Here is a 57671-nt window from a genome sequence, read left to right on the forward strand (position 1 = left end):
CATGCGGGCACGGTAGGTGGCCACCAGCACCAGCTGGAAACGGTTGGGCACCTTCTGCAGGCAATCTTCGACGGTGATGCGGGCCATGGAATCTCCAAGAGGCGTTCAGGTGAAAGTGTCGTGTGTTCCGAGGCTGCTCCCAGGGTTTTCCGAGGGAATCAGGCCTGCTCAGAGCCATCTCAGAGCAGATCCAGTGCCTTGAACACCGCCGACTTGTTTCGGCGTTGCGCAGAGTATTTTAACCGCTGCGCGTGCACGATGGTCTTCAGATCGAACAAAGCGGTCTCGAACAGGGCATTGACCACGACGAAATCGAAGAACTGGGCCTGGGCCACTTCGATGCGGGCATTGCTCATGCGCAGCTCGATCACCTCGGGGCTGTCTTCGCCGCGGCGGTTCAGGCGCTGCAGCAGTTCTTCGTAGCTGGGCGGCAGGATGAAAATCAGGATGGCGTTGGGGAAGATCTTCTTGATCTGCAGGGCGCCCTGCCAGTCGATCTCCAGCACCACGTCTTCGCCACCCTTGATGCGCTCTTCGATGGCCTGGCGCGAGGTGCCGTAGCAGTTGCCGTGCACTTCGGCATGCTCGAAGAAATCACCGCGCTCGATCATGGCCTGGAACTCCTCTTTCGAGGTGAACCAGTATTCGCGCCCGTGCTCTTCCTGCCCACGGGGCTTGCGGGTGGTGTGCGAGACCGACACCTGCAGGCGCGAATCGATCTCCAGCAGGGCCTTGACCAGGCTGGATTTGCCGGTGCCGCTGGGCGCCGAGACGACGAAAAGGTTGCCGGGGTAGTCCATCTGCGGGGCTCCAGGGGCACTCAGTGGGTCATTGACAGGGGCATTCAGCACGGTATCGGCGCTCATTCAAGGTTCTGAACCTGTTCGCGCATCTGCTCGATCAGCACCTTCATGCTGACCGAGATCTGCGTGAGCTCCAGGGCCGCGGCCTTCGAGCCCAGGGTGTTGGCCTCGCGGTGCAGTTCCTGGATCAGGAAATCCAGGCGCTTGCCGGCCTCGCCGCCCTTTCTCAGCAGGCGCTCGATTTCATCGAGGTGGGCCTTCAGGCGCTGCACTTCTTCATCGACGTCGATGCGCAGGGCGTATGCGGCGGCCTCGTTCAGCGCGCGCTCCTGGGCGGCTTCGGGCGTGACATTGCCGCCCACAGCCTGCAGGGCCTCCTGGTACTTGGCCAGGAAACGCTCCTGCTGGCGCTGCACGGCCTGGGGCACCAGGGGCTCGGCCTGGGCGGCCAGCTCGCGCAGCTGCTTGAGACGGTCCTTGATGATGTCGGCCAGGCGCTTGCCTTCGATGGCTCGCGCGTCCTTCAGGGCTTCAACGCACTGGCGCACCGCCTCCAGGGCGATGTCGTCGAGCTTGACGCTGGGGGCCGACTGGCGGCACAGGTTCAGCACTTCGTTGACGGTCAGGCCACCGGCCTTGGGCAGCCAGTTCTGCACCATGCCCTCCAGACGGGCCAGGGTGTGCAGCTGATCAGGCTGCGGCTGGGGCCAGGCGCTGTCGCTGGTGCGTTGGGCCTGCAGGCGCAACTCGATCTTGCCGCGCTTGAAGGCGGCGGTCAGCAGGTCACGGAAGGCGGGCTCCAGGCCCCGGAACTCGTCGGGCAGCTTGAAGCTCAGGTCCAGGAAGCGGCTGTTGACCGAGCGCAGCTCTGCCCCCACCGAGCCACTGCCGGCCTTGCGCGACGCCCCGGGCGTGTCGGAATCCTCGGGCAACTCGGCGTCGTGGTCTGCCACCGACGACACCACATTGGCGTAGCCGGTCATGGAGTAGACTGACATGGCACCTTTCTCAGCTTCTTCGCGGACAAAAGCCGATTATGTCAAAGCCGAAACCAGCCCCGCTCCCTTCGGGCACGGTCGTGGGCGGCTACACCGTGGTCCGCAAGCTGGCAGCCGGTGGTTTTGGCGTGGTGTACCTGGCTGAAGACCCCGACCGCCGGTTGGTGGCCCTCAAGGAGTACCTGCCCGCCTCCCTGGCCGACCGCTCACCGGGCGAGCTGATCCCGCGCGTCAAGCCTGACAAGCAGCCCCTGTACCGTTTGGGCCTGAAAAGCTTTTTCGAAGAAGGCCGGTCGCTGGCACAGATCGCCCACCCCTCGGTGGTGTCGGTGCTCAATTTCTTCCGGGAAAATGAAACCGTCTACATGGTGATGAACTACCTGCAGGGCGACACCCTGCAGGATTTCATCGTCACCGCGCGCGATCTGAAACGCGACAAGGTCTTCCGCGAATCCACCATCCGCAGCCTGTTCGACGAGATCCTGCGCGGGCTGCGCATCGTGCACCAGCACAAGATGCTGCACCTGGACATCAAACCGGCCAACATTTTTGTCACCAATGACAACAAGGCCGTGCTGCTGGATTTCGGTGCCGCACGCGAAGTGCTGTCCAAGGAAGGCAATTTCATCCGGCCCATGTACACCCCCGGCTTCGCCGCGCCCGAGATGTACCGGCGCGACGGCAGCCTGGGCCCCTGGACCGACATCTACGCCATCGGGGCGTGCATTTACGCCTGCATGCAGGGCTATCCGCCCAACGACGCGCCACAACGTCTTGAAAAGGATCGGTTGGGCCTGTCACTGTCCCGATTGCGCAACGTCTATTCTGACAACCTGCTGGAAGTGACGGAGTGGTGCATGTCGCTCGACCCGCTGGCCCGCCCGCAGAGCGTGTTCGCCCTGCAAAAAGAACTGGCCCGCGAAACCGAACGCCGCTACACCAAACTCAGTTTCTCGGAGCGGGTGAAACTTCAGATCGAAAATCTGAAATCGGGCACGAAGGCATGAGGGTCTGGGCATGAGGTTCTCGGTGTACCAGGTCAGCCGCAAGGGTGGCCGCGAAAAAAATGAAGACCGAATGGGCTACTGCTACACGCGGGAGGCCGGTCTGTTCGCGCTGGCCGACGGCATGGGCGGCCACCCGGAGGGCGAAATGGCCTCCCAGCTGGCTTTGCAGACCATGGCCGCGCTGTTCCAGCGCGATGCACGCCCCGGCCTGGCCGACCCGCTGCGCTTCCTGACCGACGCCATCATGGCCGGCCACCACCAGCTGCTGCGCTACGCCAGCGAAAAAGGCCTGATCGACACGCCCCGCACCACCATCGTCGCCTGCATCCTGCAAGGCAACACGGCCTACTGGGCCCACTGTGGTGACTCGCGCCTGTACATGGTGCGAGGCGACAAGCTCATTGCCCGCACGCGCGACCACTCCTACTCCGAGCTGCAGGATTCGCTGTCCACCGTGGTGCCCCTGACCGAGCGCTACAACCGCAACGTGCTGTTCACCTGCCTGGGCAGCCCCGGCAAGCCCGTGATCGACACGGCCGGCCCCCTGCTGCTGCAGGAAGGTGACCGGCTGATGATCTGCTCCGACGGCCTGTGGGGCACCATCAGCGACGAGACCATCACGCGCCACCTGGCCACCCGCACCATCTCCGACGCCGTGCCCGAGCTGGTCGAAGAGGCCCTGCGCGAAGGCGGCCCCAAGTGCGACAACGTGACCGTGCTGGCCGTGGAATGGGAATCGGCCTCGAACGAAGACACGCCTGGCGTGCGCACCGAAACCCTGGGCGAAGAGGTGTTTGCCTCGACCATTCAGGCTTCGGTGGGTGATGCAGGCGACAATGCCGACTCGGACGACCTGGACGAAGCCGAAATCGAGCGATCCATCCGCGAGATCAACGAAGCCATCCGCCGCTCGGCACAGGCTTCGGGCAAGAAGCCCTGAGGCCCCTGGGTCGACCCGCCCTGCCCCGCAGGGCTTCTGACTGAACCGGTCAAGGTCTGCCCATGCAACTGATCCTCGCCTCGAACAACGCCAAGAAACTGCGCGAACTGCAGGCCCTGCTGGGCCCGCTCGGCCTGAACCTCGTCACCCAGGGCAGCCTGGGCATCCCCGAGGCCGAAGAGCCCCACATCACGTTCGTGGAAAACGCGCTGGCCAAGGCCCGCCATGCGGCCGCACAAGGCCAGGGCCCGGCCATTGCCGACGACTCCGGCCTGTGCGTGCGCGCCCTGGGGGGGCTGCCCGGCGTGCGCTCGGCGCGCTACGCGCTGGACGCCGGGCGGCACCCGGAAGGCGTGCCGCGCGAGATGGCCGACCAGGCCAACAACACGCTGCTGCTGGAAACCATGCAGGGCCAGACCGAGCGCCACGCGCACTTCACCTGCCTGCTGGTGGCCGTGCGCCATGCCGAAGACCCCGAGCCCCTGATCGCCGAAGGCCACTGGGCCGGCCAGCTGCTCGACGCGCCGCGTGGCAGCGAGGGCTTCGGCTACGACCCGCTGCTGTGGCTGCCCGAGCACGCCTGCTCGGCCGCCGACATGCGCCCCGAACAGAAGAACGCCATCAGCCACCGGGCCATTGCCTGCCGCCGCATGCGCGAACTGATGGCCCACCACTGGGGGCTGCACGCGTGATCACCCTGAGCCGCCCGGGCGCCCTGGCCGCCCTGCCCCCGCTGTCGCTCTACGTGCACCTGCCGTGGTGCCTCAAGAAGTGCCCGTATTGCGACTTCAACTCGCACGAATTCGCCGCAGCCGATGGCTCGCCGCCTGAATCGGCCTACATCGACGCGCTCATGGCCGACCTGGAAGCCAGCCTGCCGCTGGTGTGGGGGCGGCGCATCCATTCGGTGTTCATCGGCGGCGGCACGCCCAGCCTGTTCTCGCCAGCCGCCATCGACCGCCTGCTGGCCGACATCCGCGCGCGCCTGCCGCTGGAGCACTTCTGCGAGATCACCCTGGAAGCCAACCCCGGCACCTTCGAGAAGGACCGCTTCAAGGGCTTCCGCGAAGCGGGCGTGAACCGCCTGTCCATCGGGGTGCAGAGCTTTGACGATGCGCGCCTGAAGGCGCTGGGTCGGGTGCATGACAGCGCACAGGCCATGGCCGCCATCGAAGAAGCTCGCCAGTGTTTCGAGACCTTCAACCTCGACCTGATGTACGCCCTGCCCGGCCAAAGCCTGGCCGACCTGCAGCGCGAACTGACCACGGCCCTGAGCTTCCAGCCGCCCCACCTGTCGCTGTACCACCTGACCATCGAGCCCAACACGCGCTTTGCCAACGAGCCCCCGGCCAACCTGCCCGACGACGACACGGCCTTCGACATGCTCGACCACCTGGTGGCGGCCACGCAGGCGGCGGGCATGAAGCGCTATGAGGTGTCGGCCTATGCCCGCCCCGGGCACGAAAGTGCCCACAACCTGAACTACTGGCAGTTCGGTGATTACCTGGGCATCGGCGCGGGTGCGCACGGCAAGATCAGCTTCCCCGACCGCATCGTGCGCACGGTGAAGTGGCGCGAGCCCCGCACCTACATGGACCAAGCCCTGCAGGGCCACGCCACGTCGAACGAGCACGAGGTGCCGCTGAAAGCCCGCCCCTTCGAATACATGCTCAACGCGCTGCGCCTGACCGATGGCTTCGAACTGAGCCGCTTCATGGAGCGAACCGGCCTGACCCTGGCAGCCATCCAGAAGCCGCTGGAACAAGCCGAACGCAAAGGCCTGCTGGCCCGCGACCTGGCACGCGCGTGGCCCACCGCCCGAGGCCTCGACTTCCTCAGCGACCTGCAGGCCCTTTTCCTGGACGACGAAAGCACTGGAGAGGCCACCCGACCTCTCATCTGACGAAAAGCTGCGTCAGAATCAGGGTTTGCCAACTTGTTCACGGATCTCAGACGGTCCACCATGCAGAACAAGGCTCACGCAGGGCTCGGCATGGGCCGACTGCTTTGCCATAATCTGTTTGAATGAAACACCCAGGTGTCCTTATGTCCGAGAGCATCGCCACCACTTCCTATACCAAGCGCACCTACGGGGGCGTGTCGGGTGAAGAGCGCAGCCGTCAGCGCCGCGAGCGCCTCATCGAAGCGGGCCTGCAAGTGTTCGGCACCTTGGGCCACGACAAGGCCACCATGCGCGACATCTGCGCCAGTGCCCGCCTGGCCGAGCGCTACTTCTACGAAAACTTCTCGAACATCGACGATGCCTTCGAGGCGGTGCACCTGGTGCTGACCACGCAGCTGCAGGCCCGCATGACCGAAGCGATCGCCGGTGTGGCCAACGACACCCCGCTGCGCAAGACGGCCACGGGCCTGACCGCCTACTACCAGTTCATCCAGGAAGACCCGCGCCGCGCACAGATCCTGCTGCTGGACGCCCCTCGCCTGGGCCACAACAACGTGCGCCAGGAAGGCTCGGCCATGAACTGCTTCTCGCACTTCATGGCGTCGGTGGTGCGCCAGCACAGCCGCGAGCTGCCGCACGACATGGACATCGAGCTGGTCACCACCGGCCTGATCGGCCTGGCTGTGCAGACCGGCATCACCTGGTACCACACAGGTTTCCAGGCCCCGGTGGCCAAGATCGTCGATCACAACCTGTACGCCTGGCGTGGTCTGGCGCAATGGCTGGACATCCAAGCCGAACGGCCCATGCAAGCCACGGCCTGATCACACGGGCCGCACCACAAGGTTCCTGGCATGAAAAAAGCCGCTGCACTGCAGCGGCTTTTTGCTGTGCGCCAGGGCAGGCCATGGCCTGCCCCAAGGCCTCACTTCTTTTCGTCGCGCAGTTCGCGGCGCAGGATCTTGCCCACGTTGGTCTTGGGCAGGTCGGTGCGGAACTCGATGTACTTGGGGCACTTGTAGCCGGTCAGCTGCTCATGGCAATAGGCCTTGAGTTGCTCTTCGCTGAGGGTGGTGTCCTTGCGCACCACGAACAGCTTGACGGCTTCGCCCGACTTGGCATCGGGCACGCCCACGGCTGCGCACTCCATCACGCCGGGGTGCAGGTTCACCACCTGCTCCACTTCGTTGGGGTACACGTTGAAGCCCGACACCAGGATCATGTCCTTCTTGCGGTCCACGATCTTGACCATGCCGGTCTCGTCCATGATGCCCACGTCGCCGGTGCGGAAGAAGTTGTCGGCGGTCATGACCTTGGCAGTTTCGTCATCGCGCTGCCAGTAACCCGCCATCACCTGCGGGCCGCGGATCGCGATTTCACCGACGCCGCCAATGGGCAGGTGGTTGCCGTCGTCGTCCAGGATGGCCACTTCGGTATTGGGCAGCGGCAAGCCGATGCTGCCGTTGTACTGGGTGTTGTCCAGGCGGTTGGCCGTGGCCACCGGCGAGGTTTCCGACAGGCCGTAACCCTCCACGATGGCGCAGCCGGTGACCTGGCGCCATTTCTCGGCCGTGGCCTGCTGCACGGCCATGCCACCGCCCATCGACACCTTCAGGCCGGAGAAGTCCAGCTTGGCGAAGTCGGGATGGTTGGCCAGCGCGTTGAACAGGGTGTTCACGGCGGGGAACTGGTTGATGCGGTAGTTGCTCAGGGTCTTGATCACGGCCGGCAGGTCGCGCGGGTTCGGGATCAGGATGTTCATGCTGCCCATGCGAGCACCCATGAAGTAGTTCACCGTCAGAGCGAAGATGTGATACAGCGGCAACGCGCACACGGCCACCAGCGGTTGGCCGCCCAGCTTGCTGAGCTGCGGGGTGAACCAGGCTTCGTTTTGCAGGATGTTGGCCACCACGTTGCGGTGCAGCAGCGTGGCACCCTTGGACACACCCGTGGTGCCACCGGTGTACTGCAGGAAGGCCACATCGGTGGGCGACTGCGTGGGGCGCTTGTAGTTGGCACCACGGCCCACCGACAGGGCTTTCTTGAAGGTGGTCACCTGAATGCCGCCGCTGTTGGGCAGCTCGAAAGCGGGCACCATCTTCTTGACGTTGCGCACCACGAAGTTCACCAGCGCCCCCTTGGCGAAAGGCAGCATGTCACCCATGGCGGCCAACACCACGTGCTTGACCGGGGTCTTGCGGATGACTTCCTGCAGCGTGACCGCGAAGTTCTCCAGGATGACGATGGCTTCGGAACCCGAATCCTTGAGCTGGTGTTCCAGTTCACGGGGGGTGTACAGCGGGTTGACGTTGACCACCACGTAGCCAGCGCGCAGCACGGCGGCAATGGCCACCACATACTGAGGCACGTTGGGCATCATCAGGGCGATGCGGGCGCCCTTGGCCAGACCCAGCGACTGGAAGTAACCGGCCAGCGCCTTCGACAGTTCGTCGACCTGCGCGAAGGTCCAGTGGGCACCCATGAAGGCGGCCATGTCACGCGAAGCATGTTGCTTGAAGGCCTGCTCCAGCAGGTCGGTCAGCGAGTTGTAGGTGCCGGGGTTGATTTCGGCGGGAACACCACTCTCGTAGTGGGCGAGCCAGGGCTTGGCGAGGGTCATCTCAGTCGTCCTCTCGGGTCGTTCTTGAACAAGGAAGGGCTGGAAGGGAAAGGGCCGCGCGTCTCCACCGCACGATTGCAGGCATTCTGCAATAAACAGACGTGTTTTCCAGACCACGATGCATGACAAATGACGCCGCAAGCCTGTTGCATGACGCCGGATGCCCCCTGGACAGGGCCTGCACGTGCGGTCTCACCCTGATGTGAAATCAAACGTTTCCTTTATCATCCGATGGTCGCAGGCTGGCCCTGCCGGAGAGAGACAAGCATGAGCGCAGGACAAGATTCGCCCGCCTCGCCCAAGCGCCGCTGGTTCCTGAAAACCGCGGTGGCCATCGGTGTGGTCGGAGGCGCCCTCGGTGGGGGCATGTGGTGGAACCGGGGCTTTGACAAAGGCCGCCTCACGCCGGCCGGCGAAAAGGTGTTCCGTGGCGTGGCCCGAGGCGTGCTGGCGCAGATGCTGCCGGCGGGCGTCGAGCGCGACCGCATCCTCAACGAGCACATGCAGGACCTCGAGCGCCTGTACAACAACCTGCCCTCGGCCAAGCGCGACCAGATCAACCTGGTGGCCAGCCTGCTGGCCAACGCTCCCACGCGCTACCTGGCGGTGGGCCTGTGGACCTCCTGGGACGAAGCCTCTGACGAACAGATCCAGCAGGTGCTGCGCAGCATGCAGATGTCCGAACATCTGGTGCCCAATGTGCTGTTCTCGGCCGTTCGTGCCCTGACCACGCTGTGCTTCTTCTCGCAACCCACGCACTGGAACCTGACCGGCTACCCCGGCCCGATGTCGATATGAGCAAGCTCCCTGACGTTTTCCGCCAAGGCCAGGCACAGCACCAGTGGAAGCTGTTCAATGGTGAACTGGGCCTGCCCGAGAAGATCACCTGTGACGTGGCCATCATCGGTTCGGGCGCAGGCGCCGGCATCACGGCCGAGCTGCTGACCAAGGCCGGCCTGGATGTGGTCATCCTGGAAGAAGGGCCGCTGCGCACCAGCACCGACTTCAACCAGACCGAGACCCAGGCCTACAACGACCTGTACCAGGAAAGCGCCACCCGCGCGACGATGGACAACAGCATGTCCATCCTGCAGGGGCGCTGCGTGGGCGGCACCACGGTCATCAACTGGACCTCGTCGTTCCGCACCCCGGACGACACCCTGAAGTTCTGGCAAGACCAGTTTGGCCTGAAAGAACTCAACAAGGAGGCCATGGCCCCCTGGTTCGAAGGCGCCGAAAAGCGCCTGAACGTCGAACCTTGGGAGCCTGCCCCCAACCCCAACAACGAGCTGCTGCGCACAGGAGCCAGCAAGCTGGGCATCACGGCCAAGGTGATCCCGCGCAACGTGAAGGGCTGCTGGAACACCGGCTCGTGCGGCATGGGCTGCCCGACCAATGCCAAGCAGTCGATGCTGATCACCACGATCCCCACGGCCCTGACCAACGGTGCCCGCCTGTACCACCAGACCCGCGCCGAAAAACTCGAGATCAGCAATGGCGAGGTGCAGGGTGTGGTCTGCTCGGGCATCCGCGTCAATGGCGACCGCGTGAGCGACAAGCAGATGCGCGTGGTGGCCAAGCACTATGTGGTGTCCGGCGGCGCCATCAATTCGCCGGCCCTGCTCAAACGCTCGGACACCCCCGACCCGCACGGCATCCTGGGCACCCGCACCTTCCTGCACCCGGTGACCTTCTCGTCGGGCGTGTTCAGCGACAAGGTGGAAGGCTGGGCCGGTGCGCCGCAGACCATCTACTCGGACCACTACCTGCACACGCAGCCGGTCGATGGCCCCATGGGCTTCAAGATCGAAGCCACGCCCATGCACCCGGGCCTGACCTCGGTGCTGCTGGGCGGTGTGGGCGCTGACCTGGCCGAGCGCTTCAAGCACTACCCGAACACCCAGCTGCTGCTGTCGCTGCTGCGTGACGGCTTCCACCCGGACGCCGTGGGCGGCACCGTGATGCTGAACATCGACGGCTCGCCCCTGTTGAACTACCCGATCACGCCCTATGTGCTGGAGGGCGCCAAGCGCTCGCTGCTGGCCATGTCCGAGATCCAGTTCGCCGCCGGTGCGCAAAAGGTGCTGCCCTACCACGCGCAGGGCCGCTACTTCAGCAACATGGCCGAAGCCAAGGCGGCCATCGACCAGTTCGCCATGGAGCCCTTCAAGACCGGTCTGGGCAGTGCCCACGTGATGGGGGGCTGCCGCATGGGTGGCACCGAAGCGCAAGGGGTGGTACGCGCCGACGGCACCCACTGGCAGGTCAAGAACCTGTCGGTGCACGACGGCTCGCTCTTCCCCACCTCGCTGGGCGCCAACCCGCAGCTGTCGATCTATGGTCTGACCAACCGCCTGGCCACTCAGCTGGCGCGCAAGCTCACCGGCAAGGATGTGTCGCTGGCCGCCTGAGCCTGCCCCCCGACCGCTTGCACATTCACGGGCCCTTCGGGGCCCGTGGTCATGGTGGCGTCTCGGTGGGCCTGGCGCTGCCCGGCCCCCAGGCGGTAGCCCACCCAGCCGACACAGGCCGCCAGGGCCAGATGCCGCACCGCATGGCCGCTGATCCAGCCCTGGGTGGTCTCGTAGATCCAGACATCGGCCCAATCAACTGTCTGTGCCACGGCAAAGCTGAACTGCGAACGCAGCCAGTCGGCCCGAGACAAGAGCAGATCCCCCTTGAGCGTCCAGGCGCCAGCGGCCACCAGCGCCAGGGGCGACAACTCCAGCCAGAATAATGGACGCAGATCGCCCGCACCCCACACATGCAGGCTGTAAAGCCACCAGATGCACCCCAGCAGGGAGGCCATGACCCCGCACAGCACCGCCACCGGCGAGCCAAATCGGCGGTCGATGCGCTCGCCCAGGAAGGCCAGCGCGAACAGCGCGCAGGCGGCTGACTTGGGCACCTGGTCCCAGATGAAGGTGGCGTCGCTGGGGGCCCAGTGGTAGACCTGCCCGCCCACCGTGGCCAGCATCTGGCACACGAAAAAGGTACCCCACAGCAGTTTCAAGGGCTCATGCGCAGGCAGGCGGCTGACCCGCCACAAGCCCCACATGCCGATCGGCAGCAGCGGCATGTGGCTGAGCACCAACAAGGCCGCCGGAATGCTCCAGCGGGTGTCAGAGCCCGCAAACTCGTGCATGTGGGGCACCAGATTGACCGGGCCCCAGGCCACCAGCAAGGCGGCGCCCGCCAGCGCCATGGCCAGCACCATGGCCATGGTGGAGCGACGCAGCAGGGTGTCGGGTGAATCTGGAGGGGTGCGCAGCATGGGCCAGCAAAGGCAGCGGGTTCGAAAACCGTGCAATGCTCCGCGAAAGCCCCCGCCTCGACAAGGCGAGGCACTTCAAGTTAGGGGGGTGTTTTGCCGGAGTTCAGCCAAGCCCGCCAGCCTCCCCACTCGGTGACATCGGTGGCGCCCACCAGGGCCGAGGGCTCGCAGATGAAGCCTGGCACCTCGCGGCCGTCGGCCAGGCGGGTGCGGCCGATGCCCAGCGGTGCCGGGATGCCGGCCACGAAGCTGCCGAAATGGGCCACCGGCATCTCCCACACCTCCACCTCGATGGCGGCACCGTCACCCTGCCCGGCGGCCATGCGCACCAGGGCGGGCCGGCGCACCGGCACAGGGCCCTTGGCCAGTTCGTAGAGGCGGTGGTCGGGGCTGGTGTGGGTGCAGGCCACACGCCGCGCGCCACGCTGCGTGAGCTGCCAGTTCAAGGGCTGCCCCTGAAGGTGGGCACCGCACACGGCCACCTGAACCATGCCGCTGGGCGCCAGCCCCGGCAGGCTGGCGCGCAAGGCCTCAAAACCCGTCGATGCGGGCAGCGGCTGCCCGGTGGCGCCCAGCGTGGCCGCTGCAGCACAGCGCTCAGCCAGCGCCCGCTGCCAGCGGGCGGCCAGGTGCAGCAAGGGCACGTCCTGGTGGGCCGGGCCCATCAAGGTGACACCAAAGGGCATGTCCACCCCTTGATCGAGCACGCGGCCAGAGGGCACGGCCACGCCCACCCAGTCCAGCAGGTTCAGGTGGTTGGTGTAGCGACCCAGGTGCGAATTCAGGCCGATGGGGTCGGCCAGCAAGGCCTGCAGCCGCGGGTGACAGGGCACCGTGGGCATCAGCAGCACATCGGCCTGTTGCCACAGCGCCTGGGCCTGGGTGCGCAACGCCTGCAACTGGTACTGCGCCGCGAAGGCATCGGCGGCGGAGGGAGCCTTGCCGCCGAGGGTGATCTCGCGGGTGACGGGGAAGACAGCCTCGGGCTGGGCCTCGATGAAGTCGCGGATGGCGAGGTAACGCTCGGCCACCCACGGGCCTTCGTACAGCAGGCGCGCAGTGGCCAGCAGCGGCTCGATGTCGACTTCGACCACGGCCAGCCCCAGGGCACGCGCGTGGTCGATGGCCTGCTCGAAGGCGGCTTGCCAGGCCTGCACCGTGGCCGCATCGCCCAGGAACACCCGTTGCGCGGGCAGGGGCACGCCCACACGCGGCACCGCATTGCCCAGGGGTGGGCGGCCCACGTCAAAGCCATGGGGCTGAGCCGGGCGCGAATAGACATCGAGCGGGTCACGCGCCTGGGCCACGGCCAGCACGCGCAAGGCATCTTCGGCCGTGAAGGCGAAGATGCTCACCGCATCGAGCGAGCGACAGGCCGGCACCACGCCCTGGGTGCTGAGCAGGCCGCACGTGGGCTTGAGGCCCACCAGCTGGTTGAAGGCTGCCGGCACCCGGCCCGAGCCTGCGGTGTCGGTGCCCAGCGAAAAGCTCACCTGCCCCAGCGCCAGCGAGACGGCCGAGCCCGAACTGGAGCCCCCCGAGACGAAGGCCGGGTCCACCGCGTTGCGGCAGGCCCCGTAAGGCGAGCGGCTGCCATTGAGGCCCGTGGCGAACTGGTCGAGGTTGGTCTTGCCAATCGGGATCGCACCGGCGTCGATCAGGCGCTGCACCACGGTGGCGCTCTGGGCCGGCACCTGCGCGAACTCGGGGCAGGCGGCTGTGGTGGGCAGGCCCGCCAGGTCGATGTTGTCCTTCACGGCAAAGGGCAACCCGTACAGCGGCTTGCCTTGCGGGCCCTGGGCCATCAGGGCCTCGGCCCGCTGAGTGAGCTGCTCCAAGGTGAACCGGCTGATCCAGGCGTGGTGCGGGTCGTCGCCGATGCGGCGCACCACCTCCTGCACCACCTGCACTGGTGTGATGTGGCCGGCCTGCAGGGCCTCACCCAGGGTCTGCATGTCGAAAGAGATCGCCTGCATGTTGCTTGTGTTGTCCATGTTGCTCACTCCAGCACCACCACGTCTTGTCCGGCCTGCACGGCCCCGCCTTCTTTCACCAGCACATTCCAGACCCGCCCGGCGCGCGGGGCCGTGATGGCGAACTCCATCTTCATCGACTCGACCACCACCAGCACCTGGTCGGCCTCGACCGCCTGGCCGGCCTGCACCTGCACCTGCCACACACTGCCCTGCACAGCCGAGACCACACCTTGGGCGCCCTCGGGCCGGTCGTCATCGACCACAGGGGCCGCGGCAGTGTCTTCGCTGACGTATTCGGCCTGGCCCGCAGCGCGCCAGCGTTCTCGCTCGGCCTCGAAGGCGGCCTGCTGGCGTTGCTTGAAGGCGGCGATGCTGTCGGCCTCGCGCGCCAGGAAGGCGCGGTACTCGCGCAGGCTGAAGGTGGTGTGCTCGATGCGCAGCGAGCGCTGACCCAACGGGAACTCGGCGCGCCACTGCATCAGCTCGTCTTCACTGACGGGGTGGAACTGGAGCTGGTCGAAAAAGCGCAGCAGCCAGGGCTGGGTGAACTCGGGGCCGGCCTGCGGGCCATGGCGCCACCGGTTCCACATCTGCACGGTGCGGCCCACGAACTGGTAGCCGCCCGGGCCTTCCATGCCGTACACGCACAGGTAGGCGCCGCCGATGCCCACGGCGTTTTCCGGGGTCCAGGTGCGCGCCGGGTTGTACTTGGTGGTGACCAGGCGCTGGCGCGGGTCGAGCGGGGTGGCCACAGGGGCGCCCAGGTAGACGTCACCCAGGCCCATGACCAGGTAGCGGGTGTCGAAGAACAGGTCGTGCACGGCCTGTGCATCGGGCAGGTCGTTGATGCGGCGGATGAACTCGATGTTGCTGGGGCACCAGGGGGCATCGGGCCGCACCGACTGCATGTATTTCTCGATGGCCAGGCGGGTCTGACTGTCGTTCCAGGCCAGGGGCAGGTGCACCACGCGGCTGGGCACGGTCATGTCGTCCACCGCGGGCAGCTGGGCCTCCGTGCGTTGCAGCACAGCCATCAGCATGGCGCGGGGCAGCACGGCCGGGTCGAAGTGCACCTGCAGCGAACGGATGCCCGGGGTCAGGTCGACGATGCCCGGCAGCTCGCCAGCATCGCGCTGGGCCTGCAGGGCCAGCATCAGCACGTGCACCCGCAGGCGCAGTTCGATGTCCAGCACCAAGGGGCCGAACTCGACCAGCACGTAGCGGTCACCGGCCTGGCGGATCACCATGGCCGGCACGTCGTCGCGGGCCGGGTCGGACAGCAGGATGGGGCTGGGGCAGGCCTGGGGGGCGTCCACCGGCTTCAGTGGCAAGCTCGGCAGCTTCGCGGGTGCGGGCAACACAGCGGGCACCGAAGGCGCAGCCTGCAGGGCGGCCAGGGCCGCATCCACTGCGGCGCGGCGGGCCTGGGCGGCATCGGCGCTGATGCGGTGAAAGCGCACCGTGTCTCCCGGGCGCAGCTGGCCCAGCTTCCACAGCTCGGCATCGACCACCACCGCGGGGCACACGAAGCCGCCCAGGCTGGGGCCGTCGGGGCCCAGGATCACGGGCATGTCGCCGGTGAAATCGATGGCGCCAATGGCGTACGCGTTGTCGTGGATGTTCGACGGGTGCAGCCCGGCTTCGCCACCGTCACGGCGGGCCCATTGCGGCTTGGGGCCGATCAGGCGCACCCCGGTGCGGCTGGAGTTGTAGTGCACCTGCCAGTCGGTCGCGAAGAAGGTGTCCACATCGTCCGGCAGGAAGAAATCGGGCGCGCCATGCGGGCCGTACAGCACCGCAATGTCCCAGTGGTGGGCAAAGGCAGGCACCAGGGCCGCCGGGGCCTGCTGGCCAGGTACGCCTTCATGCGGAGCGGCCAGGTGCAGCATGTCGCCCACGCGCAAGGTGCGCCCGGCGTGGCCGCCGAACTGACCCAGCGTGAAGGTGCTGCGGCTGCCCAGGTACAGCGGTACGTCGAGGCCACCGCCCACGGCCAGGTAGGCGCGGCAGCCGGTGTCGGCCATGCGGCCGATGCGCAGCACGCCACCGGCCGGGATCAGGTGCGAGGCCCAGGGGGCCAGCGGCCGGCCATCGAGCGTGAGGTCCACCGGGGCGCCGGTCACGGCCACCACGGCCTCGTGGTGGAAGCGCAGGCTGGGCCCGCTCATCACGCATTCCAGGGTGGCGGCCTCTGGCGCATTGCCCACCAGGGCGTTGGCAGCGCGGTGGGCGTAGGCGTCCATGGGGCCCGAAGGGGGCACACCCACGTCCCAGTGGCCCTGGCGGCCGGGCCAGTCCTGCACCGTGGTCTGCACGCCGCCTTCGAGCACCTCCAGGGCCTGCGCCTGATAGGCCAGGGTCGACAGGAAGCGCGTGATCTGCCGCCCTTGCTGGAACACCGGATCGGCCACGATGCGGCTCAGGTAGGCCAGGTTGGTCTCGATGCCAGCGATGCGGGTGTGGGCCAGGGCCTCGGCCATGCGCGCCAGGGCCTGCTCGCGGGTGTCGGCCGTCACGATCAGCTTGGCAATCATGGGGTCGTAGTAGGCGGGCACTTCGCTGCCGCGCTCCACCCAGGTGTCGATGCGCGGGCCTTGGGGCCACACCACTTCGGTCAGCACGCCGGTGCTGGGCTGGAAGTTGCGGGCCGGGTCTTCGGCGTACAGGCGCACCTGCATGGAGGCGCCACGCAGCACAGGCTGCAGCGTGTGCAGGGGTGGCAGGTCGCCCGCGGCCAGTTGCACCATCCAGGCCACCAGGTCCACACCGCTGACCTGCTCGGTCACCCCGTGCTCCACCTGCAGGCGGGTGTTGACCTCCAGGAAATAGAAATGGCCTACGGCCGCGTCGTACACGAACTCGACCGTGCCTGCACTGCGGTAGTTCACGGCCTGAGCCAGGCGCACGGCCGTGGCCTGCAGGCTCTGGCGCTGGGCCTCGCTCAGGCCGGGGGCCGGGGTCTCTTCGATCACCTTCTGGTTGCGGCGCTGCACCGAGCAGTCGCGCTCGCCCAGGGCGATCACACCGCCCTGCCCGTCGCCGAACACCTGCACCTCGATGTGACGGGCCTGCTCGACGAACTTCTCCAGGAACAGGCCGGCATCCTTGAAGTTGGCACTGGCCAGGCGCTGCACCGAGGCGAAGGCCTCGCGCAGTTCGGCATCGCTGCGCACCAGGCGCATGCCGATGCCGCCACCACCCGCCGTGCTCTTGAGCATCACCGGGTAGCCAATGCGGGCGGCCTCCTGCACCGCCACCTCGGCATCGGCCAGCAGGCCGCTGCCGGGCAGCAGGGGCACTTCGCAGCGCTCGGCCAGCTCGCGCGCCGTGTGCTTGAGGCCGAAGGCCTGCATGTGCGCAGGCGCCGGGCCGATGAAGGCAATGCCCGCGTCTTCGCAGGCCTGGGCAAAGCCGGCGTTTTCCGACAGGAAGCCGTAGCCGGGGTGGATGGCCTGGGCGCCGCAATCACGCGCCACCTGCAGGATCACGTCCTGGCGCAGGTAGCTCTCGCTGGCCAGCGCTTCGCCGATGCAGTAGGCCTCATCGGCTTCGCGCACATGGCGTGAGGCGGCATCGGCCTTGGAATACACCGCCACGCTGCGCACGCCCAACTGCCGCAGCGTGCGGATGATGCGGCAGGCAATGGCCCCGCGGTTGGCAATCAGTACCTTGGTGAACATGGCTCAGTCCCAGATCAGGAATTCCACCGGCGTGGGGTTGTAGGCGTTGCAGGGGTTGTTGAGTTGCGGGCAGTTGGACACCAGCATCCACAGGTCCATCTCGGCGCGCAGCTCCACGTACTTGCCCGGGCCCGACACGCCATCGTCGAACTTCAGGCCGCCCTCGGGCGTGACCGGCACGTTCATGAAGAAGTTGACGTTGGGCACCAGGTCGCGCTTGCTCAGGCCGGCATCCACCTGGGCCATGGCCAGCAGGTAGTTGTCACGGCACGAGTGCATGAACTTCTTTTGCAGCGCGTAGCGCACCGTGTTGCTTTCAGAAGCGCACGCGCCGCCCAGGGTGTCGTGGCGACCGCAGGTGTCGGCCACGATGGTCAGCATGGGTCGGCCCTCGTTGCTCATCAGCACCGAGCCCGTGCTCAGGTAAATGCCGCCTTGCGCCAGCATGGTGTCGGTGGCGCTGTAGTGCTCGCCCACTTCGTGGCGGTTGTAGAAGATGATGTCCACGGCCTGGTTGCCCTCCAGGTCGAGGATGCGCAGGGTCTGCCCCTGCTTGATCTCGGTCAGCCAGGGCTCGCCGGCGGGCTGGCGGTGGCGGGTGTGTGCCTGGGCCGGGTCCAGCGTGCTGGCGCGCAGGCCTGGGAATGGAAGCGATGCGTTGGTCGATGCGGTCATGGCGGGCTCCTCAGCACAGGGCGAACACGTCGCTGTTGTGGTGCGCACGGGCGCATTCGGGGCGGAAGTGGCGGCAGTGGTCATCGGCCGGCGCGGGGCCACAGCGCCAGGCGGCCACGCCCACCTTGCCGGGGGCGTAGGTGGTGCGGGGGTCCAGCGGGTGCGGGGCCGTGCTCAGGGCCACGATCACGTCCATGTCCATGCGCAGTTCGACCACGCTGCCCTTGGGCGCATGCCCCGGGTGGAAGTGGAAGGCCCCGGCTTCGTCCACGCTCACCTTGCTGAACAGGTTCACCGGCGCGATCAGGTCGCGCGGGCCCAGGCCGTGTTTGCCGATCTCGATCAGCAGGCCGTCCTTGCCGCTGCGGTACATGGCGTTGCGGTGCGCCTCGAAACGGCGCTCGCCATACTGGCGGTTCATGCGCGGCGTGTCGAGCAAGGCGCCCAGCGGGTCGTGCCAGCCCACGGTGTCGTGCGTGACCGAGGCCATGGCCCGGCCCATGTCGCTCATCAGCACATGGCCTCGGGTGTAGTGCGCCGTGTGCTGGGCCTTCAGGCTGTCGGGCATGTTGTAGCGCTCCAGCGGGTCGTGCGCGGCATACAGCACCACCGAGGCGTTGCAGGTGTCGTCCAGCGCCGCGAAGCGCAAGGCCATGCCGCGGCGCAGGCGCCAGCTCCAGTGGCCACCACCGGGCACCACCTCGCTGAACACCACCTGCCCGGCTGGCAGGTCAGGGGCAAAGCGTTGCCAGTGCGGGTGGGCATCAACAGGCTGGTGGGCCAGCGGGTTGTCAAGCAGGTGTTGGGCGTGTTCAGACATGAGGTCTCCCAGCGGGCGGCCATGGCAGGCGCCCGCACACAGGTCACAGGGGTTCAATGCAAATCGTGTTGCAGGTCGTGAAGCAGGTCGTGAAGCAGACGGGGTCAGGCCTCGGCCGTGCGCGACAGCTGCTCCAGCAGATCGAGGTCGGTTTTCATGCCCGAGGTCTCCTTGATGCGGTCGAGAATCTGGCGCTTGAGCTGCAGGAACTCGGGCGCGTGCTTCATGTCCTGCGTGCGCTGCGCCGGCAGCGGCACCTCGTAGATGGTGTCGATGCGGCCAGGGCGCGGCGCCATCAGCACGATGCGCTGGCCGAGGTAGATGGCCTCTTCCACGTCGTGCGTCACGAACACGATGGTGGCCTTCTCCAGGCGGTGCACGTGCAGGATGAGGTCGTGCATCACCTCGCGGGTCTGCGCATCCAGTGCGCCGAAGGGCTCGTCCATCAGCAGGATCTCGGGGCGACTCATCAAGGCCCGCGCAATGGCCACCCGCTGCTGCATGCCGCCCGACAGCTGGTTGGGCCAGGCATCGGCCACATGGCCCAGGCCCATCAGGCGCAGCAGTGCATCGGCCCGGCCAGCTGCCGCTTCCACATCGGCGCTGGTGCGCTCGTTCGTGTGCACCTTGAGCTGGCGGCAGAACTTGATGTTCTCGCGCACCGACATCCACGGGTACAGGCTGTAATGCTGGAACACCATGGCGCGCTCGGGGCCGGGGCCCTTCACCGGCAGGCCATCGACCTGCAACTCGCCACCGGTGTGGTGCTCCAGCCCCCCGATGGTGCGCAGCAAGGTCGATTTACCGCACCCCGAGGCGCCCACGAAGGTCACGAACTCGTTGGGCTGGATCTGCAGGCTCACGTTCTGCAGAGCGTCGTGCGCAGCGCCTTCGTAGCGCTTGAACAGCTGGCGCACATCGATCTTGGGCGTCATGTCAGCCTTTCAGGTAAAGCCACGGAAAAGCCTTGCGATGCGCCCAGCGGAACAGCTGGTCGATCACCAAGCCGATCAAGCCGATCAGGATGATCCCGGCGAAGATCTTGTCGGTCTGCAGGAAGCGCTGGGCTTTCAGGATGGCGTAGCCCAGGCCCGAGTTGGCAGCCACCAGTTCGGCCACCACCAGGTAGGTCCAGGCCCAGCCCATGGTCACGCGCAACGTGTCCATCAGGGCCGGTGCCGCCGAGGGGAACACCACCTTTTCGACCAGCTCGGTGCGCGTGGCGCCCATGGTCTGCGCGGCCTCGATCTGCGCCATGGGCACGCGGCGCACGTCTTCGGCCACCATCAGCACCATCTGGAAGAAGGTGCCGATGAAGATGATGGCCACCTTCGACGATTCGTCGATGCCCACCCACAGCATCACCAGCGGGATGAAGGCCACCGCCGGCATGTAACGGATGAAATCGGTCAGCGGCTCCAGCAGGGCCTGCACCACGCGGAAGGTGCCGATCATCAGGCCCAGCGGCAAGGCGATCGCCGCCGACAGCAGGAAGCCCCCCACCACGCGCCACACGCTGATCAGGATGTCGCCGGCCAGGTCGGCCTCGCGCCACCAATCGACGGCGCGCTGCCAGACCTGCCCAGGCGAAGGCAGGAACACGGCGTCGGCACCGGCCACCGCCGTGGCCAGCCACCAGCCCAGCAGCGGCAACACCAGCCCGATCAGGGCCAGCAGCGCATAGGCTTTTGAAGGGATGCTGCCACGCACCACCCACCAGCGTGGGCCGGTGGTGGCGACAGGCGTGGGGCTCGGTGCGATCGCCATGCCGAGCTCACTTCTTCAGCGCGTCGGCCAGGAGTGTCGTGTCGATGGCCTTGCTGACATCGGGCGTGCCTTCGATCAGCTTGTTCTCGCTCAGGAACTTCACCACCGTGGGCGCCACACCCAGCAGCGACAGGGGCTGCGTGGACGGGCCCATGGCCTCCTGGTTCAGCTTGGCGTCAAAGAAGCGGGTGCCCGGCAGGAACACCTTGTATTCATCGGGCTTGAGGCTGACCACCTTGGCCATGATGGCCGCCGCCTCGTCGGGCTTGGCCTGGATGAAGGCCACCGTGTCGAACCAGGCCTTGACCATGCCGACCAGGTCCTTGCGCTTGGCCTTGATGGCCTTGTCCTGCGCCACCAGCAGATCGGGGATCAGGCCCGGCAGGTCCTTCGAGGTGAACAGGGCCTTGCCCTTGCCGCTGCTTTCGATCTGGTGGATCCAGGGGTTCCAAACCACGGCAGCATCGACACGGCCGCTCATGAAGGCGGCAGCGGCATCACCGGCAGCCAGGTTCACCAGCTTGATGTCGCTCACTTTCATGCCGTTTTTGGCCAGGGCATTGACGAGCACAAAGTGCGACACGCTGTACTGCTCCAGCGCCACCGACTTGCCCTTGAGGTCCTTGAAGGATTTGATCTTGGGGTTGACCACCAGCGCATCGTTGCCGGCCGAGTTGTCGTTGACCAGCACCACCTTCAGCGGCAGGCCCTTGGCCAGCGGGCCCATGGTGTCGGACCAGGTCTGCGAATTGGCGTCGAGCTGCCCCGCCGACAGGGCCGAGATGGAGTCGGTGTAGTTGGCAAACCAGACCAGCTTGACGTCGGCACCGTGCTTCTTGAAGAAGCCTTTTTGCTCGGCCACATACCAGGCCACCCAGCCCGGCCAGTCGGAGACCCCGACCTTGACCTCGGCGCGCGCGGGCGTTGCCACAAGGGCCGATGCGGCGACGACACCGGCCAGGATGCTGGACACCACGCCAGCCGACACACGTTCAAAGAATGATTGGGGCATCTCGAAGACTCCAGACAGTAGGACCAAAAGCTGGGAGGCCACCTCGTCGCGAAGTGATCTCCCGGGCTTTTGTCCCGCCGTGGAGCCTGAGTGCCGTCGAGGGCCCTTGAGGCCGGTTGCTCTCGGACCAGACACACCGCGCGTGGCGACCACTGCACGGCATCGGAACCCTAGCGACCCTTTCGTGAATGCAGCGACTGTGGCTGCCTCCCTTGCCTGTGATTTAGCAAGCAACGTGCCAGGGAGGCACCCCCTGCACAGCGGGCCCGGCGCCGCCCTGCGGCGCGGCTCTGGGACAAACCCAGCGCACCAGACATGTGCACAGGGATCACTTCAGCACCCAACCGGCACCAGACAGGGCATGCACAGGCAACAAAAAACCCCGCCGAGGCGGGGTTTTTTCATTCAGGCCGAAGCCGGAAATCACTTGGCGCGGGTGCCGACCACTTCGATTTCAACGCGGCGGTTCTTGGCGCGGCCTTCTTCCGACTTGTTGTCGGCCACAGGTTGGGCTTCGCCCTTGCCTTCGGTGTACACGCGGGTGGCGTCGATGCCCTTGCCAGTCAGGTAGGCCTTGACAGCGTCAGCGCGCTTGACCGACAGCTTCTGGTTGTAAGCGTCGGTGCCCTTCGAGTCGGTGTGACCGGTGGCGATGATGACTTCCAGATTCAGGCCCTTGACCTTGTCCGACAGGTCGTCCAGCTTGGCCTTGCCTTCGGGCTTCAGCACAGCCTTGTCGAAGTCGAAGAAGGCGTCAGCGGCGAAGCTCACCTTTTCCACGGCCGGAGCAGCGGGGGCGGCAGGAGCGGGAGCCGGGGCGGGGGCTGCAGCCGGGGCAGGAGCCGGAGCGGGTGCGGGCGCAGCCTTGGGAGCAGGAGCGGGAACGCCGTCGCAACCTTGCACGCCGGTGGCCGGGGTCCAGAACTGATCACGCCAGCACAGTTCGTTGGTGCCGTTCTTCCAGACGGTGCCGTCGGTGGCGCGCCAGTTGTCGATGGCTTGGGCCTGAGCGGCACCAGCCGACAGGGCAGCAACGGCGAACAGAGCGGCGACGCGGTTCAGTTTCTTCATGTGAATCCTCTCGATGATGGAGCAGCCTGGCTGCAATGGACGCCGTCCGGGCAAGGGTTACCCCGAGCAGCACGTAGTCAATTCATTCTGCCACAGGGGAAACCAATGGGTTGCAGGCACGCCATGTGGGACCCCGCATAGCAAGGAATGTTGCAAGTGCAACACAATCCCTTTGGGCGATGCCGGGGTGATGGCCACCCATCCTCGGAAAAACAGCCTGAAAAGCCCCCGAAAAGGCCAGCGCAGCGCGGACTTACAATGGTTGTTTCGTGAAGGCCTGAGAGCCTGTCGCCAGAACACCCGCCACGCATGACGCAATTCGCCAAGGAAACCCTGCCCATCAGCCTCGAAGAGGAGATGCGGCGTTCGTACCTCGATTACGCGATGAGCGTGATCGTGGGCCGTGCCCTGCCCGATGCCCGCGACGGCCTCAAGCCGGTGCACCGCCGCGTGCTCTTCGCGATGCACGAGCTCAACAACGATTGGAACCGGCCTTACAAGAAGTCGGCCCGTATCGTGGGCGACGTGATCGGTAAGTACCACCCGCACGGTGACTCGGCGGTGTACGACACCATCGTGCGCATGGCGCAAGACTTCTCGCTGCGCCACATGCTGGTCGACGGCCAGGGCAACTTCGGTTCGGTTGACGGCGACAACGCCGCGGCCATGCGGTACACCGAAATCCGCCTGTCGAAGATCGCCCACGAAATGCTGGCCGACATCGACAAGGAAACCGTCGACTTCGGCCCCAACTACGACGGCTCGGAAAAAGAGCCGCTGGTGCTGCCCACCCGCCTGCCCAACCTGCTGGTCAACGGCTCGGCCGGTATCGCCGTGGGCATGGCCACCAACATCCCGCCTCACAACCTCAACGAGGTGGTCGATGCCTGCCTGCACTCGCTGAAGAACCCCGAGTGCAGCGTCGATGAGCTCATGGAGATCATCCCGGCACCCGACTTCCCCACGGCCGGCATCATCTATGGCCTCAGCGGTGTGCGCGAAGGCTACCGCACCGGCCGCGGCCGCGTGGTCATGCGTGCCCGCGTGCACTTCGAAGACATCGGCAAGGGCGACCGCCAGGCGATCATCGTCGACGAGATCCCCTACCAGGTGAACAAGAAGAACCTGCTCGAGCGCATCGCCGAGCTGGTCAACGACAAGAAGATCGAGGGCATCAGCCACATCCAGGACGAGTCCGACAAGTCGGGCATGCGTGTGGTGATCGAACTCAAGCGCGGTGAAGTGCCTGAGGTCGTGCTGAACAACCTGTACAAGCAGACGCAGCTGCAGGACACCTTCGGCATCAACATGGTGGCCCTGATCGACGGCCAGCCCAAGCTGTGCAACCTGAAGGACCTGATCACGGTCTTCCTGGAGCACCGCCGCGAAGTGGTCACCCGCCGCACGGTGTACGAACTGCGCAAGGCGCGCGAACGCGGCCATGTGCTGGAAGGCCTGGCCGTGGCGCTGGCCAACATCGACGAGTTCATCGAAACCATCAAGACCAGCCCCACCCCGCCGGTGGCCAAGCAGGCCCTGATGAGCAAGAGCTGGGATTCGGGCCTGGTGCGCGAGATGCTGTCGCGTGTCGACGGTGACGCCAGGCTGTACCGCCCTGAAGGCCTGCCCGCCGCATTCGGCATGCAGCCCGATGGCCTGTACCGCCTGAGCGAAGACCAGGCTGGCGAAATCCTGCAGATGCGCCTGCAACGCCTGACCGGCCTGGAGCAGGACAAGATCATCGGCGAGTACCGCGAGGTCATGGCACAGATCGCCGACCTGCTGGACATCCTGTCCAAGCCCGAGCGTGTCTCGACCATCATTTCCGACGAGCTGCTGGTCATCCGGCAGGAATTCGGCCAGACCAAACTGGGCGCACGCCGCTCGACCATCGAGCACAACGCGCAAGAGCTGGGCACCGAAGACCTGATCACGCCCACCGACATGGTGGTGACGCTCTCGCACACCGGCTACATCAAGAGCCAGCCCCTGAGCGAGTACCGCGCCCAGAAGCGCGGCGGCCGCGGCAAGCAGGCCACCGCCACCAAGGAAGACGACTGGATCGACCAGCTCTTCATCGCCAACACCCACGACTACATCCTGTGCTTCAGCAACCGGGGTCGCGTGTACTGGCTGAAGGTGTGGGAAGTGCCGCAGGGCTCGCGCAACTCGCGCGGCAAGCCCATCGTCAACATGTTCCCGCTGGAGCCCGAAGAGAAGATCAACGTGGTGCTGCCGCTGACCGGCGAGTTCCGCAGCTTCCCTGAAGACCACTACGTGTTCATGGCCACGCGCATGGGCACGGTCAAGAAGACCCCGCTGACCGACTTCAGCAACCCCCGCAAGGCCGGCATCATCGCCGTGGGCCTGGACGAGGGTGATGTGCTGGTGGGCGCGGCCCTGACCGACGGCAAGCACGACGTGATGCTGTTCTCTGACGGCGGCAAGGCCGTGCGCTTCGACGAAGACGACGTGCGCCCGATGGGCCGCAGCGCCCGCGGCGTGCGCGGCATGATGCTGGAAGAAGGCCAGTCGGTCATCGCCATGCTGGTGGCAGAAGACGAAACGCAGTCTGTGCTGACCGCTTCTGAGAACGGTTACGGCAAGCGCACCAGCATCGTCGAATACACCCGCCACGGCCGTGGCACCAAGGGCATGATCGCCATCCAGCAAAGCGAGCGCAACGGCAAGGTCGTGGCCGCCACGCTGGTGCACGCCGACGACGAAATCATGCTGATCACCGACAAGGGCGTGCTGGTGCGCACCCGCGTCGCCGAGATCCGTGAACTGGGCCGCGCCACCCAGGGCGTGACCCTGATCGCCCTGGACGAAGGCGCCAAGCTGATCGGTCTGCAACGCATTGTCGAAAACGACGCCAGCGAAAGCCAGGCCGACGGGGCCGAAGGCGCTGAGGGTGGCGACACCGACGGCGCGACCGGCGAAGGCGATGCCTCCGGCGGCACCGAGGCCTGATGGAACCCCGGGCCTGCTTCTGACACCAACCGGCATAGCCTGTCGCCGACAGGCAAGCCAACTCAAGGAAACACCATGAAACTGACGAAGACCGTGTGGGCCGCCGTGATGGCCACTGCCCTGGCCGCCACCAGCCTGACCGCTCACGCTCAGTCGCGCAAGGAACTGGTTCAGAAGCTGGTGGCCGTGCAGCAAGCCTCGCTGGAAGCCACCGCACGCGGCCTGGCCGAAGCCCCGGCCCGCCAGCTGGTGGCCGCCGCCCAGCCCATCCTGGCCCAGGCCGTGGCCCCTGAAAAGCGTGAAGCCACCGGCAAGGCCGTCGATGCCGAAATCAAGAAGTACCTCGATGCCGCCGGCCCCATCGTGCGCGCCAGCACCAACAAGGTCAGCCAGGGCGCTGTGCTGAGCGGCATCGAAGGCAAGTTCACCGACGACGAACTCAAGCAGCTGGTGACCATGCTGGAATCGCCCGTGCTCAAGAAGTACCAGACCATGCTGCCCGAGCTGAGCAAGAACCTGGTTGAGCAGGCCGTGGCCGACGCCCGCCCGCAGGTCGACCCCAAGCTGCAAGCCGCTCAGGAAAACATCCGCAAGATCCTGGACAAGGCGACCGACGGCAAGCTCAGCCAGATGGCCGCTCAAGCCCAGGCCGCACAAGCCGCCCAACAAGGTGGTCAGCAAGGTGGTCAGCCGGCCGCTCAACCCAAAGGCAAGTGAGCCTTTCTTTCCGATGACGACCCCTCAGCGCCCCTACAACTTCTCGGCCGGCCCGGCCGCCCTGCCTGAAGAAGTGCTTCAGCAGGCGGCAGCCGACATGCTCAGCTGGCAAGGCAGCGGCATGTCGGTGCTCGAAATGAGCCACCGTGGCAAGGAGTTCATCTCCATCGCCGAGCAGGCTGAAACGGATCTGCGCGACATCCTGTCGGTGCCTGCGAACTACAAGATCCTGTTCATGCAGGGGGGCGCCATCGCCGAAAACGCCATCTTGCCGATGAACCTGTCGGAAGGTGGCCAGACCGACTACGTGGTCACGGGCTCGTGGTCACAGAAGTCGGCCAAAGAGGCGCGCAAGTACTGCCAGGTGAACGTGGCGGCCACCAACGAGGCCGACAAGCACACCCGGTTGCCCAATTTCGGCAGCTGGCAGCTCAGCGACGACGCGGCCTACGTGCACGTGTGCAGCAACGAGACCATCCATGGCGTGGAAATGCACGAGCTGCCCGACCTGGCCTCGCTGGGCAGCAAGGCCCCGCTGGTGATCGACTGCTCGTCGCACATCGCCTCGCGCCCGATCGACTGGTCGCGTGTGGGGGTGGCCTATGCCGGCGCCCAGAAGAACATCGGCCCTGCCGGGCTGACCCTGGTCATCCTGCGCGAAGACCTGCTGGGCCGCGCCCTGCCGATTACGCCCTCGGGCTTCGACTACCAGATCGTGGCCGACCACGAGTCGATGTACAACACGCCGCCCACCTACGCGTGGTACCTGGCCGGCCTGGTCTTCCAGTGGATCAAGCGCCAGCAGGAAGGCGAGCTCAGCGGCCTGGCCGCCATCGAGGCGCGCAACATCGCCAAGGCCGACCTGCTGTACGGCTACATCGACGGCTCGGGCTTCTACGAGAACCGCGTGGGCGCCGACTGCCGCTCGCGCATGAACATCCCCTTCTTCCTGAAGAACGAAGCGCACAACGACGCCTTCCTGGCCCAGGCCAAGGCCGCCGGTCTGCTGCAACTCAAGGGCCACAAGAGCGTGGGCGGCATGCGCGCCTCGATCTACAACGCCATGCCCCTGGCCGGCGTGCAGGCCCTGGTCGACTTCATGAAAGACTTCGCGCAGCGCCATGGCTGATCAACCCGATCACTTCGTGCCCGACGGCCGCCCTGTGGCCGAGCAGCTGGGCGAATTGCGCGTGCGCATCGACAGCGTCGACCGCCAGCTGCTGACCTTGCTGAACCAGCGCGCGCGCCTGGCCCAGGCCGTGGGCGAGGTCAAGAAGATCGACGGCTCGCCCGTGTTCCGCCCCGACCGCGAGATCCAGGTCATCGAAGGCCTGAAGCAGGCCAACCCCGGCCCCGTGCTGCCCGACAGCATCGCGCCCATCTGGCGCGAGATCATGTCGGCCTGCCGCGCCCTCGAATCGAAGCAGCGTGTGGCCTTCCTGGGCCCAGTGGGCACCTTCACCGAACAGGCCGCACTGAAATACTTCGGTTCTTCGATCGAACCCGTCATTTGCGCGAACTTCGACGAAGTGTTCCGTGCCACCGAGGCCGGCTCGGCCGATTTCGGTGTCGTGGCCATCGAGAACTCGACCGAAGGCGTGGTGGCGCGCTCGCTCGACCTGCTGCTGCAGTCGCCGCTGGTGGTGGTGGGTGAAACCTCGCTGCTGGTGCAGCACAACCTGCTGCGCAGCACCCCCAGCCTGGACGGCATCACCTCGGTGGCGGCCCACCCGCAGGCCCTGGCCCAATGCCAGCACTGGCTGAGCCAGCACCTGCCCCAGGCTGAACGCCACGCCGTGAGCAGCAACGCCGAAGGCGCACGCCTGGCAGCCGGTGACCCCAGCGTGGCGGCCCTGGCCAGCGAGCGTGCGGCCTCCATGTTCGGGCTGCATGTGGTGCAGCGCGCCGTGCAGGACGAAGCCCACAACCGCACACGCTTCGTGGTGCTGACCCGCCCGGAGCGACAACCACCGTCCGCCCCCACGGGTCACGACTGCACCAGCCTGATCGTCTCGGTCGACAACCGCCCGGGCGCCATGCACGACCTGCTGGTGCCGCTCAAGCAGCACGGCGTGTCCATGACCCGCTTTGAGTCGCGCCCGGCACGCTCGGGCCAGTGGGACTACGTGTTCTACATCGACCTGGCCGGCCATCAGCACGAGCCCGCGGTGGCCGCTGCCTTGAATGCGCTGCAGGCGCAAAGCCGCATGTTCAAACTGCTGGGCAGCTTCCCGCTGGACCTGCACTGAGTTTTGGGATCTGGATCAGACATGTTCAACCAGCTCGGACTGATCGGCTGCGGCCTGATGGGCGGCTCGTTCGCCCTGGCCCTCAAGAAGGCCGGCCTGGTGCGCCGCGTGGTCGGCTACAGCAAATCGCCCTCCACCGTGGAGAAAGCCCGTCGCCTGGGCGTGATCGACGTGGCCGCCGAATCGGCCCTGCTGGCCGTCTCGGGCTCGGACATCGTGCTGATCGCCGTGCCCGTGGCCGCCACCGAAGGCACCTTCCGCGCCATCCGCCACCTGGTCGATCCGGGCGTGCTGTTCATGGACGTGGGCTCGACCAAGCGCGACGTGGTCGATGCCGCCCGGCGCGTGCTCAAAGAGCGCCTGCCCTCCTTCGTGCCCGCCCACCCGATTGCCGGGCGCGAAGTGGCCGGCGTGGAACACTCTGACCCGCAGCTCTACCAGGGCCGCAAGGTCATCCTGACCCCGCTGCAGCAGACCGACCCCGTGCTGGTGCAGAAAGCCACCGACGTGTGGGCGGCCATCGGCTGCCAGGTGCTCAAGATGACCCCCGAGAACCACGACGCGGCCTTCGCCGCCGTGAGCCACCTGCCCCACCTGATCGCTTTCGCCTACCTGAACGCCATGAATGGCCAGCCCGCCGGCAAGGAGTTCCTGCAACTGGCCGGCCCCGGCTTCCGCGATTTTTCGCGCATTGCCGCCAGCGACCCGAATGTGTGGCGCGACATCCTGCTGTCCAACCGCGAAGAGGTGCTGCGACAGTCGGAAGCGTTCCGTGCTGCGCTGGACGCCATGGAGCGCAGCATGCGAGACTGGAACGGCGAATCGCTGGAGCAGCAGATCCAGTCGGCCTCGTCGTCACGCAGCCAGTGGTCGCTCAATGCCCCACCGGCCAAGCCTTCGGCCAGCCGCTGAACCTTGCCTGCGGCGGCGCGCCCCGGCGCACCGCCACCTTTGAATCCCCCGGCCGCCCGGATGCCCTCCGTGCGGCCCGTGCCGCCCCGGCGCCCGCCTTGTCGAGCCCCGCAGCGTGCACCTGTTGACTGAACGCGCCATGTACACCACCGCCTTCCTCGACCTGCCCCCGCTGCTCGACGCCTCGGGCGCCGTGCGCCTGCCCGGCTCCAAGAGCATTTCCAACCGCGTGCTGCTGCTGGCCGGCCTGTGCGCCGGCACCACCCGCGTGCACGACCTGCTGGCCTCTGACGACACCCGCGTCATGCTCGATGCCCTGCGCACCCTGGGCTGCGACATCCGCCAGGTGCACGAAGGCCGCAACGACGTGCTCGAGATCACCGGCCTGGCCGGCACCCCCCAGGTGAAAGAAGCCCAGCTGTTCATGGGCAACGCCGGCACGGCCATCCGCCCGCTCACGGCCACCTTGGCCCTGCTGTCGGCCACCCAGGGCGGCACTTACGAGCTGCGCGGCGTGCCCCGCATGCACGAGCGCCCCATTGGCGACCTGGTCGAAGCCCTGCGCCCCCTGGGTTGCCACATCGAATGCCTGGGCAACGAGGGCTACCCGCCCCTGAAGCTGGCCGGCGGCTCGCTGAACCTCACCGCCCCCATCAAGGTGCGCGGTGACGTGTCCAGCCAGTTCCTCACCGCGCTGCTGCTGGCCCTGCCCCTGGTGTCCGACCGCCACGACCTGGTCATCGAGGTGGTGGGCGAACTGATTTCCAAGCCCTACATCGAGATCACGCTGAACCTGCTGGCGCGCTTCGGCATCGCCGTGCGCCGCGAAGGCTGGGAGCGCTTCGTCATCCCGCAGGGCAGCCGCTACCAGTCGCCCGGCGAGATCCACATCGAGGCCGATGCCTCGTCGGCCTCGTACTTCATCGCCACCGGCGCCATTGCAGGCCAGGGCCACCCGGTGCGCATCGAAGGCGTGGGGCTCGATTCGATTCAAGGCGACATCCGCTTCGTCGAGGCCGCCCGCCTGATGGGCGCGCAGGTCACGGGCGGGCCCAACTGGCTGGAAATCCAGCGCGGGGCCTGGCCGCTCAAGGCCATCGACCTCGACTGCAACCACATCCCCGACGCGGCCATGACCCTGGCAGTGATGGCGCTGTACGCCGAAGGCACCACCCGCCTGCGCAACATCGCCAGCTGGCGCGTGAAGGAAACCGACCGCATCGCCGCCATGGCCTGCGAGCTGCGCAAGCTGGGCGCCGTGGTCGAAGAAGGCCACGACTTCATCACCGTGACCCCGCCGGCCACAGGCGCCTGGCAGCACGCCAGCATCCACACCTACGACGACCACCGCATGGCCATGTGCTTTTCGCTGGCCGCCTTCCACCCGCTGGCGCCCACCGTGCCGGCAGGACAGACCGTATCAGTGCGCATCGAAGACCCGCGCTGCGTGGCCAAGACCTTCCCCGACTACTTCGAGGCCCTGTTCCAGGTGGCGCGCACCGAGCCCCGCCTGATCCCGGTCATCACCATCGACGGCCCCTCGGCCTCGGGCAAGGGCACCCTGGCCAGCGCACTGGCCGCCCGCCTGGGCTACCAGTTCCTCGATTCGGGCGCCCTGTACCGCATCACCGCCCTGCTGGCCCTGGGCCGCGGCGTGCCGCACGACCACGAAGCCGGCCTGGTGGCCCTGGCGCGCCAGCTGGGCCACGAAATCCCCCTGCGCTTCGAAGGGGAACACGTCTGGCTGGACGGCGCCGACGTGTCGGCCGAACTGCGCCAGGAAGAAGTCGGCCAGACCGCCTCCAAGATCTCGGCCTTGCCCGGCGTGCGCCAGGCGCTGGTCGAGCAGCAGGTGGCCTTCCGCCGCCTGCCCGGCCTGGTGGCCGATGGCCGTGACATGGGCACCGTGATCTTCCCGGACGCGGGCCTGAAGGTGTTCCTGACCGCCTCCGTGGCAGAGCGCGCCGAGCGCCGCCATAAGCAATTGATTTCCAAAGGGTTTTCTGTTACCCTCGACGAGATTTGCTCCGATCTGGAAGCGCGTGATGCCCGCGACAAGCAGCGCACCGCGTCGCCGATGGTCCCGGCAGCAGACGCCCGACTGCTCGACAACTCGCACCTGAGCATCGACGAATCCGTCGAACTGGTGCTGGGCTGGTGGACAGACGGGTGGCCCCATGTGGTCGCGCCCCAGGCGTGATCGCGCAAGGCACTTCAAGGCTGTGACACGCCTTGGCAGCCGCCCGGTTGCCAGGCAGGTCTCGACCCCGCCCGGGGTTGCGCGTGTCATGTTCATCAACTCAACCGCTGCCTCGTTGTTCCCTGGCGAGCCCAGCGTCACCGTCGGTTCACGCCGACACAGGAACCTTCATGTCTGAATCTTTTGCCGCCCTTTTTGAAGAGTCGTTGCAGCGCGCCAACATGCGCACTGGCGAAGTCATCACCGCCGAGGTGGTGGCTCTGGACCACAACTTCGTGGTCGTCAACGCCGGTCTGAAGTCGGAAGCCTATGTGCCCATCGACGAATTCAAGAACGACCAGGGCGAGATCGAAGTCCAGGTGGGCGACTTCGTGTCGGTGGCTGTTGACGCCATCGAAAACGGCTACGGCGACACCATCCTGTCGCGCGACAAGGCCAAGCGTCTGGCTTCGTGGCTGTCGCTGGAAACCGCTCTGGAATCGGGCGATTTCGTCACCGGCACCGTCAACGGCAAGGTCAAGGGCGGTCTGACCGTTCTGGTCAACGGCATCCGCGCATTCCTGCCCGGCTCGCTGCTGGACACCCGCCCCGTGAAGGACATGTCGCCCTTCGAGGGCAAGACCATGGAATTCAAGGTCATCAAGCTGGACCGCAAGCGCAACAACGTCGTGCTGTCGCGCCGTGCTGTGGTGGAAGCTTCGATGGGCGAAGAGCGCGCCAAGCTGATGGAAACCCTGCGCGAAGGCGCCATCGTCGCCGGCGTGGTCAAGAACATCACCGAATACGGTGCGTTCGTGGACCTGGGCGGCATCGACGGCCTGCTGCACATCACCGACATGGCATGGCGCCGTGTCCGTCACCCGAGCGAAGTGGTGACCGTGGGTCAAGAGCTGACCGCCAAGGTCCTGAAGTTCGACGCCGAGAAGAACCGCGTTTCGCTGGGTCTGAAGCAGATGGGCGACGATCCGTGGGTGGGCGTCTCGCGCCGTTACCCCTCGGGCACCCGCCTGTTCGGCAAGGTCACCAACATCGCTGACTACGGCGCTTTCGTCGAGATCGAACCCGGCATCGAAGGCCTGGTGCACGTCTCCGAAATGGACTGGACCAACAAGAACGTGGCCCCCAACAAGATCGTCAACCTGGGCGACGAAGTGGAAGTCATGGTCCTGGAGATCGACGAAGACAAGCGTCGCATCTCGCTGGGCATGAAGCAGTGCAAGCCGAACCCCTGGGACGACTTCGCTCAGAACTTCAACCGCGGCGACAAGGTCAAGGGCCCCATCAAGAGCATCACCGACTTCGGCGTGTTCGTGGGTCTGGCCGCTGGCATCGACGGTCTGGTGCACCTGTCCGACCTGTCGTGGAACGAACCCGGCGAAGCCGCCGTTCGCAACTACAAGAAGGGCCAGGAAGTCGAAGCCATCGTGCTGGCCATCGATGTCGAGCGCGAGCGCATCTCGCTGGGCATCAAGCAGCTGGACGCTGACCCGTTCACCAACTTCACCACCCTGAACGATCGCGGCGCGACCGTGACCGGCGTGGTCAAGACCGTGGACGCCAAGGGTGCCGAAATCACCCTGGGTGACGACATCATCGGTTACCTGCGCGCCTCCGAAATCAGCCGTGACCGCGTCGAAGACGCTCGCAACGTGCTGAAGGAAGGCGACGAAGTCACCGCCGTGATCGTGAACGTGGATCGCAAGACCCGCAACATCCAGCTGTCGATCAAGGCCAAGGACAACGCCGAGCAACAAGAAGCTCTGCAGTCGCTGCGCGCCGACACCACCAAGGAAGGCTCCGGCACCACCAGCCTGGGCGCCCTGCTGAAGGCCAAGCTGGACCAGAACAACGGCTGATCGCCCACGTTCTGACCTCTGCAGCCCCCAGAGAGGTCTGACCCGACACCCGTCGGGCCAGGCAGCCCTGGGGGCTGTGATGAGCAGGCCGCCGGCCTTTTCATCACAGCCCCCGCCACAAAATCTGCGTTGTTCGTTCCATGACCCGTTCTGACCTCGTGGCCCAACTGGCCGAGCGTTTCGGCCAGCTCACCCAGCGTGACGCCGAATTCGCCGTCAAGACCATCCTCGACGCCATGTCCGAGGCCCTGGCCAGGGGGCACCGCATCGAACTGCGCGGCTTTGGCAGCTTTTCGATCAACCGCCGCCCGCCCCGCATGGGCCGCAACCCGCGCTCGGGCGAGCAGGTGCTGATCCCTGAAAAGCTGGTGCCCCACTTCAAACCCGGCAAAGCCCTGCGAGAATCGGTGGACGCGCCCGGCGGCAACGCCGCGCGCCCTGACAAAGACTGACCTTTTGGTCTTCTGAACTGCCACGCACCGGGAGCACGCCCTTGATCCGCACCCTGACCTGGCTCTGGCGAGCCGTTCTGTTCCTGATCCTGTTCGCCTTCGCGCTCAAGAATCAGCACGCGGTCGAGGTCAAAGGGTTTTTCGGATACAGCTGGCAGGCCCCCATGGTGTTCGTCATCCTGGGTGTGTTCGGTGTGGGCTGTGCCGTCGGCGTGGTGGCCATGGTGCCCAGCTGGTGGCGTCACCGCCGCGATGCCCGCAAGCGCCTGCACCTGATGGCCGATGCCACAGCCAATCAGGCCCGTCAGCAAGCCCAGGCCGAACGCGACAACCCCACCACCCTGCCGTCGCAGCTGCCCGCCCCGCCCGATGTGGCTGCGCCGCGAAAACCTGCTCGATGACCTGCCCGCTGATCTGCACACCGATCTGCACCCGCTGACACTGAACCCACTCTGGGGCCCGCATGGACTTCGATCTGCAATGGCTGCTGCTGGCCCTGCCCGCGGCTTTCCTGCTGGGCTGGCTGGCCTCGCGTTATGACCTGCGCCAGCTGCGCGATGAAGAAAAGGCCTCGCCACAGGCCTACTTCAAGGGCCTGAACCTGCTGCTCAATGAACAGCAGGACAAGGCCATTGACGCCTTCATCGAGGCGGTGCAGCACGACCCCGACACCTCTGACCTGCACTTTGCCCTGGGCAACCTGTTCCGCCGCCGTGGCGAGTACGAGCGGGCCATCCGTGTGCACCAGCACCTGCTGGCCCGCGCCGACCTCAAGCGTGAGGAACGCGAACGCGCCCAGCACGCCCTGGCACAAGACTTCATGAAGGCAGGGCTGTTCGACCGTGCCGAAGAAGCCTACCTGGCCCTGGAAGGCACAGCCTTTGCCACCGACGCCCGCCTGGCCCTGCTGAACCTGCACGAACGCTCGCGCAACTGGCGGCCGGCCATCGAAGTGGCCCGCCAGCTGGAAGCCGCCGGCACGGGCTCCTTCGCCGCCCGCATTGCGCACCATTGGTGCGAAGTGGCCCAGGAAGCCGACGCCCGTGGCCAGCATGAAGAAGCTGACATGGCGCTGGCCAAGGCCCGAGAGGCCGCGCCGCAGAACGCCCGCGCGCTGGTACTGCAAGGCCAGCGGCTGGTGAGTCAGCAACGCCATGCCGAAGCGCTGCGCCTGTGGGACGAACTGATGGCCGTGAACCCCGAAGCCTTCGCCCTGATCGCGGGCGACTACGCCAAAGTGGCCCAGGCTGCAGGACCCGAGGCGGCAGAGCAGGCCCTGCGCAAGCTCGACGCGCTGTATGGACAAGCCCCGTCGATCGACGTGCTGCAAGCGGCCAACAGCCTGCAAGGTGATGCCACCTTGCGACGCGCACGCCTGCACCAGCACCTGCAGACCGAGCCCTCGCTCACCGCTGCCCAGGGCTTGCTGCGAGAGCGCCTGAACACGGGTGTGTCATTGAGCAATGCCGAGCTTGAGCGCCTGCAGGAATCACTGATCAAGACCGCTCGCCCTCTGCAGCGCTACCGCTGCGCCGCCTGTGGCTTCGAAAGCCAGCGCTACTTCTGGCAGTGCCCCGGCTGCCACGGCTGGGACACCTACCCGCCGCGCCGCCTGGAAGAGCAGTGAGACCGACTGGCGGTGCGCTGAGGACAGACTGCCCACGCTCGACTTGGCACTGAGTCAAAACGCGGACTGCACTCAGTGCTTGTGGTGGTGGTCGTGCCCACTGTGGTCGTGGTGATCCCCATGGTGCCCCTTGCCGCCCTGGCCGCCAACCTTGGCCTGGCCCCCTGATGCAGCAGGTGCAGCCACCTGAGCCATCGCCGACACCTGGACGTCGAAGACCTGCCCGTTGGCGCCCTTGAACTTCAAGGTGAGCGGCACCTGGCTGCCCTTGTCGATGGGCCGCTTGAGGTCCAGCAGCATGAGGTGATTGCCGCCCGGCTTGAGCGTGGCCGTCTCGCCAGCGGCGATCGGCAGCTCGGCCAGCGCCCGCATCCGCATCACGTCACCGTCCATCTTCATTTCATGCAGTTCGGCCTTGCCCGCCACGGGCGATGCCAAGCCCACCAGGGTGACGGCCTCCTGGGCCTGAATCTGCAGGTAGCCACCTGTGCCCTGCTGCCCCTTGACCGTTGGGCGCACCCAGGCCTGAGACACCACCACCGGCTGCGACCTGGCGGCCGTTGTGGTTTTACCGGCAGTCGCCTGGGCATGGGCAGGCGCGCCCGCCCAGATCAGCGCACCCACCAGGCAGGCCCCCAGAGCCCACGCCATGGCGGCGGGTTGAACACGGGTGATCACGGTGGTGCAGGCTGAGCGAATGGGCTGGCGCATGGAATCTCCAGAATGAGGAAGGCTGAAACCAGGGCACCAGTCTAAGCCGCCCCGGGCCCACACACCTTGCGCCTGAGCAGAGCCCCCGATGGGACTCAGGCCGCCACTTGCTCCGCCTGCAGCGCACGGCGGTACTGGATGGCCTCGGCCACATGGCTGGATTCAACCGCTTCGCTGCCCGCCAGGTCGGCCAGGGTGCGGGCCAATCGGAACACGCGGTAGTAGCCACGCCCTGACCAGGCAAAACGCGTGCAGGCCTGCTGCAGCAAGCGTGCGGCTGCGGGCTGCAGGGCGCCATGGGCCAGCAGGCCATCGGCACTCAGGTCGGCATTGAGGCACCCCTGGCGTTGCCATTGGCGTTCGCGGGCACGGCCGACGCGCTCGGCCACCTGGGCACTGCTGTCGCCCTCCGGTGCGGCAGCCAGCACATCGGCCGGCACAGCGGGCACCTCGACCTGCACGTCGATGCGGTCGAGCAAGGGGCCGCTGAGGCGGGCCTGGTAACGCGCCACCTGCTCGGGCGTGCACCGGCAGGCCTTCAGCGGGTTGCCCAAGTGGCCGCAGGGGCAAGGGTTCATGGCCGCCAGCAACTGGAACCTCGCAGGGAATTCGCTTCGGCGAGCCGCCCGCACAATGGCAATGTGGCCGGTTTCCAGCGGCTCTCGCAAGGCCTCCAGGGCCGCGCGAGGGAACTCGGGCAGCTCGTCAAGAAAAAGCACGCCACGATGGGCCAGGGAGATTTCACCAGGGCGGGGTGGCGAGCCTCCACCGACCAGCGCCACGCCGGACGCACTGTGGTGGGGTGCCCGCACCACCCGCTGGCGCCAGCGCTCAGGTCGAAACTGACCCGCCAGGCTGAGCACGGCGGCCGATTCGAGGGCCTCGTCGGGGGTCAGGGGCGGCAAGATCGAAGGCAGCCGCTGCGCCAGCATCGACTTGCCAGTGCCCGGTGGCCCCACCATCAGCAGGCTGTGGTTGCCTGCAGCGGCCACTTCCAGTGCGCGCTTGGCAGCGCCCTGCCCACGGACGTCACGCAGATCGGGCCCCGCAAGCCCAGGGGCACCGTCGAAGGCTGAACCCCACACACCGCCAGCGTTGCCCACCGACCCAGGCACGGCCGGCCAGTCGGCCACCGGGGGCTGTCGCAAAGCCGCCACCACATCCGCCAGATGCGGCACAGGCCGCAGCGCCACCCCCTCGACCAGGGCCGCTTCGCTGGCCGAGGCCACGGGCAGCACCAGGGCTCGCCGCTCGGCCGGCGCCTGACGCCGCACGGCCATGGCCATGGCCAGGGCGCCGCGCACGGGGCGCACCTCGCCGCCCAGCGACAACTCGCCCACGAACTCGAAGCCTGAGAGGCGGGCCGCGTCGATTTCACCCATCGCCGCCAGGATGCCCACCGCCATGGGCAGGTCGAAGCGACCCGACTCCTTGGGGAGGTCAGCCGGCGCCAGATTCACGGTGATGCGCTTGTTGTGCGGGAAATCCAGACCGCAATGTGCCAGCGCCGCCCGCACGCGTTCACGCGCTTCCTTGACTTCGGTGTCGGCCAGGCCGACCAGGGTGAAGCAGGGCAGGCCATTGGCCAGGTGCACCTCCACCGTCACCTCGGGGGCTTGCAGACCGTCGAGGGCACGGCTCTTGACCACCGCCAGTGTCATGGGTTCTCCTTGGGTTGCTGGATCGCTTGGGTGGCGCCGATTGTGGGCGGCACGCCCCCGGCCGACATCCCTCTTCGGGGCAGGGACATGCTTTCGGGGGTGCGCACCAGCGCAGTGCAAATGGGTCATCCGCCATGGCTGAGCAGCTTGGCACCCCTGTTGCGCACCCATTTGGTGCAACAAATTGGTGCGCCGCATGCAGCACGCGCAAAAACTGGTGCACGGCCGCGCCCCAAGCTCGGTGCACGCCCATGCGATTTCGTCATGCAAACTGGCACAGATCGTGCAGACAAGGAGGCCAGCATCGTTACCCCTTACTGAAGGAGATCCTCATGAAAATGGTGACCGCCGTCATCAAGCCCTTCAAGCTTGATGAAGTGCGTGAGGCCCTGTCTGCCATTGGCGTTCAAGGCATCACCGTGACCGAAGTCAAAGGCTTCGGCCGCCAGAAAGGCCACACCGAGTTGTACCGCGGCGCCGAGTACGTGGTCGACTTCCTGCCCAAGGTCAAGATCGAAGCCGCTGTGGACGAGTCCATCCTGGACCGCGTCATCGAGGCCATCGAATCGGCCGCCCGCACCGGCAAGATCGGTGACGGCAAGATCTTCGTGACCTCGATCGAACAGGTCATCCGCATCCGCACCGGCGAGACCGGCAAGGACGCCCTGTAAGCAACCCCACCCCCTACCAAGAGGCAATTCATGAGAAAACTCATTGCGTCGCTCGCGCTGGGTCTTGCTGCCTTCGGCCTGTTCGGCACGGCACAAGCTCAGGACGCAGCAGCATCTGCAGCCGCAGTCGCATCGGCTGCTGTCGAAGCCGCATCGGCTGTCGCCACGGCAGCCCCCGCACAAGAGGCCGCTTCGGCCGCTGCAGAAGCCGCCCCGGCCGCTGCCGCCCCGACGCCCAACAAGGGTGACACCACCTGGATGATGGTCTCCACCCTGCTGGTGATCCTGATGACCCTGCCCGGTCTGGCCCTGTTCTACGGCGGCCTGGTGCGCAGCAAGAACATGCTGTCCGTGCTGATGCAGGTCATGGTGACCTTCTCGCTGATCGTGGTGCTGTGGTTCGTCTACGGCTACTCGCTGGCATTCACCGAAGGCAATGCCTTCATCGGTGGCCTCGACCGCGTCATGATGAAGGGTGTGTGGGACAACGCCGCTGGCACCTTCGCCAACGCCGCCACCTTCAGCAAGGGTGTCGTGATCCCCGAGATCGTGTTCGCTGCCTTCCAGGCCACCTTCGCCGGCATCACCTGCTGCCTGATCGTGGGTGCCTTTGCCGAGCGCATCAAGTTCTCGGCCGTGCTGGCTTTCATGGTGCTGTGGTTCACCTTCAGCTACACCCCGATCGCCCACATGGTCTGGTTCTGGATGGGCCCTGACGCCTACAGCTCGGCCGACGTCGCAGCCGAAATGACCTCCAAGGCCGGTCTGATCTGGCAACACGGCGCGCTGGACTTCGCCGGCGGCACCGTGGTGCACATCAACGCCGCTGTGGCCGGTCTGGTCGGCGCCTACATGGTGGGCAAGCGCGTGGGTTACGGCAAGGAAGCCTTCACCCCTCACTCCCTGACCCTGACCATGGTCGGCGCCTCGCTGCTGTGGGTGGGCTGGTTCGGCTTCAACGCCGGCTCTGCCCTGGAAGCCAACGGTTTCGCCGCCCTGGCCTTCATCAACACCTTCGCCGCCACCGCCGCTGCTGTGCTGGGCTGGATCCTGGGTGAAGCCCTGCTCAAGGGCAAGGCTTCGATGCTGGGTGCTGCTTCGGGTGCTGTGGCCGGTCTGGTCGCCATCACCCCCGCCGCCGGCAACGTCGGCATCGGTGGTGCCCTGATCATCGGCCTGCTGGCGGGTCTGATCTGCCTGTGGGGTGTGACCGGTCTGAAGAAGCTGCTGGGCGCTGACGACAGCCTGGACGTGTTCGGTGTGCACGGCGTGGGCGGCATCCTGGGTGCCCTGCTGACCGGCGTGTTCAACTCGCCCAACCTGGGTGGCCCCTCGCTGGTCGCCGACTGGACCACCGTGGCCATGGTCAGCGCTGCTGACTACTCGATCGCCAGCCAGGTGTGGATCCAGCTCAAGGGCGTGCTGATCACCATCGTCTGGTCGGCCGTGGTCGCTGCCATCTCCTTCAAGATCGTGGACCTGGTCATCGGCCTGCGTGTCCCCGAAGAAGAAGAGCGCGAAGGCCTGGACATCACTTCGCACGGCGAAACCGCCTACCACAAGTGATCTGAGCCCCCCGGTTGATGCGTCACCCGGGCGCCTGAACCGGTGGCGGCATGCCACCCCAAGCCGCCCCGAGCACGCCTCGGGGCGGCTTTTTTCATGGGGGCTGTGCATGGGTGGGGCTTGAAGCCTGCAGGCTTGCCCCGATCTCCCTAAAATCAACTGGCCTTTTCACTTCCAGCGCCCGCCCAGGGCGATGTGCCCCATGGTTCCCCACCTCATCACCGCGCTGACCGGCCCCATCAATGAACTCGAGCAGCGCATGCTGGAATCGATGCCGGCCATCGAGCGCTGGTTCCGACTGGAGTGGATGGAACACACCCCCCCCTTCTACACCTCGGTCGATGTGCGCAATGCGGGCTTCAAGCTGGCGCCGGTGGACACCAACCTGTTCCCGGGTGGCTTCAACAACCTGACGCCCGAAATGCTGCCGCTGGCCGTGCAGGCAGCCATGGCCGCCATCGAAAAGATCTGCCCCGAGGCCAAGAACCTGCTGCTGATCCCCGAGCGGCACACACGCAACCCCTTCTACCTGATGAACGTGGCGCAGCTGGTGCGCATCTTCACGGTGGCTGGGCTGAATGTGCGCCTGGGTTCGCTCGATGAAGCCATCACCGAGCCGACCACGGTGAACCTGCCCGACGGCGACACGCTCACGCTGGAACCGCTGGTGCGCACGCAGCGTCGCCTGGGGCTCAAGCACTTTGACCCCTGCACCATCTTGCTGAACAACGACCTGTCGGCCGGCATTCCCGAAGTGCTGCAGAACCTGCACGAGCAGTACCTGCTGCCACCGCTGCATGCGGGCTGGGCGGTGCGGCGCAAGAGCCAGCACTTCGATGCCTACGAAGAGGTGGCCAAGAAGTTCTCCAAGCTGTTGGGCATGGACCCTTGGCTGATCAACCCCATGTACAACGTGTGCGACGAGGTGAACTTCCAGGAAGGCACCGGCACCGAATGCCTGGAAACCCAGGTCGATGCGCTGCTCGGCAAGATCCGCCGCAAGTACAAGGAATACGGCATCAACGAAAAGCCCTTCGTGATCGTGAAGGCCGACAACGGCACCTACGGCATGGGCATCATGACCGTTCGCGATGCGAAAGAAGTGGCCGATCTCAACCGCCGCACCCGCAACAAGATGAGCGTGGTGAAAGATGGGCAGCAGGTCAACCGCGTGATCATCCAGGAAGGCGTGCCCACCTACGAACAGGTCAATGGGGCCGTGGCCGAGCCGGTGGTCTACATGATCGACCGCTATGTGGTGGGCGGCTTCTACCGCGTGCACGCCGAGCGTGGGGTGGACGAGAACCTCAATGCCCCAGGCGCCAGCTTCGTGCCGCTGGCCTTTGCCGAGCCCGCCCAGTTGCCCAAGATCGGGGCCAAGCCGGGCGCCAGCGCGCCGAACCGTTTCTACATGTACGGGGTGGTGGGCCGCCTGGCCATGCTGGCCGCCAGCTACGAAATGGAAGCCACCGACCCCCACGCCGAGGTCTACGACTGACCCCCCGCCTGGAGGCTGCGGATTGCCGCAGTGCAACAAATTGTGGCGAGAACAGGCGCACAATGTGCACCTCTCGAGCTGAAACAAGTTCCTGTGCAATCTCATTCCCAGGCCTCGATCGAGGGCAAACAGCTGGCCGCGCTCACCCTGGCCGCCATCGGCATCGTCTATGGCGACATCGGCACCAGCCCGCTGTATGCGCTCAAGGAGGTGTTCAACCACGGACACCTGCCCCTCACCCCTGAAAGCATCTACGGGATCCTGTCGATGATGTTCTGGACACTGACCATCGTCGTGTCCCTGAAGTACGTCACGCTGATCCTGCGCGCCGACAACAATGGCGAAGGCGGTCTGATCGCCATGCTGGCCCTGGCCTCGCGGGCCGTGGCCGACCAGCCAGCCTTGCGCAAACGCCTGCTGGCGCTGGGCATCTTCGGCACGGCCATCTTCTTCGGCGACGGCGTGATCACCCCGGCGATCTCGGTGCTGTCCGCTGTGGAGGGCATGGAGGTGGCAGCCCCGGCGCTGGAACGCTTCGTGGTGCCGATCACGCTGGTGGTGCTGACCGCGTTGTTCATGGTGCAAAAACATGGCACCAGCGGCATCGGCAAATTCTTTGGCCCGATCACGGCCCTGTGGTTCCTGGTGCTGGCCCTGCTGGGCATCGTCCACATCGTCAAGAACCCGGCCGTGCTGGCCGCCATGAACCCGCTGTACGGCCTGCGCTTTGCCTTCGAGCACCCGGGCATGGCCTTCGTGGCGCTGGGCTCGGTCATTCTGTGTGCCACCGGCGCCGAGGCGCTCTATGCCGACATGGGCCACTTCGGCAAGAAGCCGATTCGCCTGGCCTGGTTCAGCCTGGTCATGCCGGCCCTGGCGCTGAACTATTTCGGGCAAGGCGCCATGCTGCTGGCCCACCCTGAGAATGTGACCAACCCCTTCTTTGAAATGGCGCCGCACTGGGCCCTGTACCCCCTGGTGGGTCTGGCCACCTGCGCCACGGTGATCGCCTCGCAAGCCCTGATCACGGCGGCGTTTTCGGTCACCAAGCAGGTGATCCAGCTGGGCTACCTGCCCCGCCTGCGCATCCTGCACACCTCCGAAAAGGAAACCGGCCAGATCTACATCCCGTTCGTGAACTGGGTGCTGTACGGGTGCATCGTGCTGGCGGTGGTGTTCTTCGGCTCCAGCGGCAAGCTGGCTGCAGCCTATGGCATCACGGTCACGCTCGACATGTTCATCACCACCGTGATGACCTTCTTCGTGATCCGGTATGCCTGGAAGCTGAGCCTGCCCGTGTGCCTTGCCGCCACCGGCTTCTTCCTGGTGATCGACCTGCTGTTCCTCAGTGCGAACGTGATCAAGATCGTCGATGGCGGCTGGTTCCCGCTGCTGATTGGCGTGGTCATGTTCACCCTGATGATGACCTGGCGCGACGGTCGCCACCTGCTCAGCGAGCGCCTGCGCTCGGACGCCATCGAGCTGCGCCCCTTCCTGGACGCGGTGTTCTGCAGCCCGCCGCTTCGCGTGGAGGGCACGGCTGTGTTCCTCAATGCGGACGCCGGCACCACACCCAACGCACTGCTGCACAACCTCAAGCACAACAAGGTGCTGCACCAGCAGAACCTGTTCGTGACCGTGCGGTCGCACGAGGTGCCCTACATCTCGGATGCCGAACGCGTGGAAGTGGAGGACCTGGGCAACAACTGCTGGCAGGTGATGCTGCACTTCGGCTTCAAGAACGAGCCCGATGTGCCCGAAGCCCTGAAGCTGCTGCAACCCAAGGGTGTGCAGCTGGACGACATGCAGACCAGCTACTTCCTGTCGCGCGACATCGTGATCCCCACCATCGGTGGCGGCATGCTGCCCTGGCGCGAAAAGCTGTTCGCAGGCATGCACCGGAACGCAGCGGGTGTGGCCGACTTCCTGAATCTGCCCACCAACCGCGTGGTCGAACTGGGCTCGAAGGTGGAGATCTGACGTGTTGCGCCAGGTCCTGAAGGACACCAGCCTGGCGGCGGTGTCCGCAGGCTTCGTGGCGGTGCTGGTGGCCTTCACCAGCACCATCGCCCTGGTGTTTCACGCGGCCACGTCGCTGGGGGCCAGCCCCGAGCAGGTGTCGTCCTGGGTATGGGCCCTCGGGCTGGGCATGGGCGTGGGCTCGATCGCCCTGTCGCTGTGGCTGCGCATCCCGGTGCTGATCACCTGGTCCACCCCGGGCGCAGCCGTGATCGCCTCGGCCGCCCAGGGCGTGAGCCTGCACGAAGCCGTGGGGGCCTTCATGGTGTGCGGGGGGCTGATGGCCCTGTCGGGCCTGACCGGTGCGTTCGAGCGCCTGATGAACCGCATCCCGGTGGCGCTGGCCGCGGCCCTGCTGGCCGGCATCCTGGCCAAGTTCGCGCTGCTGGCCTTTGCGGGCGCCGCCACGCACACCTTGCTGGTGGTGCTGATGCTGTTGAGCTACCTGCTGGGCCGGCGCCTGTGGCCCCGCTATGCGGTGCTGGGTGTGCTGGCCACCGGTGTGCTGGTGGCCTGGCAGCAAGGCCTGGTGCACACCGACACCCTGGGCTGGGCCTGGGCGCAGCCGGTGTTCGTGGCGCCACACTGGTCGTGGCAGGCCGTGCTGGGCATGGGCCTGCCCCTGTTCATTGTGACCATGGCCTCGCAGGCCGTGCCCGGCGTGGCGGCCATCCGCACGGCGGGCTACGAGGCGCCGGTATCGCCGCTGATGAGCTGGTCCGGGCTGGGCACGCTGGTGCTGGCCCCGTTCGGCGGTTACGCCTTCAACCTGGCGGCCATCACGGCGGCCATCGTGCTGAGCCCCCACGCGCACCGCAACCCTGCACAACGCTACACCGCCGCCGTCATGGCCGGGCTGTTCTACCTGCTGATGGCCGCCGCCGGTGCCGCCGTGGCGGGGCTGCTGTCGGCCTTTCCGGGCACGCTGGTGATGGGCGTGGCCGGCCTGGCCCTGCTGGGCACCATCGGCTCGGGCCTGGCCACGGCCCTGAAGGCCGACAGCCACCGCGAGGCCGCCCTCATCACCTTCCTGGTCACCCTGTCGGGCGTGACCCTGTGGGGCGTGGGCTCGGCCTTCTGGGGCCTGGTGGCCGGCAGCCTTTCGCTGTTCGTGGAACACTACAAGGCCCCCAAGCCCGACGGCAACCTCAGCCCCTGATTTCAGCCATGACCGCCACCGCCCTCCTGTTCGTTGCCGACCCGCTCGACACCTTCAAGACCTACAAGGACAGCACCTTCGCCATGATGCGCGAGGCACGTCGCCAGGGCATGGCCGTGTGGGCCTGCGAGGCCCGCAGCCTGCGCTGGCAGCAAGGTGGTAGCGTGGTGGCCGACGTGCAGCAGATCGAGCTGACCGGCGATGCCGACGCCTGGTACACCGTGCAGCAGCAGGCCACGCGTGCACTGAACAGTTTCAGCGCCGTGGTCATGCGCAAAGACCCGCCCTTCGACACCGAGTACCTGTACGCCACGCACCTGCTGAGCCAGGCCGAACGCGAAGGTGCACGCGTGTTCAACAAGCCGCAAGCCTTGCGCGAACATCCGGAAAAACTCGCCATTCTCGAGTTCCCGCAGTTCATCTCTCCCACCCTGGTCAGCCCCGACATGGCCGCGCTCAAGGCCTTCCACGCCGAACACCACGACGTGATCCTCAAGCCGCTGGACGGCATGGGCGGCATGGGCATCTTCCGCGTGAAAGACGACGGCCTGAACCTGGGCAGCATCCTGGAAACGCTCACCGAGCAAGGCACCCGCACCATCATGGCCCAGCGTTACCTGCCGGCCATCGTGCAAGGCGACAAGCGCGTGCTGCTGATCGACGGCGAGCCCGTGCCCTTCTGCCTGGCCCGCATTCCGCAAGGCGGCGAAGTGCGCGGCAACCTGGCCGCTGGTGGTGTGGGCGAGGCACGCCCGCTGACAGAACGCGACCGCGAAATTGCCGAGGCCCTGGGCCCCGAACTGGCCCGCCGCGGGCTGCTGCTGGTGGGCCTGGACATCATCGGCGAGCACCTCACCGAGATCAACGTGACCAGCCCCACCTGCTTCCAGGAGATCACCGACCAGACCGGCCACGACGTGGCCCGTCAGTTCATCGATGCCCTGAAGCGACGCCTTGGCTGAAGGTGGTCAGCAGGCCCAGGCGGTTGGCCTCGTAGACCGCCTCGCTGCGTGAGTGCACGGCCAGCTTGCCGTACAGCTTCTTGATGTAGGTTTGCACCGTGTGCACGGTGATGCCCTGCAGGCGCGCGATCTCGGCATACGAAAAGCCGCGGGCGATGTACTCCAGCACTTCCTGCTCGCGCTTGGTCAGGCTGACCGTGGGGTCGTTGACCGGCTCGTGGCCAAGCGCCTGCAAGTGGCTGTCGTTTGACATGGCCACACCTGGTTCAGAAGGCAGTGGCGTCCGCGTCGGCATGTGGGGCTGCATACGGCGCAGCAGGTGCCGAGCGATCATGGGGGAGATGGGCGAAGCACCTTGCTTGACCGCCAGCAGCGTCTGGGCGATATCGGCGGCCTCGTCGTCCTTGTGCACATAGCCCACGGCACCCGCCTCGATGCTGGCCACGACATTTTCCTCATCGCCGAACATGGACACCACCAGCATGTCGCATTGGGGCCAGCGCTGCTGCACCTCGCGCATGAGTTGCAGGCCGCTGCCATCGGGCAGACCCAGATCGACCAGCAAGAGGTCGGCTTCATGCTGGGCGAACCAGGCACGGGCGGGCTGCAAGGACGCGAAAGAGCCGGCCAGCGCAAACTGCATCTGGTCCTTCACGCACGATTCGAGGAACTGGCGGGTGTCGGGGTCGTCTTCGACCACCACCACGCGCCAGACGATGGGTACTGCATTCATGCTGCAGAGGATAAATCAGGCCGAGGGCTGGCGTGAGGCTGTTCAGCTGCCAGCAGTGGCAGGCTGATGCGAAGTTCCAGGCCACCATTGCTGGCGGGCAGGAATTCCATGCGCGCGCCCACCTGCTGCGCACGGCTGCGCATGGTGTGCAGCCCCTGACCTTCGTAGCCACCTGTGCCCTGCCAGCCATTGCCGTTGTCGATCAGGCTGACACGGATGTGGTGACCCAAATCACGGGCAGAAAGCACCAGGCGCGTGGCACCCGAATGCTGCAGTACGTTCGACAGGCCCTCGAACAGGATGTACTGCAACTGCCGCAGTTCGGGCGGCTGACCATGCGGCCACGCCGGCAAGCGTTCAACGTCCCAGATCAGCTCGATGCCCGACGCGCGCAGGCGGGGCGCCAGCCGGAAGCGCCAGCTGGCCAGCAGACCCTCGACATCGCCGGGCTGCAGCGACAGGGCATCGATCGACAGCTTCAGCTGGTCAAGCGAATCGCGCAGGGTCTGCGTCACCATGGGCACGTCCAGTCGGTCGTTGCTTTTCTGGGAGGTCTGCAACAGCCGAAGCGCTGACGTCAGGTGAGCCCCTACCCCGTCGTGCATGTCCTTGAGGATGCGGCTGCGCTCGGCCGACACGGCCTGAGCCCGCTCCAGCGCCGCCAGACGTTCGAAGCTTTCCCGCAGGGCCTGCTCGCGCTCAGCCACCCGCTGAGCCAGGTTGCGGTTCAAGTCATTGAGCGCGCGGCGTGAACGTGCATGGTCGCCGGCCACGATCACGGTCAAACAGATCATGGTGAGCGGGCCCGTATAGAACAGCCAGTACACCGAGTCAAAGGGCAGTTGATTGGCCATGATCATGATGTCGTGCACGCCCGACGGCAGCAGGGCCATCACGCCCGTGATCAACCACTGGCCGTCCTTGCGACGGTAACGCAGCACATGCCAGAGGGCCACACTCATGCTCCAGATGGCCACCAGGTAGATGGTGCCGTACAGCACGGTGCTCATCCAGTAGCGTGGTGCCACCGCGCCGTACACGGGAATGGCCACCATGAGCGTGTACACAATGGCGTCGATCCACAGGCGGCGCACGCCGGCGAACCGGAAGAAGTACAGACACAGCAGCAGTTGCGACACCACCCACAAGGTGTAGCAAAGGGTTTCCCAGGGGTAGGTGGGCAACCAGGGGTTCGGCGTCACCCCCATCATGCAGGACAGGGCCCAACCCAGGGCCGACAGGCCCATGAAGCCCACGGCATCCTGTTCGCGGTCGCGCAGCCACACGATCAGCATGAACACGCCCAATGCCGCCAGAGCCACATTGGCCACCTGCACGCCCTCCATCTGCACCCAGTAACGCAACTTGTACGTGCTGGCCAGCATCGACAAGGGGCCCACCTGGATGGGAGACAGGCCATTGCGCGACACGTAGCCGCTGACCACGCGCACATGGACCACGTTGTCACCTTCGCGCCATTGGCTCGGCTGCACCGTGGTCATCAAGGGCACATACCAGTTGCGGGTGACGGGCTCTTCGAGCGAGCCTGTGTAACCCATGGGTTGCCCGTTCACCCACACCTGGGCATTCATCACCGCACGAGGCAAGTACACGGCCCAGGGCTGAGAGGGCACCTGCGGCATGCGCACCTTGAACCGATACCACATCGTGCCCTCATGTTGCGGGTGCGTCTGCTGCCAAAGATGAGGCAGACGAACATGCAACCAATTGGCCGTGTCGGGTGGGGGGACGCCATCGGGTCCGCCCGCGCCCACGATCACGCAAGCTTCCGACAATTCCGTCACTTGCCGGTCAGACACCTGCACGGCATGGAGCACCGGCCGGGGCCACACGGTCACGCCCCCCCCACCGCTCGCGGGTTCAGTGTGCGCCGAATGCGCAGCGGGCGTGTTGGCGGCCTGCGCCATCGGAAGCACGAACACAAGCCACAACAACACCAGGAACAAAAGGTGCACGATCATCCGACCTGGCCACCGGTGGCTCGGCACGTCAGAGGTTCCCTGTGGGGTGTGCGTCAGTTCATGCGCATGCATGGGCGGCATTGTCGGGGTGTCAGCAGCCCTTGCCACCCCCTCAGCCCTGTGATTCGAGGACATTTGCCTCCCCTCAGCCGGTGGGTGCCCTCACAATCCAGGGTTCGCCCCGTTCGGGGTTCCACGCTGCTGTCCGCTTTCCCGATCATTTCATGGCCCTGCTCTCCCTTCAACAGGCCCAACTGGCCTTCGGCCATGTGGCCCTCCTGGACCACGCCTCGTTTTCCCTGGAAACCGGCGAGCGTGTCGGCCTGATCGGCCGCAACGGCACGGGCAAGTCTTCGCTGCTGAAAATCATGGCCGGCCTGGAAAAGGCCGACGACGGCGAGCTGCTGCTGCAGCGCGGCAAAACCCTGACCTACGTGGCGCAGGAGCCCGTCTTCAACCTTGATGCCAGCATCTTCGAGGCCGTGAGCGACGGCCTCAAGGAAGTGCGCGAGCTGCGCAACCGCTTCGAGGCCCACGACCCGGACGAAGACCTCGACAGCCTGATGGCCCAGATCGAAGCCCGCGACGGCTGGAACTGGGAGCAGCGGGTGGACGAAACGCTTCAGCGCCTGCAGCTCGACCCCAACCGCCGCATCGGCGAGCTGTCAGGCGGCATGCGCAAACGCGTGGCCCTGGCCCAGGCCCTGGTGGCCAGCCCCGACGTGCTGCTGCTCGACGAGCCCACCAACCACCTGGACATGCACGCCATCGGCTGGCTGGAAGACCTGCTGCGCGCCTTCAAGGGCAGCGTCATCCTGATCAGCCACGACCGCGCCTTCCTGGACAACGTGTGCACCCGCATCGTCGAACTCGACCGCGGCATCCTGCGCAGCTACCCGGGCAACTTCGCGGCCTATCAGGACCTGAAGGCGCGCGAACTGGCCGACGAGGCCCTGGCCAATGCCCGCTTCGACAAGCTGCTGGCCCAGGAAGAAGTGTGGATCCGCAAGGGCGTGGAAGCACGCCGCACGCGCTCGGTGGCCCGTGTGAAGCGCCTGCACGACCTGCGCGAGGCCCGCTCCGAGCGCCGCGACGTGGTGGGCAAGGCCAAGCTGGAAGTGTCGCTGGGCGACCGTGGCGGCAAGATCGTGGCCGACATCGAGGACATCTCGAAGTCCTTCGAGGGCCGCACCGTGGTGCGCAACTTCTCGGGCACCATCATGCGCGGCGACAAGGTGGGCCTGATCGGCCCCAACGGCGCCGGCAAGACCACCCTGCTCAAGATGATCCTGGGCGAGCTGGCCCCTGACAGCGGCACCGTGCGCCAGGGCGCCAACCTGCAGGTGGCCTACTTCGACCAGATGCGCGACCACCTCAACCTCGACGCCACGCTGGCCGACTTCATCAGCCCGGGCAGCGAGTGGATCGAGATCAATGGCAGCCGCAAGCACGTGATGGGCTACCTGCAGGATTTCCTGTTCGCGCCAGCCCGTGCCAACTCACCGGTGCGCACCCTCAGCGGCGGCGAGCGCAACCGCCTGCTGCTGGCCCGCCTGTTCGCCCGCCCGGCCAATGTGCTGGTGCTGGACGAGCCCACCAACGACCTCGACATCGAAACCCTCGACCTGCTCGAAGAGCTGCTGGGCGACTTCCCGGGCACCGTGTTCCTGGTCAGCCACGACCGCCGCTTCCTGGACAACGTGGTCACCTCGACCCTGGTGGCCGAGGGCGACGGCCAGTGGCGCGAATACGAAGGCAATGTGGAAGACTGGCTGACCCAGTCGCTGCGTGCCGAGGCGCTGAAGAAGACCGAAGCCGCCCGTGCGGCCAAGGCCGGCCTGGCATCGGGTGCGGCCGCGGCCCAAGCGGCGGCAGCTCCAGCGCCCGCGGCCACCGCACCGTCCCCCGCACCTGCACCGGCCGCTGGGGTTGAGCCCACCGCCGCCAAACGCAAGCTGAGCTACAAAGAGCAACGCGAGCTTGACGAACTGCCCGGCCGCATCGCCGCACTGGAAGCCGAACAAAAAGCCCTGGAGGCCCTGCTGGCTGACCCCGAGGTCTACCGCACCGACCCGCAACGCGTGAACGAGGGCCAAAAGCGCTTCGAAGCCATCGACGAAGAGCTGCTGGTGCTGCTGGAGCGCTGGGAAGCCTTGGGGAATCGCTGATGTGCAAGGGGTGCAGACGGTGGCATGATCGCGCACCGTTGCATCACCGCTCTGAGCTGTCTGACCATGTCGAACATCCACATCGAACAGAAAAAAATGCCCTGGGGCCTGCTGTTGGCCGGTACAGCCGTGGCCGTGGCCGGTGTCACATGGATGATGTGGCCTGACAGTGGCATCTCCTCCAGCTCGGCCGAAATGCCCGCCAGCGCGACCACCACAGTCAACGAAAGCACACCCTCACAGGCATTGCCTGACCAGACCCAGCGGGAGGCCGACATGGCCGCCGACATGGCCAACATCCAGGCAGCAGTCAACGGGGAGCGATCGCTGGGCACCCTGTTCGACATTGACGCCCAGGGCAAACTGTCCATCAGCAGTCGCACCAAAGATGCGATGGTGATGATTCTGGAACCGTTCCCACAGGGGCCCAGCCCGAAAGACTGGGAGTCCCTGGAAGGCCGCATCAACAAGGACCTGCCCAAGGCGGCTGCACAGCATGCCATGCAACTGCTGCGCAGCATGAACCAGGTCAATCTGGCCATTGAGCAGCTCAAGAAGGCCAATCCGAACGCCGAAGCGGAGGGCAAGACGTTGGAGCTGTTCGCACAACTCAAGACCATCCGACGTCAGCACTTCGACACACAGACCGCCAATGCGCTGTTTGCAGAAGAAGAGGGCTGGGCTGATTTTCTGTTGCGTGCGCAATCGATCGACCCAGAAGGCAAGCTGAGCGAAGAAGAACGCCGCTCACGCCTGGAAAAGATGATCGCCGGGTTGCCCGATGGCATGAGGGCCAAGGCCACCGAGGTGCTGCTTCCCCCGCAGTGAAACGGATGTCGCTTCAGGCGGCTGATGCCACCTTGGGCGCCAGGCTGGCGCCCATGCTGGAGAGCAGCTGCTGACAGGCCTGCTCGGGCTCGTCGGCCGACAGCACATCGGGCACGATGGCCTGCATGCGGCGGGTGTCCACCCGCAGCACGCGCTGCTTGACCGACGCCACCTGCGTGGGGTGCATCGAGAAACTGCGCAGCCCCATGCCCAGCAGCAGCTCGGTGAAGGCCGGGTCACCGGCCATTTCGCCGCACACACTCACCCCCTTGCCGGCCGCACGTGCCTGTGCAATGGTGTTGGCCAGCAACTGCAGCACCGCCGGGTGCCAGGGATCGTACAGATGGGCCACGGCCTCATCGGCCCGGTCAATGGCCAGGGTGTACTGGATCAGGTCGTTCGTGCCGATCGACAGGAAATCAAAGTGGCGCAGGAATAATGGCAGGGTCATGGCTGCGGCAGGCACCTCGATCATGGCGCCCAGCTCGCACGGTGCCCACACCTTGCCCGATTCGGTCAGCTGGCGCTGCACATGGTGGATCTGCTCCAGCGTCTGGCGGATCTCCTGCAGGCTGCCCAGCATGGGAATCAGCACCTTGACCGGCCCATGCGCGGCTGCACGGTACAGCGCTCGCAGCTGACGGCGGAACATGCTGGGCTCTGACAGGCTCCAGCGAATGGCCCGCAGGCCCAATGCCGGGTTCAACACCGATTCGTGGCGCAGCTCGCTGGGCGTCATGCCTTCCAGCGGCTTGTCGGCCCCGATATCGACCGTGCGGATGGTGACCGGCAGGCCTTTCATGCCCTCCACCGCACGGCGGTAGGCGTTGTACTGCTCCTCTTCGTCGGGCAGGTTGTCCCCGCGCCCCATGAACAGGAACTCGCTGCGGAACAGGCCCACGCCCGCCGCTCCCGACTCCAGGGCCGGCTCGGCATCTTCAGGCAATTCGATGTTGGCCAGCAGCTCGATGCGCTCGCCATCCAACGTGACGGCGGGCGTGTGGCGCAGGCGGGCCAGACGCGAACGCTCCAGCTCGCTCTGGCGCTGGCGGAATCGGTACTCCTCCAGCACGATGGGCGACGGATCGACAATGATCAGACCGGCGTCACCGTCGATGATGATGCAGTCGTCCTGGCGGATCAGGTTGCTGGCCTGGCGGGCCCCCACCACGGCCGGGATGTCCATGCTGCGCGCCACGATGGCCGTGTGCGAGGTCTTGCCGCCCACATCGGTCACGAAGCCGGTGAACACGCTGCGCTTGAAATGGATCATGTCGGCCGGCGAAATGTCGGCGGCCACCAGCACCAGAGGCTCGTCGCCGCCGAAATCGCTTTGCGCCATGTCCGAGGCGGCCGTGGCCGCAGCGGTCTCGTCACGCCCCAGGCAGCGCAGCAGGCGCTCGACCACCTGCTCCAGGTCGGCCTTGCGCTCGCGCAGGTAAGCGTCTTCCATTTCGTCGAACTGGCGCGCCAGCACCTCCAGCTGGGCCGACAGCGCCCACTCGGCGTTGTAGTGGCGCTCGATGATCCAGTCGGAGGCCGCGCCGATCAGGGCCTCGTCCTGCAGCAGCATCTGGTGCACGTCCAGCAGGGCGGCCAGTTCGGTGGGCACGTCAGAAGGCAGGTCGCGCTTGAGCAGGTCGAACTCGTCGTTGACCACGTCGCGGGCGGTGAGCAGGCGAGTGACTTCGGCCTCGACCCGCGCCGGGTCGATGAAATGGTGCGGCACGTCCACGCGGCCGGACGCCACCAGCACCGCTCGGCCGATGGCCACCCCCCGCGACACTGGCAAACCGAAGATCTGGATGCTCATGCGGTCAATCGTAACAGCCTGAGGCGGGCACAGGTTTCAGGATTTGTCCAGGGGCGTTCGACCTGCGTCAAAGGCACACGATCCAGGCCCGCCAGGCGGTGCCTGATGGCCACCCCACCGGGCTGGCGTGATCAGTCCACGTCATGGATCTGACACAGACGCGTCATGGCCCGGTCACGGCCACTGCCGAGACTGCGAGGCATCACGAACGACACACCCAATGGAGATGCCATGCGGGACCTGCCTCTGCCCACCCTGCCGCTGTCCGAGCTGACCCCCTCGATCTCGCGCAGCGCCACGCTGAACCGGAGGTCACTTCACGGCCGCTCCGACGAACAAACCCAGGGCCTGGAAGTCGTTTGGGCACGCACTGAGGAAGATGTTCGTGCGGCACAACGCCTGAGGTTCAAGGTCTTTGCCGAAGAAATGGGCGCGCGCCTGACCGTGCCCCCCGGCAGCCCGGCCGGCCACGACATCGACCTGTTCGACCCCTACTGCGAACACCTGCTGGTGCGACTGAAGGACGAAACGGGTGAGCCTGGCGAAGTGATCGGCACCTACCGCGTGCTGACCCCAGCAGCCGCCCGCCGCGTGGGCGGCCTGTACTCGGAAACCGAGTTCGACCTGACCCGCCTGCGCCCGCTGCGCGCCAAGATGGTGGAACTGGGCCGCTCCTGCGTGCACCCCGAGCACCGCCAGGGCGGCGTGATCATGGCCCTGTGGGGCGCCCTGGCCGAGTTCATGGTGCGCAACGACCTGGACACCATGGTGGGTTGCGCCAGCATCAGCATGCGTGATGGTGGTCATGTGGCCGCCAGCCTGTACGAGCAGCTGCGCCAGACCCACCTGGCCCCCATCGAATGGCAGGTGCGCCCGCGCCTGGCCCTGCCGGTGGACGAGCTGGAGCGCCATCTGCAGGTCGAGCCGCCCGCCCTGATCAAGGGCTACCTGCGCGTGGGTGCCAAGATCCTGGGCGCCCCGGCCTGGGACCCCGACTTCCACACGGCCGACCTGCCCATGCTGATGCGCATTGCCGACCTGCCGGCCCGCTACCGCCGCCACTTCCTGGGCGCCTGACGCAGCACACCGCCCGGCCCTCAGCCGGGCGTTTTTGTGGGCATCCACAAGGCGGCGGTGCACCGCAAGGCCCTGAAAGCCCCGTTCAGGGCCTAGACTGCGCGCCATGTCTCGCCCGCCCTCTTCCGCGCCTTCCTCGGCTGCAGCGCCTGCCTCCGGCCAGGCCCTGCCCCTGTCTCGCCTGCTGTCGCACACGGCCGATGCCGTGGCCGCCGTGCTCAAGGGCCGCTCGCTCACCGATGCCCTGGCCGCCTGCCCTGCCGCAGCTCGCCCGGGCACCCAGGCCCTGAGCTTTGCCGTGATGCGCGAACTGGGCCTGGCGCGTGCCCTGCGCCGCCAGCTGGTGCCCAAAGCCCCGGCACCCTGGGTGGATGCCCTGCTGATCACAGCCCTGGCCCTGTCGTGCGGCAGCGCGGCCACGCCCCATTACGACGCCCACACCCTGGTGGACCAGGCCGTGACCGCCTGCAAAAAACACGCGAAGGCCGCCAGTGGGCTGGTCAACGCCGTGCTGCGTCGCTTCCAGCGTGAACGCGAGGCCCTGCTGGCCCAGGCCCGGCAAGACCCTGAAGCCCGGTGGAACCACCCGCGCTGGTGGATCGAACGCCTGCAACACGACTGGCCAGACCACTGGCAGGCCCTGCTGGCCCACAACCAGCAAGCCGCCCCCATGATGCTGCGCGTGAACCTGCGCCACCAAAGCCTGGCCGCCTACAGCGAGCGCCTGAACGCCGCGGGCCTGGCCCACCGCTGTTTCGGAGCGGCCGGCATCGTGCTGAACCAGCCGGCACCCGTGCAAGCCCTGCCCGGCTTTGCCCAGGGCGATGTGTCGGTTCAAGACGCCAGCGCCCAGCAGGCCACCCACTGGCTGCTGCACGCTCACCAGGCCGACGGCACCCCGCTGCCCGCCTTGCCGGCCGGCGCCCGCGTGCTGGACGCCTGCAGCGCCCCGGGCGGCAAGACGGCCCATGTGCTGGAAGCCGCCGACGTGTCGATGTGGGCCCTGGACACCGACGCCAGTCGGCTGCAACGCGTGCAGGACACGCTGGGCCGCCTGGGCCTGCAGGCCCGCACCACCGCGGTCGACGCCAGCGACGTGCCTGCCTGGTGGGACGGCGAGCCCTTCGACGCGATCATGCTGGACGCGCCCTGCAGCGCCTCGGGCATCGTGCCGCGCCACCCCGATGTGCGCTGGTTGCGCCGAGACACCGACATCGACACCCTGGCCGCCACACAAGACCGGCTGCTGGACACACTCTGGCCCCTGCTCAAGCCAGGCGGACGCCTGCTGTACTGCACCTGCTCGCAGTTCAAACAAGAGGGTGAAGACCGCATCGAAGCATTTTTGCAACGACAGCCCGGCGCCCGCCGCGGGCTCGCCCCCGGCCACCTGCTGCCTGTGGTCGAATACCCCGAGAGCCACCCCTTGGTGGGTGACGGGTTTTTCCACGCCCTGCTGATCCGCCCGGAGGCCTGAGGCCTGCGGGTTCCTGGGCCTGCCCCGCCCACCCGCCGACAGCCCTGCCACGATGCCTGCCCCTGAGCGACGACGCGCCTTCATCGCCCTGCTGGCCAGCCTCCCGCTGGCCGGATGGGTGGCGTCTGCGCGGGCGCAATCGGCCCCGCGTGTCAGCATGGAGCTGCAAAACCTGCAGGTGCAGCGCACCGACGAAGCCCTCAGCCTGAGCTACCAGGTGCGGGTGGATCTGCCCAAAGACCTGGAAGACGCCTTGCTCAAGGGCCTGTCCATCGTGTTCGTGGCACGGGCCAACCTGTACCGCAGCCGCTGGTACTGGACCGACAAACCCCGCGTGGAAGCCGAGCGCCGCTGGCGCCTGAGCTACCAGCCCCTCACCCGCCACTGGCGCGTGAACATCGACGGCCTGAGCCGCAGCTACGACAGCCTGCGCGAGGCCATGGGCGTGATGCAGCGCGCCGGCCAGTGGCGCCTGATCGAACCCGGCCCTCCGCCCGACGACCGCGAGCACTACCTCGAGTTCAGCTTCGAACTCGACAAGGACGAACTGCCCCGCCCCCTGCAACTCAGCCTGGGGGGCAGCAGCGACTGGAACCTGGCCGTGCAGCGCCGACTGCCCGTGCCCCTGAACCGCTGATTGCCAGCCCCTCGCCTTGCCCCCAGACACCCCATGAGCTCTCGCAACGCCCGCCGCTGGACGGTCATCGTGGCCTCGGTCTTCATGGCGGCGGCCGCGCTGGTGCTGGCCTTCATGCTGGTGTTCGCCACCGAGAACCACGAACGCTTCGAGCAGCACTTTGAATGGCTGTACTGGGTGAACGTGTCACTGGCCGGCCTGCTCACGCTGGTGATCGTGCTGGCCCTGGGGCGGCTGTACCTGCGCATCCGGCGCCGCAAATTCGGCAGCCTGCTGCTGCTCAAGCTGGTGGGCATCTTCGCCACCGTGGCGGTCATTCCTGGCCTGCTGATTTACGGCGTGTCGTACCAGTTCGTGGCCCGCTCCATCGAGACCTGGTTCGACGTGCGCGTAGAAGGCGCCCTCGAAGCCGGCCTCAACCTGGGGCGCGGCACGCTCGACACCCTGGCCCGCGACCTGGGCAACAAGACCCAGGTGGTGGCCGAACGGCTGGGCACCAACAGCCGCCGCGGCCCCGAAGGCCAGCCCACGGTGCTGGAACTCGAAGAGATCCGCGAGCAACTGGGCGCCGAAAGCGTGTCGATGATCGCAGACAACGGCAGCGCCACCAGCGTGGCCGGCACCGCCACCGACCGCAGCCTGACCACCGAGCGCCTGCCCGCCAGCTGGCGCCAGGAAGCGCGCAACAAAGGCGTGATGGCCCAGATCGATGGCCTGGAAGACGCCGGCAAGCGCCCACGGGTGGTGGCCCTGGCCTGGCTGCCCGACCGCAGCTTCAGCCTGCAGGCCAAGGGCTGGTACCTCTATGTGGTGCAGGCCCTGCCGGCCGACCTGGTCGACAACGCCCTGAACGTGCAGACGGCCTACCAGGAATACCAGCAGCGCGCCCTGGGCCGCCAGGGCCTGCGGCGCATGTACATCGGCACACTCACGCTCACGCTGGTGCTGGCGGTGTTCGCCGCACTGGGCCTGGCTGCATTGCTCGGCCAGCAACTGGCGCGCCCCCTGCTGCTGCTGGCCGAAGGCGTGGGCGACGTGGCCCGGGGCGACCTCAGCCCCAAGCCCATCTTCGCCTCGAAAGACGAACTGGGCGGCCTGACCCGCGATTTCGCCGCCATGGTGCAGCAGCTGGCCGATGCCCGCTCGCGCGCGGCCCGCAGTGCCCGCCAGCTCGACA

General features: G+C 66.5%; 47 protein-coding genes and 1 riboswitch (2 of these 48 cut by a window edge). Of the genes, 29 read left to right on the plus strand and 18 right to left on the minus strand.

Going from position 1 to position 57671, the window contains the following annotated elements; translation table 11 throughout:
- The 3 genes from rpoZ to EYS42_RS02980 all read right to left on the minus strand — a co-directional run.
- Window positions 1-87 carry the beginning of a DNA-directed RNA polymerase subunit omega gene (gene rpoZ, locus EYS42_RS02970; RefSeq protein WP_130966345.1) on the minus strand. Its footprint begins 117 nt before the window's first position, so the window shows 87 of its 204 coding nt (coding positions 1-87); it begins with the start codon at window positions 85-87; the stop codon falls past the left edge of the window.
- A gap of 92 nt (window positions 88-179) precedes the next feature.
- Entirely contained in the window at window positions 180-800 is a 621-nt protein-coding gene (gene gmk, locus EYS42_RS02975; protein ID WP_130966540.1) for a guanylate kinase, read from the minus strand.
- A gap of 62 nt (window positions 801-862) precedes the next feature.
- Window positions 863-1801 carry a YicC/YloC family endoribonuclease gene (locus tag EYS42_RS02980; RefSeq protein WP_130966346.1) on the minus strand — a complete coding sequence of 313 codons (939 nt, stop codon included), beginning with the start codon at window positions 1799-1801 and terminating at the stop codon, window positions 863-865.
- A 38-nt stretch (window positions 1802-1839) separates the two neighbouring features.
- On the opposite strand from EYS42_RS02980, the gene EYS42_RS02985 reads away from it, so the two are divergent.
- The 5 genes from EYS42_RS02985 to EYS42_RS03005 all read left to right on the plus strand — a co-directional run bounded on the left by EYS42_RS02985 (window position 1840) and on the right by EYS42_RS03005 (window position 6475).
- Window positions 1840-2808 (plus strand): serine/threonine protein kinase, encoded by a 969-nt coding sequence (locus tag EYS42_RS02985; protein WP_130966347.1) that lies wholly within the window; start codon window positions 1840-1842, stop codon window positions 2806-2808.
- A gap of 10 nt (window positions 2809-2818) precedes the next feature.
- Window positions 2819-3748: a PP2C family protein-serine/threonine phosphatase gene (locus tag EYS42_RS02990; RefSeq protein WP_130966348.1), complete on the plus strand. Its 930-nt coding sequence runs from the start codon at window positions 2819-2821 to the stop codon at window positions 3746-3748.
- Between the two features lie 62 nt (window positions 3749-3810).
- The gene (rdgB, locus tag EYS42_RS02995; RefSeq protein WP_130966349.1) at window positions 3811-4440 is read left to right on the plus strand and encodes an RdgB/HAM1 family non-canonical purine NTP pyrophosphatase; all 630 of its coding nucleotides are present in this window, start codon (window positions 3811-3813) and stop codon (window positions 4438-4440) included.
- The gene (gene hemW, locus EYS42_RS03000) at window positions 4437-5651 is read left to right on the plus strand and encodes a radical SAM family heme chaperone HemW (RefSeq protein ID WP_245503474.1); all 1215 of its coding nucleotides are present in this window, start codon (window positions 4437-4439) and stop codon (window positions 5649-5651) included. Before rdgB ends, hemW begins: the two co-directional genes overlap by 4 nt.
- Window positions 5652-5794: 143 nt before the next feature.
- Window positions 5795-6475 carry a TetR/AcrR family transcriptional regulator gene (locus EYS42_RS03005; RefSeq protein WP_165456614.1) on the plus strand — a complete coding sequence of 227 codons (681 nt, stop codon included), beginning with the start codon at window positions 5795-5797 and terminating at the stop codon, window positions 6473-6475.
- Window positions 6476-6576: 101 nt separating this feature from the next.
- Here EYS42_RS03005 and EYS42_RS03010 read toward each other — a convergent pair whose 3' ends face one another.
- A complete protein-coding gene (locus EYS42_RS03010) occupies window positions 6577-8271 on the minus strand; it encodes a long-chain-fatty-acid--CoA ligase (protein WP_130966351.1) in 1695 nt (564 codons plus the stop codon).
- Between the two features lie 267 nt (window positions 8272-8538).
- Between EYS42_RS03010 and EYS42_RS03015 the strand changes: the two genes are divergently transcribed.
- Together EYS42_RS03015 and EYS42_RS03020 are read left to right on the plus strand one after the other, a co-directional pair.
- On the plus strand, window positions 8539-9069 hold the full coding sequence (locus EYS42_RS03015) for a hypothetical protein (protein ID WP_130966352.1): 531 nt from the start codon (window positions 8539-8541) through the stop codon (window positions 9067-9069).
- Window positions 9066-10682 carry a GMC family oxidoreductase gene (locus EYS42_RS03020; protein ID WP_130966353.1) on the plus strand — a complete coding sequence of 539 codons (1617 nt, stop codon included), beginning with the start codon at window positions 9066-9068 and terminating at the stop codon, window positions 10680-10682. Before EYS42_RS03015 ends, EYS42_RS03020 begins: the two co-directional genes overlap by 4 nt.
- On the opposite strand, the gene EYS42_RS03025 is transcribed toward EYS42_RS03020, so the two are convergent.
- From EYS42_RS03025 to ompA, 9 genes are all read right to left on the minus strand, one after another.
- On the minus strand, window positions 10634-11545 hold the full coding sequence (locus tag EYS42_RS03025; RefSeq protein ID WP_130966354.1) for a hypothetical protein: 912 nt from the start codon (window positions 11543-11545) through the stop codon (window positions 10634-10636). The two genes, EYS42_RS03020 and EYS42_RS03025, sit on opposite strands and share 49 nt — an antisense overlap.
- 80 nt (window positions 11546-11625) lie before the next feature.
- Window positions 11626-13539, minus strand: coding sequence for an allophanate hydrolase (atzF, locus tag EYS42_RS03030; RefSeq protein ID WP_130966355.1), 1914 nt, complete (start codon window positions 13537-13539; stop codon window positions 11626-11628).
- A gap of 5 nt (window positions 13540-13544) precedes the next feature.
- A complete protein-coding gene (gene uca, locus EYS42_RS03035) occupies window positions 13545-17201 on the minus strand; it encodes an urea carboxylase (RefSeq protein WP_130966356.1) in 3657 nt (1218 codons plus the stop codon).
- A 3-nt stretch (window positions 17202-17204) separates the two neighbouring features.
- A complete protein-coding gene (locus EYS42_RS03040; protein ID WP_130966357.1) occupies window positions 17205-17876 on the minus strand; it encodes an urea amidolyase associated protein UAAP2 in 672 nt (223 codons plus the stop codon).
- 10 nt (window positions 17877-17886) lie between these two features.
- Complete coding sequence (locus EYS42_RS03045; RefSeq protein ID WP_130966358.1) at window positions 17887-18696, minus strand: urea amidolyase associated protein UAAP1; 810 nt, start codon at window positions 18694-18696, stop codon at window positions 17887-17889.
- A gap of 104 nt (window positions 18697-18800) precedes the next feature.
- Entirely contained in the window at window positions 18801-19631 is an 831-nt protein-coding gene (locus EYS42_RS03050) for an ABC transporter ATP-binding protein (RefSeq protein ID WP_130966359.1), read from the minus strand.
- 1 nt (window position 19632) lies between these two features.
- A complete protein-coding gene (locus EYS42_RS03055; RefSeq protein WP_130966360.1) occupies window positions 19633-20463 on the minus strand; it encodes an ABC transporter permease in 831 nt (276 codons plus the stop codon).
- Window positions 20464-20470: 7 nt separating this feature from the next.
- The gene (locus EYS42_RS03060) at window positions 20471-21475 is read right to left on the minus strand and encodes an ABC transporter substrate-binding protein (protein ID WP_130966361.1); all 1005 of its coding nucleotides are present in this window, start codon (window positions 21473-21475) and stop codon (window positions 20471-20473) included.
- Between the two features lie 56 nt (window positions 21476-21531).
- Window positions 21532-21660, minus strand: a riboswitch (guanidine-I (ykkC/yxkD leader).
- Window positions 21661-21898: 238 nt separating this feature from the next.
- Complete coding sequence (gene ompA / locus EYS42_RS03065) at window positions 21899-22546, minus strand: outer membrane protein OmpA (RefSeq protein WP_130966362.1); 648 nt, start codon at window positions 22544-22546, stop codon at window positions 21899-21901.
- Window positions 22547-22855: 309 nt separating this feature from the next.
- On the opposite strand from ompA, the gene gyrA reads away from it, so the two are divergent.
- The 10 genes from gyrA to lapB all read left to right on the plus strand — a co-directional run bounded on the left by gyrA (window position 22856) and on the right by lapB (window position 35532).
- Complete coding sequence (gene gyrA, locus EYS42_RS03070; RefSeq protein ID WP_130966363.1) at window positions 22856-25519, plus strand: DNA gyrase subunit A; 2664 nt, start codon at window positions 22856-22858, stop codon at window positions 25517-25519.
- A 75-nt stretch (window positions 25520-25594) separates the two neighbouring features.
- Window positions 25595-26236 (plus strand): hypothetical protein, encoded by a 642-nt coding sequence (locus EYS42_RS03075; protein ID WP_130966364.1) that lies wholly within the window; start codon window positions 25595-25597, stop codon window positions 26234-26236.
- A 13-nt stretch (window positions 26237-26249) separates the two neighbouring features.
- Complete coding sequence (gene serC, locus EYS42_RS03080; protein WP_130966365.1) at window positions 26250-27365, plus strand: 3-phosphoserine/phosphohydroxythreonine transaminase; 1116 nt, start codon at window positions 26250-26252, stop codon at window positions 27363-27365.
- Window positions 27358-28485, plus strand: coding sequence for a prephenate dehydratase (pheA, locus tag EYS42_RS03085; RefSeq protein WP_130966366.1), 1128 nt, complete (start codon window positions 27358-27360; stop codon window positions 28483-28485). The genes serC and pheA overlap by 8 nt, the downstream gene beginning before the upstream one ends.
- A gap of 21 nt (window positions 28486-28506) precedes the next feature.
- Window positions 28507-29397, plus strand: coding sequence for a prephenate dehydrogenase (locus EYS42_RS03090; protein ID WP_130966367.1), 891 nt, complete (start codon window positions 28507-28509; stop codon window positions 29395-29397).
- 139 nt (window positions 29398-29536) lie between these two features.
- The gene (locus EYS42_RS03095; RefSeq protein WP_130966368.1) at window positions 29537-31597 is read left to right on the plus strand and encodes a bifunctional 3-phosphoshikimate 1-carboxyvinyltransferase/cytidylate kinase; all 2061 of its coding nucleotides are present in this window, start codon (window positions 29537-29539) and stop codon (window positions 31595-31597) included.
- Between the two features lie 170 nt (window positions 31598-31767).
- Complete coding sequence (gene rpsA / locus EYS42_RS03100) at window positions 31768-33453, plus strand: 30S ribosomal protein S1 (protein WP_130966369.1); 1686 nt, start codon at window positions 31768-31770, stop codon at window positions 33451-33453.
- A gap of 140 nt (window positions 33454-33593) precedes the next feature.
- Window positions 33594-33905 (plus strand): integration host factor subunit beta, encoded by a 312-nt coding sequence (locus tag EYS42_RS03105; protein WP_130966370.1) that lies wholly within the window; start codon window positions 33594-33596, stop codon window positions 33903-33905.
- 41 nt (window positions 33906-33946) lie between these two features.
- Complete coding sequence (locus EYS42_RS03110; protein ID WP_245503475.1) at window positions 33947-34306, plus strand: LapA family protein; 360 nt, start codon at window positions 33947-33949, stop codon at window positions 34304-34306.
- A gap of 62 nt (window positions 34307-34368) precedes the next feature.
- On the plus strand, window positions 34369-35532 hold the full coding sequence (gene lapB, locus EYS42_RS03115) for a lipopolysaccharide assembly protein LapB (protein ID WP_130966371.1): 1164 nt from the start codon (window positions 34369-34371) through the stop codon (window positions 35530-35532).
- Window positions 35533-35604: 72 nt separating this feature from the next.
- Here the strand turns inward: lapB and EYS42_RS03120 are convergent, their stop codons facing one another.
- Both EYS42_RS03120 and EYS42_RS03125 read right to left on the minus strand, forming a co-directional pair.
- Window positions 35605-36243, minus strand: coding sequence for a copper chaperone PCu(A)C (locus EYS42_RS03120; protein WP_130966372.1), 639 nt, complete (start codon window positions 36241-36243; stop codon window positions 35605-35607).
- A gap of 95 nt (window positions 36244-36338) precedes the next feature.
- Window positions 36339-37904, minus strand: coding sequence for a YifB family Mg chelatase-like AAA ATPase (locus tag EYS42_RS03125; protein WP_130966373.1), 1566 nt, complete (start codon window positions 37902-37904; stop codon window positions 36339-36341).
- A gap of 332 nt (window positions 37905-38236) precedes the next feature.
- Here EYS42_RS03125 and EYS42_RS03130 point away from each other — a divergent pair, with 332 nt between their 5' ends.
- From EYS42_RS03130 to gshB, 6 genes are all read left to right on the plus strand, one after another.
- On the plus strand, window positions 38237-38575 hold the full coding sequence (locus EYS42_RS03130) for a P-II family nitrogen regulator (protein WP_130966374.1): 339 nt from the start codon (window positions 38237-38239) through the stop codon (window positions 38573-38575).
- Between the two features lie 30 nt (window positions 38576-38605).
- A complete protein-coding gene (locus tag EYS42_RS03135; RefSeq protein WP_130966375.1) occupies window positions 38606-40141 on the plus strand; it encodes an ammonium transporter in 1536 nt (511 codons plus the stop codon).
- Window positions 40142-40343: 202 nt separating this feature from the next.
- Entirely contained in the window at window positions 40344-41639 is a 1296-nt protein-coding gene (gene gshA / locus EYS42_RS03140) for a glutamate--cysteine ligase (protein ID WP_130966376.1), read from the plus strand.
- Between the two features lie 93 nt (window positions 41640-41732).
- The gene (locus tag EYS42_RS03145; RefSeq protein WP_245503476.1) at window positions 41733-43619 is read left to right on the plus strand and encodes a potassium transporter Kup; all 1887 of its coding nucleotides are present in this window, start codon (window positions 41733-41735) and stop codon (window positions 43617-43619) included.
- Window positions 43620-43623: 4 nt separating this feature from the next.
- The gene (locus EYS42_RS03150) at window positions 43624-44817 is read left to right on the plus strand and encodes a benzoate/H(+) symporter BenE family transporter (protein ID WP_130966544.1); all 1194 of its coding nucleotides are present in this window, start codon (window positions 43624-43626) and stop codon (window positions 44815-44817) included.
- An 8-nt stretch (window positions 44818-44825) separates the two neighbouring features.
- A complete protein-coding gene (gene gshB / locus EYS42_RS03155; RefSeq protein ID WP_130966377.1) occupies window positions 44826-45779 on the plus strand; it encodes a glutathione synthase in 954 nt (317 codons plus the stop codon).
- On the opposite strand, the gene EYS42_RS03160 is transcribed toward gshB, so the two are convergent.
- Together EYS42_RS03160 and EYS42_RS03165 are read right to left on the minus strand one after the other, a co-directional pair.
- A complete protein-coding gene (locus EYS42_RS03160) occupies window positions 45748-46512 on the minus strand; it encodes a response regulator (protein WP_130966378.1) in 765 nt (254 codons plus the stop codon). The genes gshB and EYS42_RS03160 overlap by 32 nt on opposite strands.
- On the minus strand, window positions 46509-48179 hold the full coding sequence (locus EYS42_RS03165; RefSeq protein ID WP_165456615.1) for a sensor histidine kinase: 1671 nt from the start codon (window positions 48177-48179) through the stop codon (window positions 46509-46511). Before EYS42_RS03165 ends, EYS42_RS03160 begins: the two co-directional genes overlap by 4 nt.
- A gap of 539 nt (window positions 48180-48718) precedes the next feature.
- Between EYS42_RS03165 and EYS42_RS03170 the strand changes: the two genes are divergently transcribed.
- Together EYS42_RS03170 and EYS42_RS03175 are read left to right on the plus strand one after the other, a co-directional pair.
- Entirely contained in the window at window positions 48719-50662 is a 1944-nt protein-coding gene (locus EYS42_RS03170) for an ATP-binding cassette domain-containing protein (RefSeq protein WP_130966380.1), read from the plus strand.
- 66 nt (window positions 50663-50728) lie between these two features.
- Window positions 50729-51490, plus strand: coding sequence for a lipase secretion chaperone (locus tag EYS42_RS03175; RefSeq protein WP_165456616.1), 762 nt, complete (start codon window positions 50729-50731; stop codon window positions 51488-51490).
- A 13-nt stretch (window positions 51491-51503) separates the two neighbouring features.
- Here the strand turns inward: EYS42_RS03175 and ptsP are convergent, their stop codons facing one another.
- The gene (gene ptsP / locus EYS42_RS03180) at window positions 51504-53303 is read right to left on the minus strand and encodes a phosphoenolpyruvate--protein phosphotransferase (RefSeq protein WP_130966382.1); all 1800 of its coding nucleotides are present in this window, start codon (window positions 53301-53303) and stop codon (window positions 51504-51506) included.
- Between the two features lie 231 nt (window positions 53304-53534).
- Here ptsP and EYS42_RS03185 point away from each other — a divergent pair, with 231 nt between their 5' ends.
- The 4 genes from EYS42_RS03185 to EYS42_RS03200 all read left to right on the plus strand — a co-directional run.
- Entirely contained in the window at window positions 53535-54380 is an 846-nt protein-coding gene (locus EYS42_RS03185) for a GNAT family N-acetyltransferase (RefSeq protein WP_130966383.1), read from the plus strand.
- A gap of 106 nt (window positions 54381-54486) precedes the next feature.
- Entirely contained in the window at window positions 54487-55857 is a 1371-nt protein-coding gene (rsmB, locus tag EYS42_RS03190) for a 16S rRNA (cytosine(967)-C(5))-methyltransferase RsmB (protein ID WP_130966384.1), read from the plus strand.
- 52 nt (window positions 55858-55909) lie between these two features.
- Window positions 55910-56494, plus strand: a complete 585-nt coding sequence (locus EYS42_RS03195; protein WP_130966385.1) for a DUF4390 domain-containing protein — start codon at window positions 55910-55912, stop codon at window positions 56492-56494.
- 33 nt (window positions 56495-56527) lie between these two features.
- Window positions 56528-57671, plus strand: the start of a protein-coding gene (locus EYS42_RS03200) for a sensor histidine kinase (protein WP_130966386.1). Its footprint extends 1151 nt past the window's final position; only the first 1144 of its 2295 coding nucleotides appear in the window; the start codon lies at window positions 56528-56530; its stop codon lies off the right edge, out of view.

The sequence above is a fragment of the Aquabacterium lacunae genome (genome assembly GCF_004310865.1).
In the GTDB taxonomy this organism is placed as follows: Bacteria; Pseudomonadota; Gammaproteobacteria; order Burkholderiales; family Burkholderiaceae_C; genus Aquabacterium; species Aquabacterium lacunae.

Bases quoted from the DNA above. Each gene is read 5' to 3' on its own strand.
- gmk (WP_130966540.1), bottom strand. From the start codon at position 800: ATGGACTACCCCGGCAACCTTTTCGTCGTCTCGGCGCCCAGCGGCACC.
- EYS42_RS02980 (WP_130966346.1), bottom strand. From the start codon at position 1,801: ATGTCAGTCTACTCCATGACCGGCTACGCCAATGTGGTGTCGTCGGTG.
- EYS42_RS02985 (WP_130966347.1), top strand. From the start codon at position 1,840: ATGTCAAAGCCGAAACCAGCCCCGCTCCCTTCGGGCACGGTCGTGGGC.
- EYS42_RS02990 (WP_130966348.1), top strand. From the start codon at position 2,819: ATGAGGTTCTCGGTGTACCAGGTCAGCCGCAAGGGTGGCCGCGAAAAA.
- rdgB (WP_130966349.1), top strand. From the start codon at position 3,811: ATGCAACTGATCCTCGCCTCGAACAACGCCAAGAAACTGCGCGAACTG.
- EYS42_RS03005 (WP_165456614.1), top strand. From the start codon at position 5,795: ATGTCCGAGAGCATCGCCACCACTTCCTATACCAAGCGCACCTACGGG.
- EYS42_RS03010 (WP_130966351.1), bottom strand. From the start codon at position 8,271: ATGACCCTCGCCAAGCCCTGGCTCGCCCACTACGAGAGTGGTGTTCCC.
- EYS42_RS03015 (WP_130966352.1), top strand. From the start codon at position 8,539: ATGAGCGCAGGACAAGATTCGCCCGCCTCGCCCAAGCGCCGCTGGTTC.
- EYS42_RS03020 (WP_130966353.1), top strand. From the start codon at position 9,066: ATGAGCAAGCTCCCTGACGTTTTCCGCCAAGGCCAGGCACAGCACCAG.
- EYS42_RS03025 (WP_130966354.1), bottom strand. From the start codon at position 11,545: ATGCTGCGCACCCCTCCAGATTCACCCGACACCCTGCTGCGTCGCTCC.
- atzF (WP_130966355.1), bottom strand. From the start codon at position 13,539: ATGGACAACACAAGCAACATGCAGGCGATCTCTTTCGACATGCAGACC.
- uca (WP_130966356.1), bottom strand. From the start codon at position 17,201: ATGTTCACCAAGGTACTGATTGCCAACCGCGGGGCCATTGCCTGCCGC.
- EYS42_RS03040 (WP_130966357.1), bottom strand. From the start codon at position 17,876: ATGACCGCATCGACCAACGCATCGCTTCCATTCCCAGGCCTGCGCGCC.
- EYS42_RS03045 (WP_130966358.1), bottom strand. From the start codon at position 18,696: ATGTCTGAACACGCCCAACACCTGCTTGACAACCCGCTGGCCCACCAG.
- EYS42_RS03050 (WP_130966359.1), bottom strand. From the start codon at position 19,631: ATGACGCCCAAGATCGATGTGCGCCAGCTGTTCAAGCGCTACGAAGGC.
- EYS42_RS03055 (WP_130966360.1), bottom strand. From the start codon at position 20,463: ATGGCGATCGCACCGAGCCCCACGCCTGTCGCCACCACCGGCCCACGC.
- EYS42_RS03060 (WP_130966361.1), bottom strand. From the start codon at position 21,475: ATGCCCCAATCATTCTTTGAACGTGTGTCGGCTGGCGTGGTGTCCAGC.
- ompA (WP_130966362.1), bottom strand. From the start codon at position 22,546: ATGAAGAAACTGAACCGCGTCGCCGCTCTGTTCGCCGTTGCTGCCCTG.
- gyrA (WP_130966363.1), top strand. From the start codon at position 22,856: ATGACGCAATTCGCCAAGGAAACCCTGCCCATCAGCCTCGAAGAGGAG.
- EYS42_RS03075 (WP_130966364.1), top strand. From the start codon at position 25,595: ATGAAACTGACGAAGACCGTGTGGGCCGCCGTGATGGCCACTGCCCTG.
- serC (WP_130966365.1), top strand. From the start codon at position 26,250: ATGACGACCCCTCAGCGCCCCTACAACTTCTCGGCCGGCCCGGCCGCC.
- pheA (WP_130966366.1), top strand. From the start codon at position 27,358: ATGGCTGATCAACCCGATCACTTCGTGCCCGACGGCCGCCCTGTGGCC.
- EYS42_RS03090 (WP_130966367.1), top strand. From the start codon at position 28,507: ATGTTCAACCAGCTCGGACTGATCGGCTGCGGCCTGATGGGCGGCTCG.
- EYS42_RS03095 (WP_130966368.1), top strand. From the start codon at position 29,537: ATGTACACCACCGCCTTCCTCGACCTGCCCCCGCTGCTCGACGCCTCG.
- rpsA (WP_130966369.1), top strand. From the start codon at position 31,768: ATGTCTGAATCTTTTGCCGCCCTTTTTGAAGAGTCGTTGCAGCGCGCC.
- EYS42_RS03105 (WP_130966370.1), top strand. From the start codon at position 33,594: ATGACCCGTTCTGACCTCGTGGCCCAACTGGCCGAGCGTTTCGGCCAG.
- lapB (WP_130966371.1), top strand. From the start codon at position 34,369: ATGGACTTCGATCTGCAATGGCTGCTGCTGGCCCTGCCCGCGGCTTTC.
- EYS42_RS03120 (WP_130966372.1), bottom strand. From the start codon at position 36,243: ATGCGCCAGCCCATTCGCTCAGCCTGCACCACCGTGATCACCCGTGTT.
- EYS42_RS03125 (WP_130966373.1), bottom strand. From the start codon at position 37,904: ATGACACTGGCGGTGGTCAAGAGCCGTGCCCTCGACGGTCTGCAAGCC.
- EYS42_RS03130 (WP_130966374.1), top strand. From the start codon at position 38,237: ATGAAAATGGTGACCGCCGTCATCAAGCCCTTCAAGCTTGATGAAGTG.
- EYS42_RS03135 (WP_130966375.1), top strand. From the start codon at position 38,606: ATGAGAAAACTCATTGCGTCGCTCGCGCTGGGTCTTGCTGCCTTCGGC.
- gshA (WP_130966376.1), top strand. From the start codon at position 40,344: ATGGTTCCCCACCTCATCACCGCGCTGACCGGCCCCATCAATGAACTC.
- gshB (WP_130966377.1), top strand. From the start codon at position 44,826: ATGACCGCCACCGCCCTCCTGTTCGTTGCCGACCCGCTCGACACCTTC.
- EYS42_RS03160 (WP_130966378.1), bottom strand. From the start codon at position 46,512: ATGAATGCAGTACCCATCGTCTGGCGCGTGGTGGTGGTCGAAGACGAC.
- EYS42_RS03165 (WP_165456615.1), bottom strand. From the start codon at position 48,179: ATGTGGTATCGGTTCAAGGTGCGCATGCCGCAGGTGCCCTCTCAGCCC.
- EYS42_RS03170 (WP_130966380.1), top strand. From the start codon at position 48,719: ATGGCCCTGCTCTCCCTTCAACAGGCCCAACTGGCCTTCGGCCATGTG.
- EYS42_RS03175 (WP_165456616.1), top strand. From the start codon at position 50,729: ATGTCGAACATCCACATCGAACAGAAAAAAATGCCCTGGGGCCTGCTG.
- ptsP (WP_130966382.1), bottom strand. From the start codon at position 53,303: ATGAGCATCCAGATCTTCGGTTTGCCAGTGTCGCGGGGGGTGGCCATC.
- EYS42_RS03185 (WP_130966383.1), top strand. From the start codon at position 53,535: ATGCGGGACCTGCCTCTGCCCACCCTGCCGCTGTCCGAGCTGACCCCC.
- rsmB (WP_130966384.1), top strand. From the start codon at position 54,487: ATGTCTCGCCCGCCCTCTTCCGCGCCTTCCTCGGCTGCAGCGCCTGCC.
- EYS42_RS03195 (WP_130966385.1), top strand. From the start codon at position 55,910: ATGCCTGCCCCTGAGCGACGACGCGCCTTCATCGCCCTGCTGGCCAGC.